General features: G+C 60.3%; 33 protein-coding genes and 3 pseudogenes. 17 read left to right on the top strand and 19 right to left on the bottom strand.

The window, feature by feature from the left end; translation table 11 throughout:
* Positions 1–341 precede the first annotated feature (341 nt).
* Positions 342–1,181, top strand: a complete 840-nt coding sequence (locus BN871_RS06225) for a phosphotransferase family protein (protein ID WP_083436280.1) — start codon at positions 342–344, stop codon at positions 1,179–1,181.
* Positions 1,182–1,313: 132 nt separating this feature from the next.
* Here BN871_RS06225 and gpmA read toward each other — a convergent pair whose 3' ends face one another.
* On the bottom strand, positions 1,314–2,063 hold the full coding sequence (gene gpmA / locus BN871_RS06220; RefSeq protein WP_048745032.1) for a 2,3-diphosphoglycerate-dependent phosphoglycerate mutase: 750 nt from the start codon (positions 2,061–2,063) through the stop codon (positions 1,314–1,316).
* A 184-nt stretch (positions 2,064–2,247) separates the two neighbouring features.
* Here gpmA and BN871_RS06215 point away from each other — a divergent pair, with 184 nt between their 5' ends.
* The 5 genes and pseudogenes from BN871_RS06215 to BN871_RS06195 all read left to right on the top strand — a co-directional run bounded on the left by BN871_RS06215 (position 2,248) and on the right by BN871_RS06195 (position 6,782).
* Positions 2,248–2,943, top strand: coding sequence for a response regulator transcription factor (locus tag BN871_RS06215; protein WP_198156197.1), 696 nt, complete (start codon positions 2,248–2,250; stop codon positions 2,941–2,943).
* Positions 2,940–4,370: a sensor histidine kinase gene (locus tag BN871_RS06210; RefSeq protein WP_048745031.1), complete on the top strand. Its 1,431-nt coding sequence runs from the start codon at positions 2,940–2,942 to the stop codon at positions 4,368–4,370. The genes BN871_RS06215 and BN871_RS06210 overlap by 4 nt, the downstream gene beginning before the upstream one ends.
* A gap of 78 nt (positions 4,371–4,448) precedes the next feature.
* Positions 4,449–5,042 (top strand): hypothetical protein, encoded by a 594-nt coding sequence (locus tag BN871_RS06205; RefSeq protein WP_048745030.1) that lies wholly within the window; start codon positions 4,449–4,451, stop codon positions 5,040–5,042.
* 186 nt (positions 5,043–5,228) lie between these two features.
* Positions 5,229–5,978: pseudogene (locus BN871_RS06200) on the top strand (class I SAM-dependent methyltransferase).
* 135 nt (positions 5,979–6,113) lie between these two features.
* Positions 6,114–6,782 carry a class I SAM-dependent methyltransferase gene (locus BN871_RS06195; RefSeq protein WP_083436279.1) on the top strand — a complete coding sequence of 223 codons (669 nt, stop codon included), beginning with the start codon at positions 6,114–6,116 and terminating at the stop codon, positions 6,780–6,782.
* Positions 6,783–6,972: 190 nt separating this feature from the next.
* On the opposite strand, the gene BN871_RS28885 is transcribed toward BN871_RS06195, so the two are convergent.
* The gene (locus tag BN871_RS28885) at positions 6,973–8,682 is read right to left on the bottom strand and encodes a glycosyltransferase family A protein (protein WP_232312851.1); all 1,710 of its coding nucleotides are present in this window, start codon (positions 8,680–8,682) and stop codon (positions 6,973–6,975) included.
* Entirely contained in the window at positions 8,679–9,926 is a 1,248-nt protein-coding gene (locus BN871_RS26120; RefSeq protein WP_053086944.1) for a glycosyltransferase family 2 protein, read from the bottom strand. Before BN871_RS26120 ends, BN871_RS28885 begins: the two co-directional genes overlap by 4 nt.
* Positions 9,927–10,370: 444 nt before the next feature.
* On the opposite strand from BN871_RS26120, the gene BN871_RS06175 reads away from it, so the two are divergent.
* Entirely contained in the window at positions 10,371–10,937 is a 567-nt protein-coding gene (locus BN871_RS06175) for an SDR family oxidoreductase (RefSeq protein ID WP_332310201.1), read from the top strand.
* Positions 10,938–11,108: 171 nt separating this feature from the next.
* Here BN871_RS06175 and BN871_RS06170 read toward each other — a convergent pair whose 3' ends face one another.
* The 3 genes from BN871_RS06170 to BN871_RS06160 all read right to left on the bottom strand — a co-directional run bounded on the left by BN871_RS06170 (position 11,109) and on the right by BN871_RS06160 (position 15,524).
* Positions 11,109–11,960 carry an alpha/beta hydrolase gene (locus BN871_RS06170; protein WP_021879937.1) on the bottom strand — a complete coding sequence of 284 codons (852 nt, stop codon included), beginning with the start codon at positions 11,958–11,960 and terminating at the stop codon, positions 11,109–11,111.
* A gap of 245 nt (positions 11,961–12,205) precedes the next feature.
* The gene (locus BN871_RS06165) at positions 12,206–14,881 is read right to left on the bottom strand and encodes a glycoside hydrolase family 2 protein (protein ID WP_048745028.1); all 2,676 of its coding nucleotides are present in this window, start codon (positions 14,879–14,881) and stop codon (positions 12,206–12,208) included.
* 175 nt (positions 14,882–15,056) lie between these two features.
* Positions 15,057–15,524 (bottom strand): RidA family protein, encoded by a 468-nt coding sequence (locus BN871_RS06160; RefSeq protein WP_048745027.1) that lies wholly within the window; start codon positions 15,522–15,524, stop codon positions 15,057–15,059.
* 196 nt (positions 15,525–15,720) lie between these two features.
* Between BN871_RS06160 and BN871_RS06155 the strand changes: the two genes are divergently transcribed.
* Positions 15,721–16,206: a DinB family protein gene (locus BN871_RS06155; protein ID WP_021881299.1), complete on the top strand. Its 486-nt coding sequence runs from the start codon at positions 15,721–15,723 to the stop codon at positions 16,204–16,206.
* 119 nt (positions 16,207–16,325) lie between these two features.
* Here BN871_RS06155 and BN871_RS06150 read toward each other — a convergent pair whose 3' ends face one another.
* A complete protein-coding gene (locus BN871_RS06150; RefSeq protein WP_021881298.1) occupies positions 16,326–17,573 on the bottom strand; it encodes a sialidase family protein in 1,248 nt (415 codons plus the stop codon).
* A gap of 177 nt (positions 17,574–17,750) precedes the next feature.
* On the opposite strand from BN871_RS06150, the gene BN871_RS06145 reads away from it, so the two are divergent.
* Entirely contained in the window at positions 17,751–18,128 is a 378-nt protein-coding gene (locus tag BN871_RS06145; RefSeq protein WP_021881297.1) for a hypothetical protein, read from the top strand.
* A 293-nt stretch (positions 18,129–18,421) separates the two neighbouring features.
* Positions 18,422–22,207 carry a DUF11 domain-containing protein gene (locus tag BN871_RS06140; RefSeq protein ID WP_048745026.1) on the top strand — a complete coding sequence of 1,262 codons (3,786 nt, stop codon included), beginning with the start codon at positions 18,422–18,424 and terminating at the stop codon, positions 22,205–22,207.
* A 75-nt stretch (positions 22,208–22,282) separates the two neighbouring features.
* Here the strand turns inward: BN871_RS06140 and BN871_RS06135 are convergent, their stop codons facing one another.
* The 5 genes from BN871_RS06135 to BN871_RS06115 form a co-directional block, all read right to left on the bottom strand.
* The gene (locus tag BN871_RS06135) at positions 22,283–23,545 is read right to left on the bottom strand and encodes a Gfo/Idh/MocA family protein (RefSeq protein ID WP_048745025.1); all 1,263 of its coding nucleotides are present in this window, start codon (positions 23,543–23,545) and stop codon (positions 22,283–22,285) included.
* A gap of 16 nt (positions 23,546–23,561) precedes the next feature.
* Positions 23,562–25,139 (bottom strand): extracellular solute-binding protein, encoded by a 1,578-nt coding sequence (locus BN871_RS06130; RefSeq protein ID WP_048745040.1) that lies wholly within the window; start codon positions 25,137–25,139, stop codon positions 23,562–23,564.
* 119 nt (positions 25,140–25,258) lie between these two features.
* Complete coding sequence (locus BN871_RS06125) at positions 25,259–26,140, bottom strand: carbohydrate ABC transporter permease (RefSeq protein ID WP_048745024.1); 882 nt, start codon at positions 26,138–26,140, stop codon at positions 25,259–25,261.
* A 13-nt stretch (positions 26,141–26,153) separates the two neighbouring features.
* Positions 26,154–27,107, bottom strand: a complete 954-nt coding sequence (locus BN871_RS06120; RefSeq protein ID WP_048745039.1) for a sugar ABC transporter permease — start codon at positions 27,105–27,107, stop codon at positions 26,154–26,156.
* 320 nt (positions 27,108–27,427) lie between these two features.
* The gene (locus BN871_RS06115; protein WP_048745023.1) at positions 27,428–28,468 is read right to left on the bottom strand and encodes a LacI family DNA-binding transcriptional regulator; all 1,041 of its coding nucleotides are present in this window, start codon (positions 28,466–28,468) and stop codon (positions 27,428–27,430) included.
* Positions 28,469–28,716: 248 nt separating this feature from the next.
* On the opposite strand from BN871_RS06115, the pseudogene BN871_RS30165 reads away from it, so the two are divergent.
* From BN871_RS30165 to BN871_RS06100, 4 genes and pseudogenes are all read left to right on the top strand, one after another.
* A pseudogene (locus BN871_RS30165) lies at positions 28,717–28,899 on the top strand (helix-turn-helix domain-containing protein); the annotation flags it as partial.
* A 144-nt stretch (positions 28,900–29,043) separates the two neighbouring features.
* Positions 29,044–29,265: a cupin domain-containing protein gene (locus BN871_RS30160; protein WP_374725878.1), complete on the top strand. Its 222-nt coding sequence runs from the start codon at positions 29,044–29,046 to the stop codon at positions 29,263–29,265.
* 211 nt (positions 29,266–29,476) lie between these two features.
* Complete coding sequence (tdh, locus tag BN871_RS06105; protein ID WP_021880816.1) at positions 29,477–30,523, top strand: L-threonine 3-dehydrogenase; 1,047 nt, start codon at positions 29,477–29,479, stop codon at positions 30,521–30,523.
* A gap of 51 nt (positions 30,524–30,574) precedes the next feature.
* A complete protein-coding gene (locus tag BN871_RS06100; RefSeq protein ID WP_021880817.1) occupies positions 30,575–31,753 on the top strand; it encodes a glycine C-acetyltransferase in 1,179 nt (392 codons plus the stop codon).
* 1,004 nt (positions 31,754–32,757) lie between these two features.
* Here BN871_RS06100 and BN871_RS06095 read toward each other — a convergent pair.
* The 4 genes from BN871_RS06095 to BN871_RS06080 all read right to left on the bottom strand — a co-directional run bounded on the left by BN871_RS06095 (position 32,758) and on the right by BN871_RS06080 (position 36,841).
* A complete protein-coding gene (locus tag BN871_RS06095; protein ID WP_048745037.1) occupies positions 32,758–34,053 on the bottom strand; it encodes a hypothetical protein in 1,296 nt (431 codons plus the stop codon).
* Positions 34,054–34,488: 435 nt separating this feature from the next.
* Entirely contained in the window at positions 34,489–34,773 is a 285-nt protein-coding gene (locus tag BN871_RS06090; RefSeq protein ID WP_157060221.1) for a hypothetical protein, read from the bottom strand.
* A 20-nt stretch (positions 34,774–34,793) separates the two neighbouring features.
* Positions 34,794–35,432 (bottom strand): alpha/beta fold hydrolase, encoded by a 639-nt coding sequence (locus BN871_RS06085; RefSeq protein ID WP_048745022.1) that lies wholly within the window; start codon positions 35,430–35,432, stop codon positions 34,794–34,796.
* Positions 35,433–35,749: 317 nt separating this feature from the next.
* Positions 35,750–36,841 carry a LacI family DNA-binding transcriptional regulator gene (locus tag BN871_RS06080; RefSeq protein ID WP_069202504.1) on the bottom strand — a complete coding sequence of 364 codons (1,092 nt, stop codon included), beginning with the start codon at positions 36,839–36,841 and terminating at the stop codon, positions 35,750–35,752.
* 262 nt (positions 36,842–37,103) lie between these two features.
* Here BN871_RS06080 and BN871_RS06075 point away from each other — a divergent pair, with 262 nt between their 5' ends.
* The gene (locus tag BN871_RS06075; RefSeq protein ID WP_048745021.1) at positions 37,104–37,607 is read left to right on the top strand and encodes a hypothetical protein; all 504 of its coding nucleotides are present in this window, start codon (positions 37,104–37,106) and stop codon (positions 37,605–37,607) included.
* Positions 37,608–37,715: 108 nt separating this feature from the next.
* Here BN871_RS06075 and tyrS read toward each other — a convergent pair.
* Both tyrS and BN871_RS27505 read right to left on the bottom strand, forming a co-directional pair.
* Positions 37,716–38,753: pseudogene (tyrS, locus tag BN871_RS06070) on the bottom strand (tyrosine--tRNA ligase); the annotation flags it as partial.
* Positions 38,672–38,860 carry a hypothetical protein gene (locus tag BN871_RS27505; RefSeq protein WP_157060220.1) on the bottom strand — a complete coding sequence of 63 codons (189 nt, stop codon included), beginning with the start codon at positions 38,858–38,860 and terminating at the stop codon, positions 38,672–38,674. The pseudogene tyrS and the gene BN871_RS27505, both read right to left, overlap by 82 nt.
* A gap of 165 nt (positions 38,861–39,025) precedes the next feature.
* On the opposite strand from BN871_RS27505, the gene BN871_RS06065 reads away from it, so the two are divergent.
* Together BN871_RS06065 and BN871_RS06060 are read left to right on the top strand one after the other, a co-directional pair.
* Positions 39,026–39,481: a cupredoxin domain-containing protein gene (locus BN871_RS06065; protein ID WP_048745020.1), complete on the top strand. Its 456-nt coding sequence runs from the start codon at positions 39,026–39,028 to the stop codon at positions 39,479–39,481.
* A gap of 281 nt (positions 39,482–39,762) precedes the next feature.
* Positions 39,763–40,077 (top strand): hypothetical protein, encoded by a 315-nt coding sequence (locus BN871_RS06060; RefSeq protein ID WP_021879922.1) that lies wholly within the window; start codon positions 39,763–39,765, stop codon positions 40,075–40,077.
* A 186-nt stretch (positions 40,078–40,263) separates the two neighbouring features.
* Here the strand turns inward: BN871_RS06060 and BN871_RS28235 are convergent.
* Positions 40,264–40,711, bottom strand: a 448-nt coding sequence (locus tag BN871_RS28235; protein WP_048745019.1) for a hypothetical protein, incomplete at its 5' end; no start/stop codon positions are given.

Below are 40,711 nucleotides of genomic sequence, written 5' to 3'. Positions count from 1 at the left end.
CGTTCTCCCTCAATCCGTTCATTGGTTTAATCGTTTAAACTGAATTATAACCGTCCGGCAAATAAAATCAAGACCGGGCTCGAAGCTTCACTCTATGCTTGCGGTTCCATTCACGGCGACCGCCGGTCCGCCCGTTCAAATCATGTGATTATTTGCCTATACCTATCCTATCCCTCGAACGCGCAGATCGAACCGTCTATAGTAAAGCTGAAAGGCGGATCTGTCTTGAGCCAAAACGAGGGGAGAGTGCGAACCATGACGGCTTATAACAAGCCAAGCGTGGCTGAAAGCGAAGTCGAGGACGTGGTTAAGGCCCACCTGGCTCCATCGCCACGGAGATTATGCCCATGGATGGCGGCAACTTGAGCAGCGTCTTCTCCTTCAACCACGAAGGAAAAGGGCATGTCATCAAGTTCAGCGACCTGGAGGGAGCCTACGCGACCGAACGGTTCCTGTCGGAGCTGCTGTCCGGCCAGGGAATCCCCTATCCCCGATGTTTGGGGCAAGGGAAGCATGGAAACTTGGCCTACGTCATCATGGAACGGATCGATGGCTACAGCCTCGCGGCCTGCACCCCCGAGCAGCAAGCCGGGCAGCTTCCGGAGCTTATCGATCTTTTGAATCGGCTTAATCAAGTGGACATAGGGTTTACGAGCGGCTACGGGTGGATCGGGCCGGACGGCAATGGAAAGCACCGGACCTGGAAGGACTACTTGACTGCTTCGTTCGCGGAGGATCAGACGGGCACCTTCTGGGAGAACTGGCACGGCTTGTTCCGCAGCACCTGCTTGGAAAAGGACGTTTTCGACGAGTGCTACAGCCGGCTGATGGCCTACGCGCCTTACAATGAGCCCCACCGCCATTTCATTCATGGCGATTTTCACCAATGGAATATTCTGTCGAGCGGCACCCGCATTACCGGCATCATTGACGGCAACTGCGCCTATGGCGATGATCTGGTCGATCTCGCGATTCTCGACCGGCATATGGCAGCGCTTGGGGTCGTACGGGCTTATCAGGACTACCAGGAGCAAGCAGGAATGACGATCCCCGATTTCAAGGAGAGACTGCTGGGCGCCTACTATATGAAAGGACTGGACGGCCTCCGCTTTTATGCGAAAATGGGCTGGACCGATGCGTACAACGGCACACGCGACTTCCTTCTGCGTTTGGACTCCTAGCCGCCGGCCGGCTTGGCACGGGCCTGGCGCAGCCGCTTAAGGCTGCCGGAAGAAGAAAGCGAAACAGCCGCCCGGTTTCAATGACGAAATCCGGACGGCTATGCAGGCTGCAGCAGGCGGCGGAATCCTGCGCTATTCCGACCGGACGTCGGGAGCGCCTTGAGCCGCTTCCTTGACATCGGTCTTTTCTTTGTTTTCCTCCAGGTAATAATGACGGACCGGCTTCAGGTCATCCCCGAGCTCGTAGACGAGCGGCGTTCCGGTCGGAATATTCAGAGTGGCGATGCCGTCCCCCGGAATGTCGTCCAGATAGCGGACCAGCGCCCGAATCGTGTTGCCATGAGCGACGATCAGCACCCGCCGGTTCTCATGGAGCGAAGGCTCGACCTTCTCTCTCCAGTAATCCAGCACCCTCTGCTCCGTATCGTCCAGATTTTCCGTCACCGGCACCCGGTCCTTGATATCCTTGTAGCGGGGATCCCTTCCCTCATAACGCTCGTCGTCCTTATCCAGCGCCGGCGGCCGGACGGTGACGGATCTGCGCCACAGATGGACCTGCTCTTCCCCGTACTTTTGCGCCGTCTCCTCCTTGTTGAGCCCCTGCAGGGCGCCGTAATGCCGTTCATTGAGCATCCACGTCTTGTCCGTCGGAATCCAGAGCAGGCTCATTTCATCCTGGATGATCCAGAGCGTCCGGATGGCGCGCTTGAGCACCGACGTATAAGCGACATCGAACACATAGTCGTTCTGGCGAAGAATTTCCCCGGCGCGGCGGGCCTCCTCCTTGCCGCTGTCGGTCAGATCGACGTCCGTCCACCCCGTAAAGCGGTTTTGTGCGTTATACTCGCTCTGTCCATGGCGGACTAGCACGATTTTGATCATGGCTGAGTCAACTCCTCGTTTCGGTTGTGGAACTCCTGCGTTCTTCTCTAGTCTATTTTTACCCACCTGGCCCGCATGCAAGCCCTCCTGCCATTTATCCCGATCCGGCCACAACTTTGCGCCCGCCTATTCGTCTTCTATAGAGATACCACTACTCCCTGCTACGGAGAGGAGCCGACTCGGCGTGACGGATCGAATTCTTATCGTGGACGACGATGCTTCCATCGTCCGCATTACCGCTCTCTACATGAGGAAAAGCGGGTATGAACCGGAGGCGGCGGCAGATGGGATGGCAGCTCTGGACATGCTGGAGAACGGAGAATATGCCCTGATCCTGCTCGATCTCATGCTTCCGAAGCTGAACGGCTGGGAGGTATGCCGGAAGCTTCGGGCGGAAGGCAGCCGGATTCCGGTCATCATGATGACCGCCCGCGGCCAGCTGGAGGAGAGGATCGAGGGCCTGCAGCTCGGAGCGGACGATTACATCGTCAAGCCGTTCGACCCCCGCGAGCTGATGGCCCGGGTAGACGCCGTGCTCAGGCGCTCCCGCGGCGGACAGCCGCCGGCATCCGGAGCCGCATGCCGCGCCGGCAATCTGCGCCTGGATGCGGAACGCCGGTCGGTGACGCTCGGGGGCCGCATGATCGACCTTCCCCGGCGGGAATTCGACCTGCTGCAGGAGCTGATCCGCCATCCCGGGCTCGTGTGCAGCCGCAGCGAGCTGATCGAGCGGATATGGGGCTGGGATTTCGAAGGCGACGACCGGGTCGTGGACTTGTATGTGCAGAGGCTTAGGCGGAGGCTGCAGCCGGCCCAAGGCTGGTCGATCTCGACCGTCTGGGGCGTCGGCTACAAGCTCGACCGGACGGACGAAACATGAGATCGCTGGTATGGAAATGGATGCTGTCCTATCTGCTCATCGGAATCCTCATCATCGCGAGCCTGACGGCGGCGACCAGCTGGCTCATCCAGCAGAAAGCCTATGAGCGGAGCTGGAAGCAGCTCGCCGACGCCGGCCAGGACATTCAGCTTCTGTTCGACCAGGTGCAGGAAGGCCGCCTGAAGCCTGCCGCCTTCCGCGAGAGGCTGCAGCAGCTCGAGAAGCATGGCTCGCTTCAGATCAGCATCCAAGGCAAGCGGTACAACTTCTCGAAGGCAGGCATCCAGGAGGTCGGCACCCGGCCCGATGTCCGCGAGTGGGTCCGGACGGTCATGGAGGGCGGCACGATCCAGGAGAAGAAGGTCTACGCCCGCCAGCAAGGGACGACGATGCTGATTCGCGGCTTCCCGCTGCAGAGCGGAGGCGAAGTCGCCGCCTCCTGCTTCGTTTACCGCCCGGTCAAGGAAGCCGTCCGTTATGTCGGTCCGCTGCAGAGGGCTCTCTGGCTTGTATCCCTCGTTTTCGCAATTCCCGTATCCCTCGTGCTCTGGCTCGTCTCCCGCGCCTTCACCCGCCCGGTGCTGGAGCTGAGCCGGGTCGCCCGGAGCTACGCGGAAGGCCGGTTCGAGACGAGAGCCCAGTATCGGGGCCGCGACGAGCTCGCCGATCTGGCCGGCGCGATCCATGGCATGGCGGACAAGCTCGGGCGGGTGGAGGCCGGCAGGCGGCGCTTCATCGGAGATCTCGCCCACGAGCTGCGGACGCCGCTGACGACCGTACGGGCCGCTCTGCAAGGCATGGACGACGGCATCATGAGCGAGGAGGAGAAGTCGGAGTTCACGCGGCTTGCCCTCTCGGAAACCCGGCGGCTGCAGCAGCTGATCGACGACCTGACCGAGCTGACGGAGTTCGAGGAGCATGTCGTCCGCTACCGGATGACCGCCTTCGATCTCGGGGAGCTGCTTCAGCAATGCTTGCTCCAGCTGACCCCGGCCGCTGAGGAAGCGGGAATGACGCTATCCTGGCAAGGCTGGACGGTCCGAGAGAACTCGCCGCCGGTTCGATTCCGAGGGGATCAGCAGCGGATTCGCCAGGTCGTCCTGAACCTGATCGGCAACGCGATCCGCCATAACGATGCGGGGACCGCCATCTCCGTGTCGGGCTTCCAGGACGGCAGCCAGATCGGATTCGACGTCCGGGATGACGGTCGAGGGATTCCGGAGGAGATGCTTCCCCGCATCTGGGACCGGTTCATGAAAGCCGACGGCAGCAGAAGCGGCAGCTCCGGCTCCGGTCTTGGACTTACGATCAGCCGGTATATCACGGAAGCGCATGGCGGCACGATTCAGGCGGCATCCTCGGAGGGCAACGGTACCCGCTTCGAGGTTGTTTTCCCCTCGGCGGCCGATGACACATCCATGACATAACTGGCCGTTATTCTGGGTTCAAGGCGGCTCGGGCATCCTCCCGAGCCCCATACTCAGAAGCAGAGGAGATGGATGGGAATGAACAAGAAATGGTCGGGCGCCATGGCCGCCCTCGTCATCGGATCGGTACTGGCAAGCGGCGGAGCGGTTCATGCCGCTGCGGCAACGGCGAACGCAGCGACTACGGCGAAGGCTACAGCGAAGGCAGCGACTACGGCGATCACTGTCAAGACAACGGCACCGGCAACCGGGCCGGCGAAAAAGCTCTCCGCGACGGCAGCGGAATGGAAAGCGGAGATCAAGCCGCTCAAAGCCGAGCTGACCGCTCTCGCCAAGCAGAACGCCGCGCTGGGCAGCCAGCTCAAAGAGGTCCGCAAGCAAATCCATGCCGATCTCAACAAGCGGACTGCCGCCGAGAAAAAACACTTCAAGGAACAGCTCGCCGCCGTCCGCTCCGATATTCGCGGCGAACGCGCCTCTCTCAGCGGCACCCGCGGGCTGATCAAGGCTGAGCAGGCCAAGCTGAAGGCGGCCAAGGCCGGCAAGGACCAAGCTGCTGTCGCGCAAGCGATCCGGTCCATCATTACGCTGCGGCAGCAGGTCGTCGTCCAAAAAACGAAGCTGCTGGATCTGCATCAGCAGATCGAAAAGGCGCTTGCGCCTGCAGCCTGACTTCATCTTCCTTTACTGCGATCCCGTCCGGGCATCTGCCTATGGCGGGATTTTTCACTTGCAGGCAGCGTCCCGCCAGCTCGGGAAGAACGGCATCGCTCGGGTATATCCGATTTTCCCCTGGCTATCGCCCTTTCTTTTGGCCTATGCTGTTTAGCAGAGACCAACCAGGGAGGCGTTGCCCGCATGAAGCAGAATAAATACGACGACAAGGAATTCTTCTCCAGCTACAGCCGGATGCCCCGCTCCTTGGGCGGCCTGGATGCCGCTGGGGAATGGAGTACGCTCCGCGGCATGCTGCCCGATCTGGAAGGCAAGCGGGTGCTCGATCTCGGCTGCGGCTTCGGCTGACATTGCCGTTATGCAAGGCAGCATGGCGCCCTGTCGGTGTTAGGCTTGGATTTATCGGAAAATATGCTGCAGCGGGCGAGAGAGATGACCGACGACCCCGCCATCGAATACCGCCGGTCAGCGATCGAGGACATTGATTTTTCCGAAGGGGAATTCGATGTCGTCATCAGCTCGCTCGCTCTTCATTACGTGGAGGACTTTGCCGGCGCCGTGCGCAAAATCAGCCGCTCCCTCGCGGCAGGCGGGGATTTCATCCTGTCGGTCGAGCATCCGGTATTTACGGCGCTGGCGGCGCAGGACTGGCATTACGGCCCGGACGGCGAGAAGCTCCATTGGCCGCTGGACCGCTATCACGAGCTAGGGCTGCGGAATTCCCGCTTCCTCGGCAGCGACGTCATCAAGTACCATCGGACCGTCTCCGCTTACCTGAATGCCTTGATTGGCGGGGGCTTCGACATCAAGGAGCTGTCGGAGCTGACACCGACCGAGGCGATGCTGGAGTCGAATCCGGCTTGGGCGGAAGAAGTCCGGCGCCCGATGTTCTTCCTCATCTCGGCGAAGAAACGGCAATGGAGTTCTCGATAAGCACGGCCGTCGCTCCGGCGGCGGCTTTTTGCTTTCTTCCGTTGGCGACCTGAACAGCGGCGCGACTTCTGAAATCCCCTCCAGGAACATAAGCTTCCCATAGTGCTTGTCATCGCGCTTGAAGGAGGCTGTCCCTTGAACCTCGATTGGATCTGCCACGACCCGGTCTTCGAGACCGACGCCCTGTCGCCCCTGTTCCGGTCCGAATCCGCATGGAGAGGCCATCTCCGCTTCGGCTACGATTTCATCCGCAACGCACGGCCCGCCACCGTCGTGGAGCTCGGAACCCATTACGGAGCTTCCTTTTTCAGCTTCTGCCAGGGAGCCAAAGACGGATCTCCCGATACAAGGCTTCATGCGGTCGACAGCTGGGAGGGGGATTTCCATTCCGGAGCCTACGGCAGCGAGGTTTTCCAGCTCGTCTCGAGGGCTGCGGCGCTGTACCCGCAAGCGGCCTTGCACCGGGCAGCGTTCGACGAAGCTCTGGATGCCTTTGCAGACGGTTCCATCGATCTGCTCCACATCGACGGCCTCCATACGTACGAAGCGGTTCGCCGCGACTACGAAAGCTGGCTGCCGAAGCTGGCCGGGGACGGCATCGTGCTGCTGCATGACACGGAGGTCAGGATTGCGGACTTCGGCGTCTGGAAGCTGTGGAGGGAGCTGTCCGGGCAGCATCCGGCGAAAGCCTTCCAGCATTCCGCGGGTCTCGGCATTCTCGCTCCCAAAGGGCTTTCCGCTGCGGCCAATTCCCTGTTTGCCGAATGGCAATCGTTGAACCGTTACTATGCGGACACGGAATAAGCTTGCTCCGCACGTCTAAAAGGCTGCCGCGAGGCAGCCTGTTTCCCTCCTTAGCCTATATCCGCCCCGTTGACGGCAGCATCGCGAAAACCCGGCTGCCCTTCGCCCCCCTGTTTCTCCTCGCAGCTCTGCTTGCCCGCGTATGCGCTCCTCGCCATTCGGCCGGCGTACCGGCCCCGCCCTCGCAGCCCTATTTGCCGCCATACCAGCTCCGCGGCTTCGCGACCCAATCGTAATGATAGAGGACTTCATCGATTCTGGCTTGATGGACGATGTCCAAGGAAGCTCTTGCCGCCCATTCGTCATCCTCGCCGTAGCCGATGTCCCGGAACGGATGCCGCAAGGCAAGCTCGCGCTTGTAGCACATCAGATGGTTGGGCTTGCGGTAGTAGCGGCTTTCGTCCACCCCATGCTCGTATTCCACGCCGTAGAGGCAGGAGCGCAGCGGCTTGCCGCCCTCATAGACCATCACGTCGAAAACGATGCAGTCCGCTTCGGGCCGGCCCGCAATGGCGCCCAGCAGCGCAGCGGCATAATGCTCCGACACGCGGTCGTCGTCGTCGATAAAAGCGACATAGCGCCCCTGAGCCTGCTGCAGCAGGGCATTGCGCTTGGCCCCCGTGCTCCGCCGCCGGTTGTCCGTCATGACGATCAGTTCGACCGGCTTGCCCGCAATCTGGAGCTCCAGCGCCTCCAGCAGCGAATCCAGCCGCTCTCGCCTCTCCGGCAGCGAAGGAATCAGCAGGGAAAGCAGCGTCTCATCAGCCGCATCCCCCTCTTCTGCCGGCGGCGGATGCGCAGCCATGGCGGAATCCGCCGCCAGAGAGCGGAAATAAGCCCGGTTATGCTCGATGCTGGAATGGCCGGAAGGGGCATATACCGCAGCGGCTTCGTTGCTGGCATACGCCTCCTCTCTCCGGCCGAGCCGGTCGTAGCAGACAGACAGCTGCAAATGCGGAAGCCATCTCAGCTCCGGCGCCGTCTCTCTCCCTTGCTGCCACAGGCGTGCCGCCGCCGTCAAGGACAGACGGAACCAGACGATGGCCGACTCGTAATCCAGCCCTTCCATCGCCGCTAGGCCCGATCGGTAGCAGGCCAGCACAGGCTCCGCCGCCCTCTCCGCCTCTGAAGTCCGATCCCGCCTCATATTCCGGTGGGTATAGCTGCCATGGCGGTACACGAGACGCATATATCCGTTGCTCCGCATCCAGGAGTCCACGCGCTTCTCGAACAGCTCTCCTCCATAAGCGGGATAACGCGCGGATGCCGGATGGCTCTCCTCGTAGATTTGCGCCCGGAAATCCTCCGTCCGGATCAAGTAGCATTGATCGGAGAAGCCGTACCCGACGTAGAAATCCTTCTCGGCCGTCAATGCCTCCTGCCGCGCCTCCTCCTCGTTGCCGTTCGGAACCGGACACGCGCATACAAGGGAGGGCTGGGCGCGCATCCGCTCCAGGGAAGGAGGGATCCAGGGCAGCGCACCGTCCAGCATCGAGTCTCCCGAATAGTGGAGCAGATATTCCGTCCGGCACCGGTAGATGGCGACGAGCTCCGCGATGGAATAATAGTAGCCTCCCTCGAAGCTCTCCCGGCTCAGCCCGAAGAAATCAAGCGCTTCGCCGCTGAATGTCTCCACGACCGCGTAGGAGGTCAGGACGCCTTCCTCCACCAGGCGCTGCGCATGCCGCTCGACGAGCTCCGGACGGCTGACGTTGTTGATGTACAGAATCTTCTCGGCAAAAGGGAACTCATGGCGCTCGATCGCCTGCCTCAGACGGTCCGTCTGCAGCAGCTCCCGCCAATCCTCCTCATAACATTTGGTCTCGAAGGTAACGCCGGGCTTCAGCAGCCGAATCCCGGCTCCGTTACGGACGGGAGCGCTTTGGCGCTGCTCCTTCATGGACTCGCCCAGGCGCTGCCGCCCACCCGGATGTCCAGCTCATGCGGCCATTCGCCGCTGGGCAGCGAGAATCCGGCCGCAGAGTCCCAGTGCAAGCCGTCCGTGCATAGAGCCATTCGTACGGGCTGGGAAGAGCCCAGCGAGGAGAAGGAAATAAGCGGAACGTCCGCGCTCAGGCCGCGCCGGAAGCTGCGGAACGCAAGCGCATCATCCCGTTGCAGCTCCTCGCCCGCCCGCAGCCACAGAATGAAGTCGCGCCCGGCTTCGCGCAGTCCGGCCGCCACTCCATTCGCCTCCGCTCCCTGCTCCCCTTCCGCTTCGGCATAGACCGTCTTGAGATTGCGGATCAAGCCGGTCCGATGCACAGACTCGCGGCTATCCCGGCCTCCGTAGTGGACGAGCATGATCTCGTCGGCCAGCCCGGCCATGCTGTCCAGCGTCCGCTCCATCTGCTCCTGCCCGGCATCCGGATCGGCGCCGACGCATAAGGTCAGCGTAGGCTGGACCTTGTAGATCAGGTCGATCAGATCTTCGCCCCATTTGCGCCGGGCGATTTCCCGGTTCACGCTGAGCAATGCCGTCAGGTCGAAATCCTCGAGCGCATTGATCGTCACATGGCCGTAGTGGTGGATGAACGAATCGCAGGCGACGACCAGCCGGTAGCCGCGGCTGCGGATTCTCATGCACAGGTCGTCGTCCTCATAATTGCCCAGACCGAAGCGCTCATCGAAGCCGCCCATTTCCAGCGCCAGATCGCGAGGCAGCAGCAGGCAGAAGCCTACCAGCCGGGGCACCTCGATGATCTTGCCCTGCCAGGCGGCCGAGCGCGCGGCGGCGTAGGCGCCGAGTCCTTCCAGGCCGGGACCGTAATCCGCTTCCACCTGCTGCTGCCCGCTCACATAGTTGGACACCGGGCCCGTCATCCCGGCCGTACGGTCGGACTCCAGCGCCCTCAGCATCGCTTCCAGCCAGCCCTCCGTCACGACCGTGTCGTTGTTGAGAAACAGCACGAATTCGCCGTCAGCCAGCTCCAAGCCTTGGTTGCAGCCTTTGGCGAAACCGGCGTTGACGGCATTGAAGACGGCCTTGCAGCCCAATCGCCGAATCATCTCGGGCGTGCCGTCGGTGGAGCCGTTGTCGACGAGGACAAGCTCGTAATCTTTCGTGTGCGAGATGATGCTCGCCAGGCATCTCACCGTGTACTCCAGCTGATTATGCGTCAGGATGATAATGCTCGTTTTCATCTTCCGCCCCCTTTCGCGCACGTCCCGTCCGGTTCGTCCGCTTGTCCGGCCTGCTCCTTCCTCATAGGTATTCGGCTCAAGCCTTTGTTATGCCAGCCTCCCTCTCCATCCGCGATGGTGGAAGAGATCCGGCAGAGGGGCATTTCGGGTATAGAGAAGGTTTACCTGGCCAACCGTCGGGACGGTTGGTAGATTAAAGGCATGAAGGGTTCAAGGAAGGGGCGGATCTTATGAAAGAGACCGGAAGCATCGCGCTCGTCACGGGCGTCAGCAGGCCGGAGGGAATCGGGACGGCGGTTTGCCGGGCTTTGGCCGGAGCAGGCATGGATGTGTTTTTCACGCATTGGGGCGCCTTTGACGAAAAGGAAGGCAACGGAGCCGCTCCGGGATGGCCGGACCGGCTCGCCCGCGAGCTGGCGGCGAGCGGGGGCGAGGGCTGCGCACATGGAAGCCGATCTGGCGGATCCGGCTTCGCCGGCAGCCATTCTGGACGCCGCGGCAGAAGCCTTCGGACAGTCTCCGTCGGTGCTCGTCAACAATGCGGCCTACGAGCGGCACGCGGACTTCCGCGAGCTGAACGCCGACATTCTCGACCGGCATCATGCCGTGAACGTTCGCGGCACCGTCCTGCTCAGCACGGAATTCGCCAAGCGGCTCGAAAGCGGCCATCCTCCGCAGACGCAGGGGAGAATCGTCTTTCTCGTGTCCAAAGGGCCTGATCCCGCCAATCTCGCCTATATCGCCGCCAAAGGAGCTGTAATCGGCATCATCGAGCCGCTCTCGGTCGCGCTTGCTCCGCTCGGCATCACCGTCAACGGCTTCGATCCCGGGCCGACCGACACCGGCTGGATCGGCGAGGAGCTGCGCGAACGGCTTCTCCCCCTGTTCCCTATGGGCCGCATCGGCACTCCCGAGGACGCCGCTCGCGGCATCGCCTTCCTCGCCGGCGAGGCTTCAGGCTGGATTACCGGCCAGGTCATCCGGTCCGAGGGCGGGTTTCTGGGGAAATAAAATGCAAAGAGCGGCAGCCGATAATAACGGCTGCCGCTCTTCAACTTCGCGGCCGTTCGCCCTCGCTGCATGGCATCAGGCTCTCTAGGCCGGAATTTCCCGGCGCAAAGGCTCATCTGGAGGGCAAGGCCGAATCTAGGCTGCTTAGGACGATCAAAGCCGTCGCTTCGCCTAATCCGATGAGATTCCTCCCGACCTGACGGCGTCCATCCAATCCGCCGCGAAAGCCAGCACCTTCCGGCGTTCTCTCTCGGCATGCAGCTCATGCCGAAAGCCCGGCCATTCACGATACGTGCAGCTGCTCCCCGCACGGCTTGCAAATATGCGGCTTGCCCGGCAGGAGGTGACCCGATCCGCGCTGCCATGCATGAGCAGCAGCGGAATCTCCAGCTCGTGGGCATGCTTCAGCGCCCAGCGCCCGGCGCTCCTGACCCCGCTCAGCGTGCGCAGCGTAATCCGTCCATGCCGGAGCGGGTCCGCCGCGTACAGGAGCTGCATCTCCGGATCGGATGTCCCGCGGGCATTCGCTTGAAGGGAAAGGTATCCGGGCTGCAGCCGCTTGCGCAGGCGGCCCAGCAGCTGCCGCACGGGCGGAGGGGCTGCAGCCAGCCTGAGCCAAGGCCCCGACGCGATGACGCCCGCGACATCCGGCTTGAAGCGCAAAGCGTAATTCAAGGCGACGTTGCCGCCCATGCTGTGTCCGAACAGGAACACAGGCAAGCCCCGATGCTGCGAGCCGATATCGCCGAGCATCAGTCTGACCGGCTCCAGCAGCGCCTCGTAGTCCGGACAGTCCCCTCTCCTGCCGGCAGTCAGCCCGTGTCCGCGCTGATCGAAGGCATAAACGGCAAATCCTTTGTCCGTGAACCAATCCGCCACATGAGCATATGCGCCTGCGTGCTCTCCCAATCCGTGCACGATCCCGATCGCCGCCTCCGGGTCCTTCCCCTCGGGAATCCACCTTAAGCCATGGATCGGCGTTCCGTCCGCGCTGCTCCATGCCCACTCCTGCTTGCAGGCCATGGGAAACCTCCTTCCTAAGCCTTTGAATTAAATCCTTTATCTATTATTACCCCGAATGAGTAAACAAGAAAAAAACATGCAGCGTCAAAAGTCTGCTGATGCGGCATGGCTGCTGGGACAAGGCAAACGAGCTGAGCGCGAAAACCAGACCGCGCTTGTCCCCGAAGCCTGCATGATGTTTCCGCTTCCTTTCGGGAGAAGAAAAGAGCAGCCCCGAAAGGCTGCTCCAAATCCCGATTTCATGCCTATTTTTCACCAAGGCAAGTAAAGGCGACTTGCGGATCCGCTCCGTCACCTCCAGCATCCAGCGATCCGCTGAACACATCGTTCACCCGCGGAGCGCAGGCGACCGACACTTCCCGGCTCTCGCCGGGCAGCAGCATGAAGCCGGCCTCGTCCGCCAGCGTCCACCAGCGGTCTGTGCGTTCCTCGGGCATGATATGCAGCGCGGCCGAAGCGCCTTCGTTGCGCACGAGGTACCGGCGCACCACGGGACGGATTGCCGAGGCAGCCTCTCCGGCACGCTCATGCTCCAAGCCCGTCAGCAGCCCGGTCTCATGCTCCCTGACCGTCAGCGGTCCGGTCTCATGCTCCCAGCCCGTCAGCGGCTCGACCGCCAGGCTTGCCCCGCTCAGCTCCAGGGCCGGACGGAACGGATGCTCCTCCAGCGTCGAGAACACATAGACGTTATCCTTGCGCTCCGGTCCGTAGAGAAGCCGGATGAGGAACAATCCATCGCGGGTATCCGGCACCGCGAATTCCAGCCGCCCCGCCTCGGCTGAGCCTCTGCGTCGCAGCCCGCTGCCATCCGTCTGCGAAGCCGCCCCTGAAGAAGCAGCGAAAGACTTCGCCTCCAGTACTTGTCCGGCCGTATCCAGCACCTGCGCCTCGATCTCCATGCCGCCCCCGCCGGCGAAATGGGCGAACACTCCGGCCGAGAACGTCTCGCCCGCGCGCCAGGTCAGGCTGCGGTAATCCAGCGAAGCATGGGAGCCCTCGAATGCCTTGCGCACCCCGTAATAGGCCAGTTTCGGCTCCATGTAATAATCGACAAGACTGGTGCAGCTGGAGTTCGGCCAAGGCTCGTTGAGCTGCCAGATGATGCTGCCGCTGTTGCGGAAAGCTCTGCGCCGGTTCGCCTCCAGGATGAAGCGCAGCCCTTCGGACTGGATCCACTGGCTCGCCTGCACGAAGGCCGGCAGGTCCGCGAACGCGCCGAACAGCTCCGTATCGCGGTCAAAGGTATCCCACCATTCGCCGTGATGCCTCCAGACGAGGTTGTCCTGCATCGAGACCGGCTTCAGGTGGGCGGGACTCAAAAACTTGCGGAGGCTCTTCGCCGAGCTGATGCCGTCCACCCCGAATTCGCTGTGGAACAGATGGTCCACGTCTCCATACAGCTCGTAATGTCCGGGATTGCCCTGGTACTTCCAATGGCCGTGGACATCGTGGCTCACGCCCTTCTCCGCCGTAATGTACTGGACCGGCCCCGACGCGGAGGTCGGCAGGAACAGCCGCTGCGGGTCATGCGCCTCGACCAGCTCCTGCAAATAGGCCAGGTTGGAGTCCTCGCAGGTCGACGGCCGATTCGGCTCGCTCATGAGCTCGTTGCCGCCGCTCCATACGGTCAGCGACACATGGTTGCGCCGGGATTTCAGCGCCTTCTCGGCCGTCCGGCCGAGCAGCTCGACGAACGCCGGCTTCTTCGACGGCTCATTGTCGATGCCCGAGCTGGATTGGATGAATTCCTGCCAAATCAGGATGCCGTGGCGGTCGCAGAGCTCGTACAAATACGGCTTCTCGATGATGCCGCCGCCCCAAATGCGCAGCATGTTCATTCCGCAATCCTTGGCCAGCCGTACAATCCACTCATACCTCTCCGGCCCGACATTGCCGTAAAGATGGTCGAGCGGCGTCAGGTTGGCTCCCTGGATGTAGATTTTCTCGCCATTGACGACAAAGGTGTATGGAAGCGCGTCATCCGGAGCCTCCTCGTTCGGAACATAATCGAGACTGCGGATGCCGGCATTCATCACGCGCTCGTCCAGCACGCCCGTATCGTCCAGCAGCCGAATCGATAACCGGTACAGAGGCTGGCTGCCATATCCGTTCGGATACCAGACGGCCGGCTTGGGAATGCGGATGACAGCCGCCCCCTCGGAGCCCTGCACCGCTTCATCGACGACGAGTCCAGGCGATGCCCCTCCTTCTTCGGGAGACTGCACCTCGACTTGCCAGCGCAGCGTTCCAGCAGGCTCTCCGCGGCGGACGGCTTCCGCCGACAGCCGGATGATGCCTTCTCCGCGGCTCAGATCGGTATGGAGGGCGACATCGCCGATCGTCGCCGCTTGATGCACGCGAAGCACGACATCGTCCCAGATGCCCGTATTCACCAGGCGGGTGGAGAAGTCCCATTTGTAGTTGAAGCGGCTTTTTTGCGTAAAGGTTTCGGAGGTTTTGCCGATTTGCCCCATTTCGTCCGGAGCATGCTTCAAGACGACCTGCAGCTCGGCCGTTTCCCTCAGCTTGATGGCATCGGTCACGTTGAAGACAGCCGGCTCGTACATGCCCTTGTGCTCGCCGAGATAGACGCCGTTCATGCTGATCATGGCTTCATAATCCAGCCCTTTGAATACCAGCTCGATCTGCTCGCTCTCCAGCGCCGGACGATCAAAGGAAGCCCGATATACCCACCAGCGGTTCTCGATCCACTCGCAATGGGTGCTGTTCAAATCGCGGTAGGGGTCCTCGATCAGTCCTGCCCGGTACAGATCCTGATGCACGCCTCCCGGCACGGTCGCCGGAAGCCACTCCGTGACGCCGAGCAGCTCATTGCCGATTTCCATGCTCGTCCCCTTGAGCGGAACCCAGGGCCAAAAGCCCTTCAGCTCCCATTTCATGCCGTTCAGTTTCAATTCCATTAAGAGCCCCGCCTTTGCAATTTTTTCGTAGACAGTTTTCAACAAAATGTTAACATACTTAAACTTTTCTCTCAACAATTGTTCGCAACGCAAAAAGCCGCCTGGACGCGAAAACGATCCAGACAGCTTGGGTTTGAATAGGGAAATGAATAGCCTCCTATGGCTAGCGCCGTTTTCAGCCCTCTTGCACCTGGAAGATCGAATCCAGGATGACGGGCAGATTGTTCCGGAGCGATGCCGCTCCCAGCACGGAGCGGGCATGCATGCCCTTCTCATCTCCGAATACGTCCAGCATGAGCTCTGTGCAGCCGTTGAGCACCACATGATGCTCTTCGAACTCCGGCGATGCGTTGACGAAGCCCTGGATCTTCACGACGCGCTGGACCCGGTCCAGGCTTCCGAGCGCTTCCTGGACGACCGCCAGCACCTCGATCGCGGCCTGACGGGCGAATTCCTTCCCTTCTCCGGTCGTGAAGTCAATGCCCAGCTTGCCCTTCGGCTGCCCCGCCGGCCCCTTGCCGGAGACGAACAGCAGCCCTCCGGCCAGGACGCAGTTGGCGTACGTCGCCGCGGGTCCGCTTGCGGACGGAAGCACGATGCCGAGCTCGGCCAAACGGGCTTCTACCTTTCCTTTTTCCGTCATTTCATTTCCCCCTATATCCATTGTCCATGGCAGGAATCTTGGCTGAAGAGAACCGAATATAAGCTCGACGCCAGGATGCCCGAATGCCCATGCATGCCGACTCAGGGTGTATTTTACGCCCGTTTTGTACCGCCGGCAATCGGCCCTCCCATGATAAAATGGAAGAGGAAGGAATACCTATTCAAGGAGGGAATCCATGCAATTCTGGTTCAGCTACAACTGGATGGTCAGAGAGCAGTGGTATGAATGGTGCGGGGAGCTGTCCCAAGAGGAGCTTCTTCAAGAACGGACAGGCGGCGTCGGCGGCATTCTGAAGACGCTGTTCCATATCGTGGATGTCGAGTGGAGCTGGCTGCAGCTGCTGCAGGGCAAGCCGGACTTCCAGGAAAACTTCGAGGAGTACGCGACGCTGGCCAAGGTGCGCGAGCTCGACCGCCGCTTCCGCGCGGACATCGAAGGCTTCATCCGCGGCTGGGATGATTCCATGGAACAGCGGCCGCTTCTGGATACGCTTCCGGACGGAAGAGAGAGGCTGCTCGCCTGGGGCGAGGTCATGAGGCATGTCCTTGCCCACGAGATCCACCATATCGGCCAGCTGTCGGTCTGGTCGCGGGAGCTCGGGCGCAAGCCGGTATCCGCCAACTTCATCGAAAAGGGACTGATCGCACCAGCAGCCCCATGACGCTCCAGCTCTTCGGCTGCCCGCATCCCCTCTTCCCGCAACCGGCTGAACTCCCTGAAAAAAACAGATGCACATAGAAATAGGGCCCTGAAAAGGGCCCTATTTCCATGCCATTCATATCAAGGAGTGATCACGTTGTTGGAATAACCGGCGACGATGTACAGGGAATTGCTCGTGTTCGTCCAGATGCCGATATAGCCGCCGGGAGGAACGCAGGCGATATCGATATAGTCCCCGATCAACGGCACCGGTACCGGACTCGTTCCGTTCGGGTTGAAGGAGACGTCCGTTATGCGCGTATTGGTGAAGCTCTGGCCGCCGTTGACGGAACGGGCGACGTAGACGTCCAGATCGAACCCGTCCACCTGGTTGCTGTAGTAGATGATGTTCACGCCTCCCGTCAGAGGATCGACATCGACGGCAGGAAAGAAGTTCTGCGACCCCTGCGGAGCTCCCGTAATGCTCACCGGCGATGACCAATTGAGGCCAAGATTGGTCGAGATGCTCATGAAAATATCGGAATAACCCTGCCTGTAATCCTGCCAGACGGCGTAAATGCTGCCGTTGTACGGCCCGTTCGATCGGTCGGCGGATATATTGGCGAACGTCAGCACCCGAAAGGCATAACCTGGGACCGGAAGGACAGTCGGAACGAGCGATACGGGGCTGATCAGCACAGGACTGCCGAAAGTCGCGCCTCCGTCCAGCGAAGTACGGACAAAGAAATTATAGGGTGGCGTGACGGTAATCCAGCAAGCGTACAGGTTGCCGACCAGATCGATCGCCATGTCCGGACGCTCCACCATGGTCGTCGGGCTGGAGAGCAGCGTCGGCTGGTCCCAGGTCGCGCCTCCATCCGTGGAGCGGTTGAGGAATGCGACGGAGTTGCTGTTGTTCGCGACATTGAACTGGTGATTGTAAGAGACGTAGACATTGCCGAGGAACGGACTTGCCTGCCCGTTGTCGGCCAGCACGTTGGTCTCGTCGTTGTTGATATACGTGCCATAGCCTGGACCTACAAGAATCGGAGAGCCGAAGGTCTGTCCGTTGTCCGTGGAGATGTAGACGAAGGTAGTGCCGTCGCTGTTGCCGGGAAAAGCATGCGCGGATACGTAGAACGTGTTCGGAAAGGCGTAAGCGACCACAGCCGCCTCGGCGCCCGCAAAGCCGGCGGGAAGCGGCAGCAGCGTAATCGTCCATGTCGCGCCGCCGTTGACGGAACGGTACAGGCCGGTCTGCGGCACGCCGGACGTCGTATCCGTCGCGACCGCCACCATAATGGATGGATTCAAAAGATTCACGGCGACTGCCGGCTCGAAGATCGGGTTGCCTCCGCTCGGCGTGACCTGGAAATTGAAATTGGCCAACCGGGAAACCTCCTGTTCATTTTTTCAATCGCTTCAACTTGTGCATGCCCCATCCTATGCCGCCGTTCAATAGCCCGCTTGTTCATTCGCCTTTTGGAAAACAATTCTTCCAAAACCCAAGCATGTCCTCGCCTTATTCCATAGATTAATAGAAACCAAGGGAAAGGGTGATGCAGTATGGCTTTGACGACGGGTATTATTACGAATACGAGGGCAACGGGAACGGCAGCGACGAACATTGTGGTGAGCAGCCGCAACGAAACGGCAGCGCCAGCCTCGGTCGTGGTGCAGATCTTTGTCGTTCCCTCCACGACACTGGTCTTGACGCCTATTTATGTGACGGGTTATATCGTTCCCGCCTACAGCGCCGACATCCGGACTTTCACGGTCAGCGGAAACATCGCTTACGAGGTGCAGCTGGTCAACAATACGGCCTTGGCGAATGTCGTCTTCTCGACGTTCGGCATCGACGAATTCGGCAATCTGGTCCAAGAGCAAGGCTTTCCGCAAACGAAAATGACGGTCATTCCGGCACTGACGCCCATTTTGATGTAAAAAGCGGCGGCCCGAAAAACCTGACCCCGGCCTCCGGCCGGGGAATTTTTTGCGCTCAGCCTCTGCTTTTCCTTTCATCCATGCAGCCCCCTTCCAGGATAGGAAGATGAAGGAAGCCATCGCCGCCTCACCTCTCCGTTCCCATTCGGATGCTGCCGCCTTCCTTAAAAAGGTTCGCTGTTGTCCTTCTCGAGCACCTGTCCGCCAGTCTGCCTTGTCCATGCATGATTCGTTCCCGAACCGCATAATGGTTAAATCGACCTATCAGCTTGCGGAAGCGGGGATGAGCAACCATGCCTTTTGTCAACCGTTTTTTGCTGAACAACAACGGAGCCATTACGTATACGGGCAACACCTTGGGCCTCAGCAGCTCCGACACCGTTGCGGTGCCGGGAACCGTAGACAGCATCGGAGCCTTCGTAACGACCGACACGGGGCAGACCTTCGGCTTGTACCCCCCGGGAACAACGGGGAATTACGCGCTCAACAACTCCACGGCGATACTGGTGCTCCCGGCGGGCAGCAGCGTCCTGTACGCGGAGCTCATCTGGGGCGGCACCTATATCAACAACGGCGTCGACCTCAGCGCGTTCATCAACGATCCCGTCCGCTTGACGACGCCGTCCGGGCTGTTCAGCATTACGCCGGACCCCGCCACCAGCTTCAATGTGCTGCTCTCCAACTCGCCGCCATACCCTCCCGCATACGCCTACGTGCGCTCGGCGGATGTCACCGGCATCGTACAGACCGCCGGAGCCGGCGATTATACGGCCGGAGGAATCGTCGGCACAATCGTCGTTCCGGATCCGACCTCCAACCACGCCATGTGGACGCTCGCCGTCGCTTACGCCAACGCGTCCGAGCCGCTGCGGAACTTGTCCATCCGCGTCGGAGCGGCCGTCATTCAGGCCACCTCGGGACCGGTCAGCACGGTCATCACCGGATTCGCCACCCCGTTTCAAGGCGCGCTGGACGGACGCGCGCAGCTCAGCGCCCAGGAAGGCGACGCCAACAAGACGGGGGATATGGCCCAGTTCGGCCCTACCGCCGCCACGCTGACGACCTTATCGGGTCCGAACAACTTCGCGAACAACTTCTTCGCCTCCCAAATCAACAACGATGCCGGACTTCTCGACACGACCGGCACCTTCGGCACCCGCAATCAGATCAACGGAACCCCGGGAACCAATATCGTCGCGGGCAGGCAGGGCTATGACGTTACCAACGTCACCGTCGCCGGCACGCTGCTGAATGCCCAGACCTCGGCCGTCTTCAACCTGACCACCAGCGGCGACGGCTACCTCGTGGACTCCGTCGGCCTGCAGATCGACATCACCGCGCCGCTGATTACGATCGTCAAGTCCACCACAGCGACGGACGCGGTTATCGGCGATATCGTCACCTATACGCTCACCGTGCAGAATACAGGCGTGGTCAATGCCAGCAACGTGCAGGTGTTCGATACGATCGACGAGACGAGTGCCGCCTTCGTCCCCAACAGCGTTACGCTGAACGGCGTTCCCGTTCCCGGCGCGAAGCCGGAAACCGGCGTCACGGTCGGACTGCTGACTCCTGGCGCAACAGCCGTCATCACCTTCCGGTATCAGGTGACCGCCGTGCCGTTCGGAGGGACCATCGACGACCAAGGAAACGTTGCGTACACGTACCAGCCGACTCCCGATTCGCCGGTCATCTCGACCTCCGTTCCGTCCAACATCGTCCATATTCCTGTATTCTCGCCTGTCGTCGGTCTCGTGAAGAGCGGAGTGCCTGAATCCGTCTTCATCGGGAACCCCGTCACGTATACGCTGAATGTCAGCAACACCGGCAACATCGCCGCCAACGTCACCATCACGGATCCGACCCCCGCCGGCTCGTCCTTCGTTCCGGGCAGCGTGACGGTCGGAGGCGTGGCCGTACCGGGCGCAAGTCCCGTGACCGGCATACCGGTCGGCGTTCTGGATCCAGGCGCGTCGGCTGTCGTCACCTTCCAGGTGCTCGTCACCTCCGAGCCTCCCGGAGGCAATCTGGTCAATCAATCGACGGCCGCGTTCACCTATCAGCCGCCGGACGGGCGCATGCTGACCGGCTCGACGCCTTCCAACCAGGTCGTCATTCCGGTCCTCAATCCGATCGACACGCCTAACGTTCCCGTCGTCAAAAGCGCAGACGCCGCAAGCGGCATCGTCGGAGAAGTCATCACGTTCACCGTCGTCTCCACCAACAACAGCGTCGCCGGCATCCTGAACGCCGTCCTGACCGACACGGTTCCAGCCGGTTACGCCTTCGTCGCGGGCAGCGCGACAGTGAACGGAGTGCCCCAGCCGGCAGCCGATCCTATTACCGGCTTCGCAATCGGAACGTTAGCCATCGGCGCCTCGGCGACGGTCTCCTTCCAGCTGATGATTGCGTCTGTGCCGGTGCCTCCCGTCCTGACCAATACGGCGTCCTTGCAGTATGATTTCCTCGGAAATCCGTACAGCACGCCTTCCAATCCGGTCGACGTCACCGTGCTGCAGCCGGTCATCGTGCCGCTCAAGAGAGCCAATGCCTTCGGCGGCGCTGTCGGGCAAACGATCACCTACTCCGTCACCGTTACGAACAGCGGCAATGTCGCCGCCGTCACGACCGTTGCGGATTCTCTCAACCCGTACAGCGCCTTCGTAGCCGGATCGGTTTTCGTGAACGGCATCTCCGTCCCGGCCGCAAGCCCCTTGACGGGCATCGTCATCGGCAGCATAGCTCCCGGGGAATCCGTCGTCGTCTCCTACGATGTCGTGCTCACCGCCAGTCCGCCGACAGGCGTCTACGACAACCAGGCTGTGGCCGCCTTTACGTTCCAATCCCCTTCCGGATTGACGGGCAGCGGCTCGACGCCTTCCAACGTCGTTCAGATCGTCGAGAACGACGGCGATGTGACGATTGCGAAGTCAGGGTCGGAAACGTTCGGCATCGTCGGAGACATCGTCACCTTCACCTTGACCATCAGCAGCGCATTCGCGCTTCCCGTGACGGATGTCATCGTCTCCGACAATTCCACCCCCGGCTCGATTTTCGTGCCGGGCAGCGTCACCGTCGGCGGCGCTCCTTCTGCCGGCAACATCAATGCCGGCGTCGGCATCGAGACGCTGGCGCCGGGCCAGACCGTCATCGTCACCTTCCAGGAAGAGATCGTGTCCTTGCCGGAGCCCGGCTACAACGTCAACGATTTCGCTACAATCACCTTCGTCCTCGGAGGAACGACCCGCATCTCGCAGTCCAACATCGCGACCGTGACGATCGCCCAGCCGGTCATCAGCGCCGTGAAGAGCGCCGCCGAGCCCTACGTATTCGTCGGCGACGAGGTGCACTATCAGACCGTTGTCACCAATACCGGCAGCTTCAATGCCGAGTTGACCTGGTTCGACCTGCTGCCGCCGGGCTCCGTGTTCGTAGAGAACAGCCTGACCTTGAACGGAATGCCCGTACCGGGAGAGAACATGCTGACAGGCGCCTTCATCGGCACCGTCGAAGCGAATTCGACGGCCTTCATCACCTTCAAGCTCAAGGTCGTTTCCTACCCGCCTGCGGGACAGCTGCTCAACCAGGGAAATCTCGTCTTCAGCTTCGCTTTCCCGAACGGCCGGTCGTTCACGCTCAACCAGAAAACCAACCCGGTCGTCGTTCCGGTACTCGCCCTCTCCACGCTGGCCAAATCCGTCAGCGCAAGCAGCGTCGCGGTCGGAAACTCCGTCGCCTTCTACTTGACGGTGTCCAATCCGAACATCGCTCCGCTCCAAAACGTCGTCCTGACCGATGCAATTCCAAGCGGGCTGTCCTACGTTCCCGGAAGTCTCAGCCTGAACGGCACGCCGCTCCCGAACACGTCGAACCTGAGCCGCCTGTCGATCGGGACCGTCCCCGCTCAAGGCTCGTCGGTCATCCGCTTCCTCGCGAACGCGGACTTCGCGCCGCTCAATCCGGTCGTGGTGAATACGGCGTCGTTCAGCTACGACCTCTCGCTGCCCAGCGGCAATCCCGTGCCGCGCACAGGCGTATCCAACCCGGTGCCGGTCACGATCGAGGAACACGAGGAATAAGGCAGCCATTCAGGCAAAACGAAAAAAAGCTTGGCATCCGCCAAGCTTTTTTTTCGCGCGCTGCAAGCATCGCCGCTAGACGTTCCCGGCCAGAATCTCCTCGGCAAACTCCGCCAGCCGCACCGGCTCCCCGCCGGAGAGGCGGGACTTCTCCGCCGCGAACGCCATCAGGTGGCTGCGCACAGAGGCGGCTGCGGAGGTCAGGCCTTCCTGACCGTCGTAGGAGCGGACCTCCTGCAGGAAGCTGCGGACGATGCCGCTGTCTCCGCCTCCATGGCCGGTCCGCTGCTCCGGAATCGTAATTTCGTTCTTGCGGTGCGTCAGGAAATCGTAGACGGTGATCTTGTCTTCCTCTCCCCGGATCTCGCCGCGCGTGCCCATGATCTGGATGCGCCGTTCCTGCTCGTAGGTGAAGCCGCTCATGCTGAACATGGCCGTCGCTCCGCCCTCGAATTCCATCGCCACGACCTGATGGTCCACGACGTTGTTGTCGCTGCGGTAGACGCAGCGGCCGTAATCCGTCGTGCGCAGCCCTTCGAGAATGGTCTCGCGCTCCAGGTTCGGCGAGAAATGCCCGGCCCAGCCCTTGTAGGGCTTGCTGAGATAGAAGCGCGGCGCGGAATAAGGGCAGTCCGGCTCCACCGCGCAGTCCAGGCAGCGGGCGGCGGATCCGGCCGGAGCCTGCTCCTCGCGGAAATGCATGAGCGAGCCGAAGGAGCTGACGCTGACGCAGCTCTTGTCCATGAGCCAGCTGAGCACGTCCATGTCATGGCAGGACTTGGCCAGAATCATCGGGCTCGCCTTGTCGGAGTTGTTCCAGTTGCCCCGTACGAAGCTGTGGGCGATATGCCAGTAGCCTACGTTCTCGTTGAGCTGAATGGAGGCGACCTCGCCGATCTCGCCCGAGGCGATGATTTCCTTGATCGTCGACCAGAACGGAGTATATCGCAGCACATGGCAGATGCTCAGCAGCCGGCCGTGATCCCTGGCCGCCTGCTCCATGTCGAGGCACTCTCGCGGATTCGGAGACATCGGCTTCTCCAGCAGCACATGATAGCCGGCCGCCAGCGCCCTCATCGTCGGCTCGTAATGCATCCGGTCCTGGGTGCAGATGATGGCGATGTCCGCCTTCCTCGGCTCTGCCAGCAGGCCTTCCCATGACGGGTAGCGTTCCTCTGAAGCGATGCCATGCTTCTCCGCCGTCCGCTCCAGACGCACCGGATCGGCTTCCGCCACGGCGGTCAGCCGCAGCTCATGGGGATAATCCAGCGCGTAAGGGGCGTAACCGCCGGCGCCTCGCGCGCCGGCTCCGATCAGCACTGCTGTAAGTGGGGGCATGATTGTACCTCTTTTCTCAATTCTTGTTGTTGCGGTCCAGCGCCGCCTGATAGATTTCGATATACTGCTTGAGTCCCATGCCGTCCAGCGTCGAGACATAGGAGTCCCAATCGCCGAGCTTGGCGTCTCCGACGATGAATTTGTCCCTCATCTCGTCCACATAGGTCTGGATGTCGGTGCCGACCGTGGAGAGCACCTCCTGCTCCTCCGCCGTGAAGCTGAAGCCCGGCCAGACGGCATCCGGCTTGAGCACGTAGGGATCGGCCTTCTTGGAGTTCGCCACGGAAGTCGGCAGCGCCTCGGCGCCCTTGAAATACTTCTCCTTCACATAACCCGGATAGAGGCCGCCCGGCCAGATGAGATAACGGCTGACCGCCTGGTCGAGGCTGAGGCCGTCCTTGTTTTTGGCCATATCGTCGACATACTCCACGCTGCCGTCGGCGTTCTCCTTGTACGTATCGTCCTTCCAGCCCATGAAGAAGTTCTTGATGCCTTCGTCTCCATAGAAATAGTCCATCCAGCGGATCATCGCCTCCGGATTTTTCGCCTTGTCCGTCAGGACGAACTGCGCGATCCCGCCTAGCGGAGCCCCGAGATAAGTGTACATCCGCTCGCCGTCCGGCCCCTTCAGCACCGGCAGGCCGACATAACCGTTGTCGTTGTAGATGGCGACGGGATCGACGTTGTCGACGACGCCGAGCAAGCCGGCCGTGCCCTTGGCGTCGATCTCCTCGGCCTTGACGGAGGCGATGTCCTTCTCGATCAGGCCGTCCGCGTACAGACCGTGCACGTACTCCAGCAGCTTCTTGTATTCGGGAGCGGCCGCCACGAAGCGGATCTTGCCCTTGTTCGCGGGGGCCTCGTCGACATAGGGATTGGCCGCTCCGCGGTTGTTGAGGCCGAAGGAGCCCTTGAGATACCCCATGAGACCCGCCGTACCGGTGCCGCCCCAGGCGATCTCATCCGGCTTGCCGTTGCCGTTCGGATCTCCCGTCTTGAACGCCTTCAGCATCGCCTTGAACTGGTCCAGATCCTGCGGCTCCTGAATGCCCAGCTTCTGGAGCCATTCGGTCCGCACCCACGGCGTATTGAAGAAGACGGAGCGGAAGTCGGGATCGTAGATGACCGGCAGGGAGTAGATGTTGCCGTCCGGCATCGTGATGCCCTGCTTGATGCTCGGGTATTTGTCCATGATCGCCTTGAAGTTCGGCGCGTACTTGTCGATGAGGTCGTTGAGCGGCAGGAAGACGCCCTGCTCGCCGTACTTGACCACCTCGGAGCGGCTGAAGGACGAGGCATAGAACACCTCCGGATAATTGCCGCCGGCAAGCAGCAGGTTGCGCTTCTCCTTCAAGCCGTCCTTCTGGACGGTCTCCCAGTTCATATGGATGTTGGTCTTCTTCTCGTATTCCTGCCACAGCTTGAGATGGCTCCAGTCGACGTTGGCGAAAAACTTGCCCGCAAAGCCGGACACCTCGATCTTGTCCTTGACGATCGGGAAGCCGGACGCTTCGATGCCCGCGTCCTCACCCTTGGAGCCTCCCGCTTCGGCGCTGCCTCCGCCGTTTCCGTTGTTGCTGCATGCCGCAAGCATCGCAGCCGTCAGCGCAAGCGCAAGCGCCCCTTTTGCCTGCCTCTTTCCGATGATCACCCTAACCCCTCCCGATGTCGTTGGTATGCCTCTTCAACAGCTCGTAATGCATGTATGGAAGATCAGCCCTTGATGGCGCCGACCATGATCCCCTTCACGAAGTAGCGCTGCAGGAACGGATACAGGAGGAACATCGGAATGTTCGCGACGACGAGCACCGCATACTTGATGCCCTCGACGGCGCGCTGCTGCTTGATCGCCGATTCGGTGGAGGCCCGCACCATCTCGTCGGTCTGTCCCTGGATCAGGATTTCCCGCAGGATGAGCTGGAGAGGGAACTGCTTGCGGTCGGACAGATAGAGCAGCGCGTTGAAGAAGGCGTTCCAGTGGCCGACCGCGTAATACAGCACCGTCACGGCGATGATCGGCATGGACAGCGGCAGCACGATGCGGATCAGCGTCTGGAAGTTGGAGCAGCCGTCGATGACGGCAGCCTCCTGCATTTCCGCCGGGATCGACTGCTGGAAGTAGGTCCGCATGATGATGATGTTCCAGACCGATACCGCTCCCGGCAGAATCATGACCCAGAACGTATTCAGCAGATGAAGGTTCTTGATCAGCAGATAGGTCGGGATGAGGCCTCCTCCGAAGAACATCGTGAACACCATGACGCCCATGAACAGATTGCGACCGGCAAAATCGCTCCGGGAAAGCGGATAAGCGGCGAGAATCGTCATGACAAGATTCAGCCCCGTGCCTGCCGCGGTGTAGAGCAGCGTGTTCAGGAATCCGCGCACGATCGCATCGTTCTTGAAGATGCTGGCGTAGGAATCGACCGTCATTCCCTTCGGCCAGAGCCAGATTTCCCCGCCCATGATGTATTGGGGATCGCTGAAGGAAGCGCTGACGACGTAGACGAGCGGATACAGCACGCACAGGGCGACAAGGGAAAGCAGGGAATAAACGACGATATTGAACATCCGGTCTTCTCTTGCTGCGGTCATGCTACTCTCCCCTTTACCATAGGCTGGTCCCCCCGGCGCGCCGGGCGACGGCGTTCACGAGCACAAGCAGCAGGAAATTGATGACGGCGCTGAACAGGCCGATCGCGGCCGAGAAGCTGTAATTGGCGTCCAGGATGCCGCTGCGGTACACATAAGTGTCGATGATGTCCGAGCTCGCCAGATTGAGGTTGTTCTGCATGAGCAGCACCTTCTCGAAGCCGATCGCCATGACGCTGCCGAGGTTGAGGATGAGCAGGATGACGATCGTGGGACGGATGCCGGGAAGGTTGATATGCCAGATGCGCCGGATCCGGCTCGCTCCGTCGACGCGGGCCGCTTCATGCAGCTGGGTGTCGATGCCTCCGAGCGCGGCGAGATAAATGATGGAGCTCCACCCCATCGTCTGCCAGACGTCGGACAGCACATAGAGCGTCTTGAACCACGAAGGATTCGCCATGAAGTTGACGGTGTCTCCCCCGAGCGCGCCGATGAACTGATTGACGAGGCCGTAGCGGGGGTTCAGGAAGATCATCATCATGCCGACCACGACGACGGTCGAGAGGAAATGCGGAGCGTATGTGATCGTCTGGACAAACTTCTTGAATCTCTCAGCCTTCGCTTCGTTGAGGAGGAGCGCCAGAAGGATCGGAATCGGGAAGCCGATGACGATCAGATACAGGCCGAGCTCGATCGTGTTGAAGATCAGCCTTTCGAAGAAGAAGCTGTGGAAGAAGCGGTCGAAATGCTTCAGTCCGACCCATGGGCTGTCCCAGATCCCTTTGTTGATCCGGAAGTCCTTGAATGCGATTTGAATGCCGTACATCGGAACGTAGTGGAACAGAATGTAATAAGCAAGTACCGGAGAAATCATGACATAGAGCTGCCAATTGCGAAGGATTTTGCTGAAGCGGGAGATTCTGGCTGTGCTTTTCAACGGTTTTCGGCCCACATGCTCTTGCTGAAGCATCGCCATCGGTTGATCGCCCTCCAGGTGCGGTAGGTTTGTTTACGTGAATCTATCATATGAGAACGATATCCAAATTGTCAACGAAATAATCCAAATATTTTTGGCTTTTTCCTCACGTTTGGATTGAGTTTTAGAAGAAAATAGAGTCTGTCCCTATCCGAATTCGAATAGATAACGCTTTCATTTTCTGTTTTGCTCTGCTCCTTTGCAATCCTGTTTTCTAACTTAGCAGAAAAGATCCGAATCGGCAACAAGTATTTTGGAGTCAATTATCCAAAATATTTGGATAAGAACCCGCAAAAAAACCTGACGATAAAACGTCAGGTCAGGGAAGAGTCCAGCTGCCAATCGGAGGATTCGCGTACAACGAGCGAGCAAGGCAGCAGCAGCTTCGGCACATCCCGGTATTCGCCGCGGGCGAAGTCGTACAGGAATTTGCAGGCGGCCCGCCCGATCTCCAGCCTCGGCACATGCACCGATGTCAGAGGCGGCGACGTATACTGCGCCAGCTCGATGTTGTCCATTCCGGCGAACGCGATATCCTCCGGAATCCGGCAGCCCTGGTCCATGGCAGCCCGCATCGCGGGAATGGCGAGCGTGTCGCTGGCGCAGAACATGGCGGTCGGCCTGTCCTCCGGCGCCAGCGCGCTCAGCATGGCGGACGTTTCGGCATAGCTCTTTTCCACGCTCCAGTCCGCATCCACGATCCATTCCGGCCGGAACGGCAAATCGGCCTGCAGGATGGCGAATTTGTATCCGAGATACCGTTCGTCGTTCTCCATGATCTTGTCGAAGGCGGGGCCTCCGACATACCCGATCCGGCGATGACCCTGGTCCAGCAAATGCCGGACCGCCATCCGGGCCGCCGACATGCGGTCGCAGTCGACGGTCGGAATGCGGATGGAATCGTCGTTGAGGCTCACCCCCGCCATCGGGATGCCGCTGTCGACCAGCGTCCGATGCATGCCCCGGTCATACCAGCCCAGAGCCAGCACCGCTCCCGCACCGGTCTCGTCCAGCATGGAACGCAGCCTGCCGGGTTCCCGCAGCTCCTCATAGGAGCGCATGATCGCCGGCGGCAGTCCCATCTCGGCCAGCCTGCCGTGGAAGCCTTCGAGCACTTCGGCAAAATAAGGATGGTTGCCCATCAGATTGCCGGGCAGGATGCATACATATTGCAAAGGCAGACCGGCTGCCGGAAACGCCATTCCCTGCAGCGGGTAGCCGACCTGGATGGCGGCCGCCTTGATCTTGCGCTTGGTCTCCTCGCTGACGGGCCTCGACGTATCGCCGCTGATCGCCCTGGATACCGTAGAGATCGACACGCCGAGCAGATCGGCGATGTCCTTGAGCTTGGCCACTTGCCCGTACCTCCATTCACTCGCTCCAATTATGCTTCAACCATCTTATCATATCGGAGAAGCGGAGATATACTTGCCACTTCACCGGCCTGACGTGATAAAATAAACGATAATGAACCGAGCGGATAGACAGGCCGATTCCGGCTGAGAAGCAGGCAAAAGGGAAAAAGGGAAATAGGAACGCTCATGGTCTCCATTGGGATCTGCGGACCAAGACAATAAAGCATGGAGGTTATGCAGTGGACACGATGGTGCTGCGGGTTGCCCGCAATTTGAAGAAAATCCGCAAGGCCCGGGCCTACAGCCTGGACAAGCTGTCCGAGTTGACCGGGGTCAGCAAGACGATGCTCGCCCAGATCGAGCGCGCCGATTCCAACCCGACCATTACGGTGCTGTGGAAAATCGCGAGCGGACTGCGCATCTCCGTCTCCGACCTGATCGAAGAGGAACGGCCGTCCGTCACGCTCGTGAAGGCTTCCGTCCGCTCTCCCATTCTGGCCGGGGACGGCAAATATAGGAGCTATCCGCAGTTCTCGTACAACGACAGCTCCCGCTTCGAGATCTACCGGGTCGTCATGCTGCCTGGCTGCGTCTATGAGGCCGAGCCCCATCACGAAGGCGTCGAGGAGTTCGTCACCGTCACGCGCGGAACGCTCCGAATGGTCATCGGCAACGAGTCCTACACGGCCGGAACGGGCGACGCGATCCGCTTCGACGCCGGGCAGCCGCATACGTATCTCAATGAGTCGGGGGAAGAGGAGACCGAGCTTCAAAGCATCATTCTCTACCCGTTCTAAAGGGGTCGTGTCTGCCCCTCGCGGACGGCCGTCCAACCGGCGCGAACGCGCGCCCCATAAGGGATTTCCGACTTCCAACAACCTTCGCAGAAGGTTGTTTTTTGTTGTTTACAAAGCAGGGTCGACTAATATACTATTACATACGAAGCAGTACCATATACTGCACATATGTTCGTTATGACGATCATTCTTGATCAGAGGAGAATGAAAAATGAAGGATACGATGATTGGTTTGGTCAAGGCGGAGCGCAAAGCCGGCGCCGTGCTCATGGAAGTGCCGATTCCGCAAATAGCCGCCGACGAAGTCCGCATCAAGGTGAAAGCAAGCTCCATCTGCGGCACCGACATGCATATTTACCACTGGGATGAATGGGCGGAGCAGAACGTCGTGACGCCGAACGTATTCGGCCACGAATTTTCCGGCATCGTCGAATCGGTCGGAAGCGCTGTCACGAATGTCGCCGTCGGCGACCATGTGTCGGCCGAGGGCCACATCGTCTGCGGCACCTGCAAGCAATGCCGCTCCGGCAACGCGCATGTATGCCCGAATACGCGCAGCTTCGGCATCAGCGCTCCGGGCTGTTTTGCGGAATACGCCGTGACCAAAGCCGTCAATATCATCCACAACGATCCTTCCCTGCCGCATGAGCTGGCCTGCCTCCAGGATCCGCTCGGCAACGCGGTCCACACCGTCATGGCCGGAGATATCGTCGGCAAGTCCGTCGCCGTCATCGGCTGCGGCCCGATCGGCCTCATGGCGATCCAGGTCGCCAAAGCCGTCGGCGCGGGCAAGATCATCGCCGTCGACCTGCATGATTACCGGCTCGGCATGGCCGCCAAGCTCGGCGCGGACGCCTGCATCAAGTCGGAGACCGGCAAGGATGTCGCGGCGGAGCTGCGCGGCCTGACGGACGGCGCTGGCGTCGAGGTCGGCCTCGAGATGTCCGGCAACGGCCACGCGATCAACAGCCTGCTCGAGGCGATGGCGAACGCCGGACGCGTCTCGCTGCTCGGCATTCCGTCCAAGGCGGTGCCGATTGATTTGGCCCGCCACATCATTTTCAAAGGCTTGCAGGTATACGGAATCACGGGCCGAAGAATGTACCAAACCTGGCATCAGATCAAGGGCCTGCTCGACGCCGGCCGGATCGACCTGCGGCCGCTCGTGGACCATACGTTCACGCTGGACCGCTTCGAGGAAGCCTTCGAGCTGATGGGCTCCGGGCAATGCGCCAAGATCGTGTTCAAGCACGAGTAGAGTCATACTAAAGGGCCGACGCGGCCCCGTTCAAAAAGGAGAGATCCGCCAATGGCCGGACTAGACGGATTGAAGGACGAACTGGAGGAGCTGAAGCGGCAGGGGCGCTATCGCCTGCCCGCCGTTTGGGAGAGCGGCTCCGGCCCGTGGATGGAGATGGGCGGCCGCCGCATCCTGCAGATGGCCTCCAACAACTACCTGGGCCTGACCGACCATCCCCGGATGAAGCAGGCCGCGATCGAGGCGATCGAGAAGTACGGCGTCGGCAGCGGCTCCGTCCGCACGATTTCGGGCACGCTCGACATCCATGACCAGCTGGAGCGCGAGCTCGCCGAATTCAAGGGAACGGAGGCCGCGCTGGTGTTCCAGTCCGGCTTCACGACCAACCAGGGCGTGTTCGGCACGCTGCTGCAGCCTGAGGACGTCGTCATCAGCGACGAGCTCAACCATGCCAGCATCATCGACGGCATCCGCCTGACCAAGGCAGCCCGCCGCATCTTCAAGCACAAGGATATGAACCAGCTGGAGGAAATTCTGAAGGAATCCGGTTCGTTCAACCGCCGCTATATCGTCACGGACGGCGTCTTCAGCATGGACGGCGACATCGCCCCGCTGCCGGAAATCGTCGAGCTGGCCGAGCGTTACGACGCGATCGTCTGCGTCGACGACGCCCATGCGAGCGGCGTGCTGGGCAAGAACGGCAAGGGCACGACCGACCATTTCGGCCTGAACGGCCGCGTGCATATCCAGATCGGCACGCTGTCCAAAGCCGTCGGCGTTGTCGGCGGCTACGCGGCAGGCAGCCTCGCGCTCAAGGAGTACCTCATCCACAAGGCGCGTCCGTTCCTGTTCAGCACATCGCAGACTCCGGCCGTCGCAGCAAGCTGCCTGGAGGCGATTCGCGTGCTGCGCAGCAGCCCCGAGCTCGGCGAGCGCATGTGGGCGTCGGCGAACTCCTTCCGCTCGCAGCTCCAGGCGGACGGCTTCGACACCGGCGCCAGCGAGACGCCGATCATCCCGATCGTCGTCGGCGAAGCCGCACGCACGATGGAGTTCTCGGCTCGGCTGCTTGAAGAGGGCGTATTCGCTCCGGCCATCGTCTATCCGACCGTCGCCGCCGACAAGGGCCGCGTCCGTTTCATCATCACCGCCTCCCACACGGCGGAGGATCTCGAGTTCGCGCGCCAGGCGCTGCTCAAGGTCGGACGCGAGTTCGGCCTGCTGGGCTGACCGTTTGGATATTGAAAAAGCTGTCCCCCGTCTTCGACGGCAGGGACAGCTTTTTTGGTTGGCCGGGACGGCCTTTTTGATGTCTGATCCGCCCTATTGTTCCGTGCTTGTTTCGTGCCTGTTCTGGGCTTGTAATGGCCTTGTTCCGTGCTTGTTTCGTGCCTGTTCTGGGCTTGTAATGGCCTTGTTCCGTGCCTGTTTCGTGCCTGTTCTGGGCTTTGCGACCTCTCGGAGGCTTATCGATCCCTGTTTCAACTACTGGTCAATTCTATCGGACATAGGATCCGCTATTTCCCCATTTTCAGGCATTAAAAAAAAATTTAACGGACATCAGATCCGCTATTTGAGACTTTAAGTCACCAAAAAGCCCATTTTGATATAAATAACGGATCTGATGTCCGATAGAAGGCCCTTTTCCAGCAAAACAGACGAAATAACGGATCTGATGTCCGATAGCAGTCAGGAGCCCAAAGAAAAGTTGGTTGGTGCGGTCCGAAATGATGTTCGATGGTGGATAGCCGATTGAATACGGTCGGGCTGGTTTTTCGCAGTTCATTGAATTGCTCAGCTGCCTCACTTCATCATGGCTGGCTATTTCCGCTTCCGAGATTATGTTTCTCAAAGCTACGGCTGGCTTTATTTGTTTCGGGCTGTGACCACAGCATTACGCCATGGCCGCTTATGTCTGTTCCTGCCCGTCGTCGCACTAAGATGGCTGGTTGGTTCCATGCATATAGGTTTAGCGAAGGCTGGCTCCAGCTCTCTGACGTGAACGCCGCTCACTCTTCCTCAAGCATTCTCCGGGTGAACTACCCGACTCTTCCTTGTTCACTTTCCTACACAAGAGCCTCCCCCTTTTCCCTACCCGCTCCCGACGTGAACGCCGCTCACTCTACCTTATCGACTTTCCGACGATAACACACTCATTCTCCCTTATCGACTTCCCGACGTTAACACACTCATTCTTCCTTATCGACTTCCCGCCGCGGGCCTCCAACTCTTCCCTACCCGCTCTCCGGCGTAAAAACCTCCGACTCATAGACCGGCGAGTAAGCCCCTGCCCGTCCATCCGGCGCATGAGCCTTGACGCGGTACCACGCCTTGGCGGAATGAGCCCGCAGCGGATCGCGCCAAGGCATGTCATAATCGGCCTCCCGGGCAGCGAATACCGTCTGCCATGGCCCATCCGCTCCGCGGCTGGAGCGCTCGAGCGTGTACATCGCCGCCCCGGCTACGCCGCGGAACATGATCTTCTCCTTTGCCGCCGTGATGACAGGGGCTTCCGGAAGCGGGAATTCCGGCACCACCCTGCCGCTCATCCGGAAGGCATGCTCACGCAATCGCAGCACCCGCCTGCCGATCTCTTCGTTGACGCCCGTGCCGGGATAATGAAGCGAGAACCCGTCGTAATGCGGCACGTACCCGCCCCCGTCGCCATGTCCGAAGAGCGACCAGAACAGCGTTCCCGCCACTCTTTCATCCTCCTCGGCATGGCGGACAAAACCTTCCAGATCGCCTTCCGGCCATCCGAACTCTCCGGCGATATACACCTTGCCTGCAGCGGCCGTGTCGGCAGCGTCTGCAGCGAGCTTCACCGCGTCGGCAGGATAATAATGCACGTCGAGAATATCGAGCTCCTCGATGCCCAGCTTGTCCCGATCCAGCTCGAACTGCTTGCCGTGCGAGATCAGGTGGCGGCCGTCCTCGGACTTGATATGACAGGCGATCTCCCGCACCCATTCGGCCGGAGCGCCATTGAGCTCATTTCCCAGTTCCCAGGCCATGATCGTCGGATCATCCTTGTAGGCCGTCTCCGTCAGGCTGTTGACCCTGTTCAGCACGACGCTTATGTACGACTTGAAGTCCTCGATGACGGCCCGATCCGTATAGAACAGACCTGGGTCGTCGAGCCCGCGCCAGGAGGCAAAGGTTTCCCTGCCCCCATGGTAATAAGCCCAATTGCACACAAAAGGAACCAGCAGCCTGAGTTCTCGGCGGCCGGCTTCTGCGATGGCAAAGTCCACTCGGCGAAACGCCTCTTCATTGTACTCCCCGCGCTTTGGCGACAGAGCCTTAGGACAGCCCTGTGACGCGGCCAGCGTATGCGAACGAACGACGGCGGCACCCATCTGAACGGCGGCATCCAGCGCGTCGAGCACCCGGAATTCGGTCGGCCAGTCCACTCCGCCTACATTTTCGTCGAGCCCAAGCCAGTAAATATTGGGGCCTCCGAACCGGAACGGCTTGCCGCCAAGCATCAACCGGCTGCCTTCGCGGCTTATGAATTCCCTGCTCGTCATGGATGCATCCCTGCCTTTTCTTGGATAAATGAGAACGATTTCAAGAAAAAGCATACCACGGCCTTTATTTTCGTTCAACATAAATAAACATTTTATTATGTGTTTAAAATTGTTAAAGATCGAGATTTCTCTCTTCCTTTTTCAATCCTTTCCTTTTGCAATCCAACGATCTTCTATAATGAAAGTCAATCCAACTATGAAAGGGTTGCTACTATGAAGCTGAAAATCGTTCATGCCGATCATTCCCGGCGCGAGACGCTGAGCCGGTTGATCCAGCGGCTAGATCCCCTTTGTCGAAGCTGGCCAGCGGAACAAAGCCTGCCAGGTAACGACAAAGAAACCGCCCTTCAACTCTAGAAGGACACCACTCCAGTAAAAATGGAATAGAAGCAGCCTGCCTCTCCTTCCAGGAACAGAAAGGTATTGCTGAATCCCTCAAACTGATTCGTGGTAACCAGCGGATTCCGGACATACTGCGCCTGCAGGCCCGCTCGGCGGATGCCGAAGCTCCAGCTTGATGCAGATCGAGCCGAGATGCCGCCCGTCTGACTCCAGAATCCAGAACCTTTCGCGCGAATCGCTGCGCTCCACGATTCCTCTCACTCTCTCGTCGACGATCTCCCGAAACGACTCGTCATATCCGTGCTCCCGCCCGTATAGCTCGGCATGGGCATCGACTATCGCCCGGGCATCCTCTTCCTTATATGCTCTCAGGTTCACATTTTCGCCTCTCTCCAACTTCAGCTTTCCTTCAAATACATCCCGACCGCGGAAACGATCTCCTGAAGAACATCCAGCGACCGCCCGGCATCCGGCAGCTCCAGTCCATGGTCGCCTCCGTCGATCGTCAGCAGCCGGACCCCATTGCCCGCCGCTGTGCGCTGCATATGCTCCGGGCCGAACACCGGGTCGGCTGTTCCGACTGCAACCAGCCCTCCATTCCGCATGATAGAGGAAATCGCCGGAGCGATCGGGGTCAGGAAGATCTGGCGGATTTCCTTGCCTCTCGATTGTTCCGCAAGAGACTCCCGAGCAAGGCTGGAGACGACCGTTCCCACGCTCTTGCCGATGTAGGCAAGGCGGTCATATCGCTCCAGCAGCGGCCTGAGGACGGCCGCGCTGTCGGCGCTTGCCGCAGCTGCCGCTTCCTCGAAGGGACCAGGATCCCGGCGCGCCGCCTGATAGCCGTATTCCAGCAGCAGAAGGTCGTAGCCTTCCTGCATCGCCGACTTCCCGGCATAGTGCAGCAGCGGCATTTCGCAGGAATAGCCTTGTCCTGGAAACAAAGCGGCCAAGGAGCGGCTGCCGTCCCTCCGAATCCAGCGGCAGCGGATGTCCGTTCCCCAGGCGGATGGAGATTGAATCCAGCTCATATGCATACCGAAGCCCTCCTTATCCTTCCATATCTTCCTTGTTATTCTAGCATATGTATTCTTAAAAACGCCTCCGCATCTTCGGCAGCAGCAGGCTGCCAGCATCAAAAAAAGACAGGGCTGAATGTACCATCCCTGTCTTTCTGTCTTTCTGTCTTTCTGTCTGTCTTTCTGTCTTTCTGTCTTTCTGTCTTTCTGTCTTTCTGTCTTTCTGTCTTTCTGTCTTTCTGTCTTTCTGTCTGTCTTTCTGTCTTTCTGTCTTTCTGTCTTTCTCTCTTTCTGTCTAGCCCGACCCGTCCCGAGCTTTTTTCCCGACCTGCCCGCTACGCCTCGGCCGTCTCCGTCTCGCCAGCAGCGGCAACGACCGCTCCGGCCGGCGGAGCTGTCGACTCTCTCTTGATCAGCGACGTCGACAGCATCACGAGCTCCGGCAGCCGCTCGGGCTCTCCGATTCTACCCAGCACGAGCTGGGCCGCCCTCGCTCCGATCTCTTCCTTGGGCACGCTGACGGTCGTCAGCTTGGGCTGATTCAGCTCGGCGAGTGTGAGATCGTCGAAGCCGACGACGGACAGATCGCGCGGACAGGAAAGCCCCATCTTGCCGATCAGGTTGAGCGCGTCGAAGGCGATGAGATCGTTGGCGCAGAAAAGCGCCGTAAGCCTGCGCTCCGCGTGCAGCTCCGCGCCCAGCTCGGCCGCGAACGCCGGCTGGGTATACATGCCGCTGCCGCTGACGCCCATGCCCTCGATCATGACGGCCTCGGCCTGGTCGGCCGGCTGGCGGCGGTTGTGCACGGCAATTGCTTCCGCAAAGCCCCGCTGGCGCTCCGAAAAGCTCCAGGTCGTAAAGGCGTCTCCGGCAAAGCCAAGCCTGCGGTGGCCTTCCGCCAGCAGCGCCTGCACCGCCTGGTAAGCGCCGAGGTAATTGTTCGCAAGCACCTGGTCCATGTCGGGATGCTGCGCGTCCGGATCGACCAGCACGAACGGAAGCTTGCGCCTGGTCAGCTGATCGGTGTAGGCTTCCGGCAGCTGCCCCAGCACGATGACTCCGTCGACCTTGCGCTCGGTGATGGCGGCTGGCATGCCGTCCTTCACCCGCATCGTCACGTCGATGCTGGAGAGTACCATGCTGTACGTCTGCTTGGCGAGCTCCGCGTCGATGCCCTTGATGATTTTGCCCCAATATTCAGGGTCGTCCAGATAGGCGCGGGGCATGAGCACCGCGAGATTGCCCGTCAGGGAGGAGCTGCCGAGCCGCTTGCTCCCCTTGATCCGGTAGCCCTCCTCCTCGGCCGTTTTCCAGATGATTTCGCGCGTCACCTCGTTGACGGCGCTGTCTCCGGAGAGCGCCTTGGAGACCAAGGCTTTGGAGACGCTCAATTTATCGGCAATCATTTGCAGCGTAACCTTTTTCATGATGCTCACCCCTTAGGTTTACGACCCTTTCCGGTTCGTCTTCATTCCTTCTAAGTGTAAGGGTTCCTTCAACTTTTTTCAAATTATTTCAGCCTTTCTCAGCGCCCTTTATCTTAGGAATGAAAAGTTTGTTTGCAAGAAATGGCAACCATTCCTATTCGGGGGTCGTAAAAAGATGGAAGGCCATGGAAGAATTTCTCGGGAAAGAACAATCGGAACCGCAATCCTTCGTTGCGTTCAGATCAAATGGGGAGGACATCCAATGAAAACGACACGCATCCTGCTAACCCTCGGCCTGATTGCAGCTCTATTGACCGCCTGCTCCGGAGCCGGGTCGGATGAAGCGGAAGCCATATCCGTTCTGGATAAGGCCATTCACATTCAATACGACGTCAAGCATCGCGATATTCCGGAAGATCATTATTCCATGATCAAAGAACGCGGCAGCTTGCTTAAGCCTCTCGTAACCGGAGAGCTGCTCGACAAGCTGGAAGCCAACATGGATACGGCTATGCCTGTCCGGATTGCAGCCTATAACAAAGCCGATCTGGAGGCAACAGTAACAGAGATGAAGATTGAAGCGGTCAAGGATGCAAAAGACTCCTACGACCTTAAATATACCGTTGTTGTAAAGGTGACCGAAGACAGCGGTAAGGTTCAGCCCTACAGCGTCCCCGGAGAAGCGACCGCCGTCCGGACAGCGGAGGACTGGGTTCTGAGCCGTCTCTGGTCCGATTACCGCTGGATGGCTAAGCTGTATCCTTGACCAACAACCGGAGCAGATGGCTTCACCGTCTGCCGCGCAACGCCGCCCAAGGAGCTTCAGACAAAAAAAAGCCCGCCCGGCTGGATGCCGGTGCGGGCTGAAGCCGTTCTATTCGAACTTCACGAGGTAGTAATTCTTCTTGCCGCGGCGCAGCACGACGTAGCGTCCATGCAGGCGCTGCTCGGACGTCAGCATCGTGTCGATGCCGGTCTGCTTGACGCCGTTCACGTAGACGGCGCCGCTCTCGATATCCTGCTTGGCCTGGCGGCGGGAAGGAGCGGCCTTCGCCTCGACGAGCAGGTCGATCAGCCCCGTTTCGGCCGCCTCTCCCATAACCGTCGTCGGCATGTCCTGCAGCGCCTCGACCAGCTCGTCCTCGCTGAGCTGCGTGACGTCGCCGGAGAACAGCGCAGCCGTAATCTTCTCGGCGCTCTCGACGGCATCGGCTCCGTGCACGAGCCTGGTCACCTGGCGGGCGAGCTCGCGCTGGGCCTCGCGCTTCTCCGGCTGCGACGCGACAGCCTGCTCCAGAGCCGCGATCTCCTCGCGGGAGAGGAACGTGAAGTACTTCAGGAAGCGGATGACGTCGCTGTCATCCGTGTTGATCCAGAACTGGTAGAACTGGTACGCGCTCGTCTTGCTCCGGTCCAGCCATACGGCTCCGGATTCGGACTTGCCGAATTTTTTGCCGTCGCTCTTCGTGACGAGCGGCATCGTGATGCCGTAAGCGTCGCTTCCGCCCATTTTGCCGATCAGGTCCAGGCCTGCGGTAATGTTGCCCCACTGGTCGCTGCCGCCCAGCTGCAGATTGACGCCATGGTCGCGGTTCAGCTTGAAGAAGTCGTACGCCTGCAGAATCATGTAGCTGAACTCCGTGAAGGAAATGCCGTTCGCGAGGCGCGAGTCGACGGAGTCCTTGGCCAGCATGTAGTTGACGGTGAAGTTTTTGCCGATGTCGCGCAGGAACGTGATGATGTCGAGCGGCGCGAGCCAGTCGTAGTTGCTGACGAGCTTCGCCGGATTGCCCGCCGCCTCGAAGTCGAGGAAGCGCGACAGCTGGTTTTTCAGGCTCTCGGTCCAGTTCGCGACCGTGTCGTCCGTGTTGAGCGAGCGCTCGGTGGAGCGGCCGCTCGGATCGCCGATGAGGTCTCGCTCGGAATCACTTCCATGGCCAGCCCCAGAATGATGCCGAAATACCCGAGCTTCTCTACGATGCCGAGCAAATAAGTGACGAGTTCATGAAACAAGTGCATGCCTTCCACTCCAATCTCATAATGAGGCGATGCTTTCGCCGCCGGTGTTTGTCCCGGTAATTCTATCATAGGCTTCCCAAATGGTGCCATAGGACAAACGGTCATGGCGGCCAGAACGGATGCATAGAATATGTTGATGTCATGGACAAGAAGGGGTGGACCGCAATGAACGCCATTATTGTAACGAGAAAACAGCTCCGGCTCGCGGCTCTCGCGCTCACGATCGCCATTCTTGCCGTCGCCTGCTGGAGGCTGTATCCGAGCGTTTCCGGCGAAGCGGCTTCGGCTACGGCAGCGGCGAATCCGCAAGTATTCGAGATGGTCACCGGCGAGTTCAGAAGCCAGACGGCAGACGGCAAGGAAATCGAAGTGTACCAATGGAGCCCGAACTTCCTCACGGTGAAGAAAGGCGAGCAGGTCACGCTGCGCATCACCGGCGTCAACGGCGCCAGCCACCCGTTCGTCATTGAAGGGCTCGGCGTAAAAGGAGTGGTCAAAAAAGGGTCGGTGACGGAAGTCAGCTTCACGCCGGAAAAAGCAGGCACCTATCCGATCATCTGCATGACCCATACGGACCTCAAGCACGGCGGACCGATGGTCGGATACATCCATGTCCAGTAGGCCGACCGGGACCGGCCATGCTTGAAACGATTGGAAAGCCGAAAAAGCTGCGTTCCCTTTCGGGGAAGCAGCTTTTTTTCATGAGGCCGAGGGTGGATCGCCGCCCCAAGCCGGAACCGGAGCGGAAGCTATCGGCATAGCGCGGCCAAGGCGTTCGCGGCAGGAGCAAGAGGCGAAGCAGAGCATAAACTTCCGGGCGATAAAGCGGATGGCCTCCGGCTTGCGCCGGCCTGCACATCCTGCCTGCCCGAACATATATTGTGGGGAAAGGAGTGGGCTCGATGAACGGCATGCCAAGCAACAAGCATCAGCGTGAGCTCCCTACCGCCCGCAAAATCCGGCGCGCCTGCAGCAATGAGCTGTACCGGACCGCCAAGCGCCTGAAAGGATACATTTCCAAGGAGCAGATGGAGCAGGCGGAAAAGCTGTATACGCGCAAGGTTTATCTCAATCTCGTGTTCGTCCACGAGAACCGCGACAACCGCAAAAAGCTGTGCGACTGGTGGGACGACAACGTCGCCGCCGAAATTGCCGAGCTGTGGCAGGCCGACCCGGAAAAGCTGAAGTCGGCATTCCGCGATGCCTTCGGCGGCTGAAGGAAATCCAAACCGCGGTGCGAAGGCTGCGGCTGAACGCGCTTAGGGTTCCAAAGGCTGAGGACTACGGTATGGCTTCATGCGCTGAGGACCAAGGCTGCGGACTATGGTATGGCTTCATGCGCTGAGGACCAAGGCTGGCGGACTACGGTATGGCTTCATGCGCTGAGAACCAAGGCTGGCGGACTACGGTATGGCTGCCGCCATCCGGCCGTCCAGCAGCTCCGCAAGCGAAGCGGCAGCTGCCGCAGCTTCCGGCATCATGCGGAAGCCGCGGCTGTTCGCCGGCGTCCCGGGGATCGGTGCTTGCCGGACAAGCTCCGAGTAGTCCGCATACAGCGCGAGACCCCGCCTGGCCGTGCCTCGGGCCAGCGCAGCCTTTCCTTGCCGGAGCTGCAGCTGCGCCAGCTGTAGCAGCAGCTCCGGCAAGGCCGCCTGCCTGGACGCGTTCCACTTGTCCAGGCGCAGCGCCGCGCGCAGCCGCGCTTCCGCGCGCGGCGCATCCCCAAGCTCGGCATAAGCCACGCCGAGCTCCCACTGCAGCGGAGCGGACTGCGGCTCATAGCGCAGTCCGTCCGCCAGCAGCGCCGTCCTCCCGCGAGGCGGGAGGAGAGGCGCCAGGTCGAGGCGGACC

Source organism: Paenibacillus sp. P22 (assembly GCF_000469945.2).
Lineage (GTDB): Bacteria > Bacillota > Bacilli > Paenibacillales > Paenibacillaceae > Paenibacillus_O > Paenibacillus_O humicus.
The sequence above is the reverse complement of the archived record's forward strand: the minus strand, read 5'-3'. Positions and strand labels throughout refer to the sequence as shown.

Bases quoted from the DNA above. Each gene is read 5' to 3' on its own strand.
- BN871_RS06225 (WP_083436280.1), top strand. From the start codon at position 342: ATGCCCATGGATGGCGGCAACTTGAGCAGCGTCTTCTCCTTCAACCAC.
- gpmA (WP_048745032.1), bottom strand. From the start codon at position 2,063: ATGATCAAAATCGTGCTAGTCCGCCATGGACAGAGCGAGTATAACGCA.
- BN871_RS06210 (WP_048745031.1), top strand. From the start codon at position 2,940: ATGAGATCGCTGGTATGGAAATGGATGCTGTCCTATCTGCTCATCGGA.
- BN871_RS06205 (WP_048745030.1), top strand. From the start codon at position 4,449: ATGAACAAGAAATGGTCGGGCGCCATGGCCGCCCTCGTCATCGGATCG.
- BN871_RS28885 (WP_232312851.1), bottom strand. From the start codon at position 8,682: ATGAAGGAGCAGCGCCAAAGCGCTCCCGTCCGTAACGGAGCCGGGATT.
- BN871_RS26120 (WP_053086944.1), bottom strand. From the start codon at position 9,926: ATGAAAACGAGCATTATCATCCTGACGCATAATCAGCTGGAGTACACG.
- BN871_RS06175 (WP_332310201.1), top strand. From the start codon at position 10,371: ATGGAAGCCGATCTGGCGGATCCGGCTTCGCCGGCAGCCATTCTGGAC.
- BN871_RS06170 (WP_021879937.1), bottom strand. From the start codon at position 11,960: ATGGCCTGCAAGCAGGAGTGGGCATGGAGCAGCGCGGACGGAACGCCG.
- BN871_RS06165 (WP_048745028.1), bottom strand. From the start codon at position 14,881: ATGGAATTGAAACTGAACGGCATGAAATGGGAGCTGAAGGGCTTTTGG.
- BN871_RS06160 (WP_048745027.1), bottom strand. From the start codon at position 15,524: ATGACGGAAAAAGGAAAGGTAGAAGCCCGTTTGGCCGAGCTCGGCATC.
- BN871_RS06155 (WP_021881299.1), top strand. From the start codon at position 15,721: ATGCAATTCTGGTTCAGCTACAACTGGATGGTCAGAGAGCAGTGGTAT.
- BN871_RS06145 (WP_021881297.1), top strand. From the start codon at position 17,751: ATGGCTTTGACGACGGGTATTATTACGAATACGAGGGCAACGGGAACG.
- BN871_RS06140 (WP_048745026.1), top strand. From the start codon at position 18,422: ATGCCTTTTGTCAACCGTTTTTTGCTGAACAACAACGGAGCCATTACG.
- BN871_RS06135 (WP_048745025.1), bottom strand. From the start codon at position 23,545: ATGCCCCCACTTACAGCAGTGCTGATCGGAGCCGGCGCGCGAGGCGCC.
- BN871_RS06130 (WP_048745040.1), bottom strand. From the start codon at position 25,139: ATGCTTGCGGCATGCAGCAACAACGGAAACGGCGGAGGCAGCGCCGAA.
- BN871_RS06125 (WP_048745024.1), bottom strand. From the start codon at position 26,140: ATGACCGCAGCAAGAGAAGACCGGATGTTCAATATCGTCGTTTATTCC.
- BN871_RS06120 (WP_048745039.1), bottom strand. From the start codon at position 27,107: ATGCTTCAGCAAGAGCATGTGGGCCGAAAACCGTTGAAAAGCACAGCC.
- BN871_RS30160 (WP_374725878.1), top strand. From the start codon at position 29,044: ATGCTGCCTGGCTGCGTCTATGAGGCCGAGCCCCATCACGAAGGCGTC.
- tdh (WP_021880816.1), top strand. From the start codon at position 29,477: ATGAAGGATACGATGATTGGTTTGGTCAAGGCGGAGCGCAAAGCCGGC.
- BN871_RS06100 (WP_021880817.1), top strand. From the start codon at position 30,575: ATGGCCGGACTAGACGGATTGAAGGACGAACTGGAGGAGCTGAAGCGG.
- BN871_RS06095 (WP_048745037.1), bottom strand. From the start codon at position 34,053: ATGACGAGCAGGGAATTCATAAGCCGCGAAGGCAGCCGGTTGATGCTT.
- BN871_RS06085 (WP_048745022.1), bottom strand. From the start codon at position 35,432: ATGCATATGAGCTGGATTCAATCTCCATCCGCCTGGGGAACGGACATC.
- BN871_RS06080 (WP_069202504.1), bottom strand. From the start codon at position 36,841: ATGAAAAAGGTTACGCTGCAAATGATTGCCGATAAATTGAGCGTCTCC.
- BN871_RS06075 (WP_048745021.1), top strand. From the start codon at position 37,104: ATGAAAACGACACGCATCCTGCTAACCCTCGGCCTGATTGCAGCTCTA.
- BN871_RS27505 (WP_157060220.1), bottom strand. From the start codon at position 38,860: ATGCACTTGTTTCATGAACTCGTCACTTATTTGCTCGGCATCGTAGAG.
- BN871_RS06065 (WP_048745020.1), top strand. From the start codon at position 39,026: ATGAACGCCATTATTGTAACGAGAAAACAGCTCCGGCTCGCGGCTCTC.
- BN871_RS06060 (WP_021879922.1), top strand. From the start codon at position 39,763: ATGAACGGCATGCCAAGCAACAAGCATCAGCGTGAGCTCCCTACCGCC.